The 57,671-nt window shown below is 35.4% G+C and carries 49 protein-coding genes (2 of these 49 only partly in view); 17 read left to right on the top strand and 32 right to left on the bottom strand.

The window, feature by feature from the left end:
* Positions 1–464 carry the 5' portion of a DUF5689 domain-containing protein gene (locus LY01_RS01020; RefSeq protein ID WP_104513956.1) on the bottom strand. 997 nt of this gene lie to the left of the window's left edge, so 464 of the gene's 1,461 nt are visible here — the first part of the coding sequence; it begins with the start codon at positions 462–464; the stop codon falls past the left edge of the window.
* A gap of 9 nt (positions 465–473) precedes the next feature.
* Positions 474–3,317 (bottom strand): TonB-dependent receptor, encoded by a 2,844-nt coding sequence (locus LY01_RS01015; RefSeq protein ID WP_104513955.1) that lies wholly within the window; start codon positions 3,315–3,317, stop codon positions 474–476.
* Positions 3,318–3,452: 135 nt separating this feature from the next.
* On the opposite strand from LY01_RS01015, the gene LY01_RS01010 reads away from it, so the two are divergent.
* Complete coding sequence (locus tag LY01_RS01010; RefSeq protein ID WP_170034457.1) at positions 3,453–4,544, top strand: endonuclease/exonuclease/phosphatase family protein; 1,092 nt, start codon at positions 3,453–3,455, stop codon at positions 4,542–4,544.
* A gap of 81 nt (positions 4,545–4,625) precedes the next feature.
* Here LY01_RS01010 and LY01_RS01005 read toward each other — a convergent pair whose 3' ends face one another.
* From LY01_RS01005 to LY01_RS00995, 3 genes are read right to left on the bottom strand one after another with little or no spacing between them, the layout of a single operon-like run.
* The gene (locus tag LY01_RS01005) at positions 4,626–5,315 is read right to left on the bottom strand and encodes a hypothetical protein (RefSeq protein WP_104513954.1); all 690 of its coding nucleotides are present in this window, start codon (positions 5,313–5,315) and stop codon (positions 4,626–4,628) included.
* Between the two features lie 60 nt (positions 5,316–5,375).
* Positions 5,376–5,738 carry a YraN family protein gene (locus LY01_RS01000; RefSeq protein WP_104513953.1) on the bottom strand — a complete coding sequence of 121 codons (363 nt, stop codon included), beginning with the start codon at positions 5,736–5,738 and terminating at the stop codon, positions 5,376–5,378.
* Between the two features lie 2 nt (positions 5,739–5,740).
* Positions 5,741–6,643 carry a S66 peptidase family protein gene (locus LY01_RS00995; RefSeq protein ID WP_104513952.1) on the bottom strand — a complete coding sequence of 301 codons (903 nt, stop codon included), beginning with the start codon at positions 6,641–6,643 and terminating at the stop codon, positions 5,741–5,743.
* Positions 6,644–6,808: 165 nt separating this feature from the next.
* Here LY01_RS00995 and metG point away from each other — a divergent pair, with 165 nt between their 5' ends.
* A complete protein-coding gene (gene metG / locus LY01_RS00990) occupies positions 6,809–8,881 on the top strand; it encodes a methionine--tRNA ligase (RefSeq protein WP_104513951.1) in 2,073 nt (690 codons plus the stop codon).
* A gap of 75 nt (positions 8,882–8,956) precedes the next feature.
* Here the strand turns inward: metG and LY01_RS00985 are convergent, their stop codons facing one another.
* A complete protein-coding gene (locus tag LY01_RS00985) occupies positions 8,957–9,652 on the bottom strand; it encodes a hypothetical protein (RefSeq protein ID WP_104513950.1) in 696 nt (231 codons plus the stop codon).
* Positions 9,653–9,837: 185 nt separating this feature from the next.
* Here LY01_RS00985 and LY01_RS00980 point away from each other — a divergent pair, with 185 nt between their 5' ends.
* Together LY01_RS00980 and LY01_RS00975 are read left to right on the top strand one after the other, a co-directional pair.
* Positions 9,838–11,274, top strand: a complete 1,437-nt coding sequence (locus tag LY01_RS00980) for a hypothetical protein (RefSeq protein ID WP_104513949.1) — start codon at positions 9,838–9,840, stop codon at positions 11,272–11,274.
* Between the two features lie 311 nt (positions 11,275–11,585).
* The gene (locus LY01_RS00975; RefSeq protein WP_104513948.1) at positions 11,586–13,775 is read left to right on the top strand and encodes a TonB-dependent receptor; all 2,190 of its coding nucleotides are present in this window, start codon (positions 11,586–11,588) and stop codon (positions 13,773–13,775) included.
* A 91-nt stretch (positions 13,776–13,866) separates the two neighbouring features.
* On the opposite strand, the gene LY01_RS00970 is transcribed toward LY01_RS00975, so the two are convergent.
* A complete protein-coding gene (locus LY01_RS00970) occupies positions 13,867–14,301 on the bottom strand; it encodes a Rieske (2Fe-2S) protein (protein WP_104513947.1) in 435 nt (144 codons plus the stop codon).
* Positions 14,302–14,489: 188 nt separating this feature from the next.
* Between LY01_RS00970 and greA the strand changes: the two genes are divergently transcribed.
* A complete protein-coding gene (gene greA, locus LY01_RS00965) occupies positions 14,490–14,966 on the top strand; it encodes a transcription elongation factor GreA (protein WP_104513946.1) in 477 nt (158 codons plus the stop codon).
* Complete coding sequence (locus LY01_RS00960; RefSeq protein WP_211289269.1) at positions 14,966–15,361, top strand: HIT family protein; 396 nt, start codon at positions 14,966–14,968, stop codon at positions 15,359–15,361. Before greA ends, LY01_RS00960 begins: the two co-directional genes overlap by 1 nt.
* Positions 15,362–15,765: 404 nt before the next feature.
* Here the strand turns inward: LY01_RS00960 and LY01_RS00955 are convergent, their stop codons facing one another.
* A complete protein-coding gene (locus LY01_RS00955; RefSeq protein ID WP_104513944.1) occupies positions 15,766–16,215 on the bottom strand; it encodes a nucleoside deaminase in 450 nt (149 codons plus the stop codon).
* 161 nt (positions 16,216–16,376) lie between these two features.
* Between LY01_RS00955 and LY01_RS00950 the strand changes: the two genes are divergently transcribed.
* Positions 16,377–18,140, top strand: a complete 1,764-nt coding sequence (locus LY01_RS00950) for a 1-deoxy-D-xylulose-5-phosphate synthase (protein ID WP_104513943.1) — start codon at positions 16,377–16,379, stop codon at positions 18,138–18,140.
* On the opposite strand, the gene LY01_RS00945 is transcribed toward LY01_RS00950, so the two are convergent.
* The gene (locus LY01_RS00945) at positions 18,141–20,957 is read right to left on the bottom strand and encodes a T9SS type A sorting domain-containing protein (protein WP_104513942.1); all 2,817 of its coding nucleotides are present in this window, start codon (positions 20,955–20,957) and stop codon (positions 18,141–18,143) included.
* Between the two features lie 49 nt (positions 20,958–21,006).
* Complete coding sequence (gene dgt, locus LY01_RS00940; protein ID WP_104513941.1) at positions 21,007–22,338, bottom strand: dGTP triphosphohydrolase; 1,332 nt, start codon at positions 22,336–22,338, stop codon at positions 21,007–21,009.
* Positions 22,339–22,496: 158 nt separating this feature from the next.
* On the opposite strand from dgt, the gene LY01_RS00935 reads away from it, so the two are divergent.
* The 3 genes from LY01_RS00935 to LY01_RS00925 all read left to right on the top strand — a co-directional run bounded on the left by LY01_RS00935 (position 22,497) and on the right by LY01_RS00925 (position 28,923).
* Positions 22,497–25,226, top strand: coding sequence for a TonB-dependent receptor (locus LY01_RS00935; protein WP_104513940.1), 2,730 nt, complete (start codon positions 22,497–22,499; stop codon positions 25,224–25,226).
* Between the two features lie 91 nt (positions 25,227–25,317).
* Positions 25,318–26,478 carry a hypothetical protein gene (locus LY01_RS00930; RefSeq protein WP_104513939.1) on the top strand — a complete coding sequence of 387 codons (1,161 nt, stop codon included), beginning with the start codon at positions 25,318–25,320 and terminating at the stop codon, positions 26,476–26,478.
* A gap of 183 nt (positions 26,479–26,661) precedes the next feature.
* Positions 26,662–28,923, top strand: a complete 2,262-nt coding sequence (locus LY01_RS00925) for an inorganic phosphate transporter (RefSeq protein WP_104513938.1) — start codon at positions 26,662–26,664, stop codon at positions 28,921–28,923.
* 370 nt (positions 28,924–29,293) lie between these two features.
* Here the strand turns inward: LY01_RS00925 and LY01_RS00920 are convergent, their stop codons facing one another.
* The 4 genes from LY01_RS00920 to LY01_RS00905 are packed head-to-tail and all read right to left on the bottom strand — an operon-like array spanning position 29,294 to position 36,026.
* A complete protein-coding gene (locus tag LY01_RS00920; RefSeq protein ID WP_104513937.1) occupies positions 29,294–32,833 on the bottom strand; it encodes an efflux RND transporter permease subunit in 3,540 nt (1,179 codons plus the stop codon).
* A 3-nt stretch (positions 32,834–32,836) separates the two neighbouring features.
* Positions 32,837–34,012, bottom strand: coding sequence for an efflux RND transporter periplasmic adaptor subunit (locus tag LY01_RS00915; protein ID WP_104514698.1), 1,176 nt, complete (start codon positions 34,010–34,012; stop codon positions 32,837–32,839).
* 22 nt (positions 34,013–34,034) lie between these two features.
* Positions 34,035–35,408 carry a TolC family protein gene (locus tag LY01_RS00910; RefSeq protein ID WP_104513936.1) on the bottom strand — a complete coding sequence of 458 codons (1,374 nt, stop codon included), beginning with the start codon at positions 35,406–35,408 and terminating at the stop codon, positions 34,035–34,037.
* Positions 35,409–36,026, bottom strand: coding sequence for a TetR/AcrR family transcriptional regulator (locus tag LY01_RS00905; RefSeq protein WP_104513935.1), 618 nt, complete (start codon positions 36,024–36,026; stop codon positions 35,409–35,411).
* Positions 36,027–36,160: 134 nt separating this feature from the next.
* Here LY01_RS00905 and LY01_RS00900 point away from each other — a divergent pair, with 134 nt between their 5' ends.
* Positions 36,161–37,144, top strand: a complete 984-nt coding sequence (locus tag LY01_RS00900) for a polyprenyl synthetase family protein (protein ID WP_104513934.1) — start codon at positions 36,161–36,163, stop codon at positions 37,142–37,144.
* 85 nt (positions 37,145–37,229) lie between these two features.
* On the opposite strand, the gene LY01_RS00895 is transcribed toward LY01_RS00900, so the two are convergent.
* From LY01_RS00895 to LY01_RS00880, 4 genes are all read right to left on the bottom strand, one after another.
* On the bottom strand, positions 37,230–38,840 hold the full coding sequence (locus LY01_RS00895; RefSeq protein WP_104513933.1) for an ATP-dependent DNA ligase: 1,611 nt from the start codon (positions 38,838–38,840) through the stop codon (positions 37,230–37,232).
* The gene (locus LY01_RS00890; RefSeq protein WP_245890604.1) at positions 38,837–39,934 is read right to left on the bottom strand and encodes a ligase-associated DNA damage response exonuclease; all 1,098 of its coding nucleotides are present in this window, start codon (positions 39,932–39,934) and stop codon (positions 38,837–38,839) included. The genes LY01_RS00895 and LY01_RS00890 overlap by 4 nt, the downstream gene beginning before the upstream one ends.
* 56 nt (positions 39,935–39,990) lie before the next feature.
* Positions 39,991–40,500, bottom strand: a complete 510-nt coding sequence (locus tag LY01_RS00885; protein WP_104513932.1) for a hypothetical protein — start codon at positions 40,498–40,500, stop codon at positions 39,991–39,993.
* Between the two features lie 100 nt (positions 40,501–40,600).
* The gene (locus LY01_RS00880) at positions 40,601–41,290 is read right to left on the bottom strand and encodes a hypothetical protein (protein ID WP_104513931.1); all 690 of its coding nucleotides are present in this window, start codon (positions 41,288–41,290) and stop codon (positions 40,601–40,603) included.
* A gap of 253 nt (positions 41,291–41,543) precedes the next feature.
* Between LY01_RS00880 and LY01_RS00875 the strand changes: the two genes are divergently transcribed.
* Both LY01_RS00875 and LY01_RS00870 read left to right on the top strand, forming a co-directional pair.
* Positions 41,544–42,482, top strand: a complete 939-nt coding sequence (locus LY01_RS00875; protein ID WP_104513930.1) for an NAD-dependent epimerase/dehydratase family protein — start codon at positions 41,544–41,546, stop codon at positions 42,480–42,482.
* 53 nt (positions 42,483–42,535) lie between these two features.
* Positions 42,536–42,961, top strand: coding sequence for a tellurite resistance TerB family protein (locus tag LY01_RS00870; protein WP_104513929.1), 426 nt, complete (start codon positions 42,536–42,538; stop codon positions 42,959–42,961).
* A 10-nt stretch (positions 42,962–42,971) separates the two neighbouring features.
* Here the strand turns inward: LY01_RS00870 and LY01_RS00865 are convergent, their stop codons facing one another.
* The 5 genes from LY01_RS00865 to fbp are packed head-to-tail and all read right to left on the bottom strand — an operon-like array spanning position 42,972 to position 47,193.
* The gene (locus LY01_RS00865; RefSeq protein WP_104513928.1) at positions 42,972–44,474 is read right to left on the bottom strand and encodes a hybrid sensor histidine kinase/response regulator; all 1,503 of its coding nucleotides are present in this window, start codon (positions 44,472–44,474) and stop codon (positions 42,972–42,974) included.
* Positions 44,471–44,953, bottom strand: a complete 483-nt coding sequence (locus LY01_RS00860; protein ID WP_104513927.1) for a Rab family GTPase — start codon at positions 44,951–44,953, stop codon at positions 44,471–44,473. The genes LY01_RS00865 and LY01_RS00860 overlap by 4 nt, the downstream gene beginning before the upstream one ends.
* Positions 44,954–44,958: 5 nt before the next feature.
* On the bottom strand, positions 44,959–45,789 hold the full coding sequence (locus tag LY01_RS00855; protein ID WP_104513926.1) for a cell envelope biogenesis protein OmpA: 831 nt from the start codon (positions 45,787–45,789) through the stop codon (positions 44,959–44,961).
* 6 nt (positions 45,790–45,795) lie between these two features.
* Complete coding sequence (locus tag LY01_RS00850; RefSeq protein WP_104513925.1) at positions 45,796–46,149, bottom strand: fructose 1,6-bisphosphatase; 354 nt, start codon at positions 46,147–46,149, stop codon at positions 45,796–45,798.
* A gap of 33 nt (positions 46,150–46,182) precedes the next feature.
* Positions 46,183–47,193, bottom strand: coding sequence for a class 1 fructose-bisphosphatase (gene fbp, locus LY01_RS00845; RefSeq protein WP_104513924.1), 1,011 nt, complete (start codon positions 47,191–47,193; stop codon positions 46,183–46,185).
* 115 nt (positions 47,194–47,308) lie between these two features.
* Between fbp and LY01_RS00840 the strand changes: the two genes are divergently transcribed.
* The 4 genes from LY01_RS00840 to LY01_RS00825 are packed head-to-tail and all read left to right on the top strand — an operon-like array spanning position 47,309 to position 51,999.
* Positions 47,309–47,782: a GNAT family N-acetyltransferase gene (locus LY01_RS00840; protein ID WP_104513923.1), complete on the top strand. Its 474-nt coding sequence runs from the start codon at positions 47,309–47,311 to the stop codon at positions 47,780–47,782.
* Positions 47,783–49,069: an aspartate kinase gene (locus tag LY01_RS00835; RefSeq protein ID WP_104513922.1), complete on the top strand. Its 1,287-nt coding sequence runs from the start codon at positions 47,783–47,785 to the stop codon at positions 49,067–49,069.
* Between the two features lie 49 nt (positions 49,070–49,118).
* Complete coding sequence (locus LY01_RS00830; protein ID WP_104513921.1) at positions 49,119–50,954, top strand: GNAT family N-acyltransferase; 1,836 nt, start codon at positions 49,119–49,121, stop codon at positions 50,952–50,954.
* A gap of 13 nt (positions 50,955–50,967) precedes the next feature.
* Positions 50,968–51,999, top strand: a complete 1,032-nt coding sequence (locus LY01_RS00825) for a carboxypeptidase-like regulatory domain-containing protein (protein ID WP_170034455.1) — start codon at positions 50,968–50,970, stop codon at positions 51,997–51,999.
* Between the two features lies 1 nt (position 52,000).
* Here LY01_RS00825 and LY01_RS00820 read toward each other — a convergent pair whose 3' ends face one another.
* The 9 genes from LY01_RS00820 to LY01_RS00780 form a co-directional block, all read right to left on the bottom strand.
* On the bottom strand, positions 52,001–52,435 hold the full coding sequence (locus LY01_RS00820) for an arsenate-mycothiol transferase ArsC (RefSeq protein WP_104513919.1): 435 nt from the start codon (positions 52,433–52,435) through the stop codon (positions 52,001–52,003).
* Between the two features lie 126 nt (positions 52,436–52,561).
* Positions 52,562–52,936, bottom strand: coding sequence for a TM2 domain-containing protein (locus LY01_RS00815; protein WP_104513918.1), 375 nt, complete (start codon positions 52,934–52,936; stop codon positions 52,562–52,564).
* 36 nt (positions 52,937–52,972) lie between these two features.
* Positions 52,973–53,368, bottom strand: a complete 396-nt coding sequence (locus tag LY01_RS00810; RefSeq protein WP_104513917.1) for a VOC family protein — start codon at positions 53,366–53,368, stop codon at positions 52,973–52,975.
* The gene (locus LY01_RS00805; RefSeq protein WP_104513916.1) at positions 53,365–54,309 is read right to left on the bottom strand and encodes a 2-hydroxyacid dehydrogenase; all 945 of its coding nucleotides are present in this window, start codon (positions 54,307–54,309) and stop codon (positions 53,365–53,367) included. Before LY01_RS00805 ends, LY01_RS00810 begins: the two co-directional genes overlap by 4 nt.
* Before the next feature lie 68 nt (positions 54,310–54,377).
* Positions 54,378–54,854 carry a hypothetical protein gene (locus tag LY01_RS00800; RefSeq protein ID WP_104513915.1) on the bottom strand — a complete coding sequence of 159 codons (477 nt, stop codon included), beginning with the start codon at positions 54,852–54,854 and terminating at the stop codon, positions 54,378–54,380.
* A gap of 107 nt (positions 54,855–54,961) precedes the next feature.
* Positions 54,962–56,311 (bottom strand): magnesium transporter, encoded by a 1,350-nt coding sequence (gene mgtE, locus LY01_RS00795; protein WP_104513914.1) that lies wholly within the window; start codon positions 56,309–56,311, stop codon positions 54,962–54,964.
* A gap of 72 nt (positions 56,312–56,383) precedes the next feature.
* Positions 56,384–57,223 (bottom strand): 16S rRNA (adenine(1518)-N(6)/adenine(1519)-N(6))-dimethyltransferase RsmA, encoded by an 840-nt coding sequence (rsmA, locus tag LY01_RS00790; protein ID WP_104513913.1) that lies wholly within the window; start codon positions 57,221–57,223, stop codon positions 56,384–56,386.
* A 46-nt stretch (positions 57,224–57,269) separates the two neighbouring features.
* A complete protein-coding gene (locus tag LY01_RS00785) occupies positions 57,270–57,593 on the bottom strand; it encodes a DUF4286 family protein (RefSeq protein WP_104513912.1) in 324 nt (107 codons plus the stop codon).
* Positions 57,594–57,612: 19 nt separating this feature from the next.
* Positions 57,613–57,671 carry the end of a tetratricopeptide repeat protein gene (locus LY01_RS00780; protein ID WP_146080352.1) on the bottom strand. 1,732 nt of this gene lie beyond the right edge of the window, so only the last 59 of its 1,791 coding nucleotides appear in the window; its start codon lies off the right edge, out of view; its stop codon occupies positions 57,613–57,615.

The following is a 57,671-nucleotide window of genomic DNA, read 5'->3' as shown; positions in this document are numbered from 1 at the left end:
AAAAGACCACTATTTTGTATGTTTCCAAAGTTATCAAACTCAGGCTCTGTGTTTGTAGTAACAGAAAGACCAGCTAGTTTGATATATACTTTTCTACCTACATTATATTTAGTGAATAAAGGACTTGCGTCTATACTTACACGAGCACCTCTTGTAGGGTTTTCAGGACTATCTTGAACTAGTAGTTCTTCAAAGAAGTTACCACCTTCATCACTAGATACTACATATCCTACTGTATAAGCATCAGATGTAGAATCAAAAGTTGTAATGTAATCATCCTGTACCATACCGCTATAAAGAGCGTTAAGGGTAATGAATGTTCCTTCTATCTGCACATCTTGTGGTGCAGTTTCTGGAATGCTAAAGTCGTCGTCTTCGACACAAGAGAAAGTAATTACTGATAGCACAGCAATTGCAAAAATTTTATTGAAATTTCTCATATTCTTATTATTAAATAAATTCATTATTGCTTTTTAAAATCTTAAATATACGTTTAGGTAATAGGTAGTTCCGTTACCAAAGAAGTAACGTGGTGCAAATACTTCTTGTGGGTTATTTTGATCATCTCTTGTAGATCTATAGTTAGAATTACGAGATTGTTCAAAACCACCAGTTTTGTATTCTTGATCAAATACGTTGTTAATAGTTGCAAAGAAGCCTACATACTTATCATCAATTCTCCATGATTTACCACCTATTACATTCCATAACATGTAGTTGTCAAATTGCTCTTGTTTTAAAAGTTCATTAGCAACTTCTTCATCATAGTCATTGTACTCAATACCATCAAAGTCTTGACTGAAGTTAGCAGATCTTCTTAAGTTACTAATGTCAGCATAACCGTTTGCAAAATAGTTTGCTGTTACACCTACATTCCAGTACTCAGGATCTCTGTATTCAAAACCTACTTGTAAAGCAGTTTCTGGTCCACCAGCAACGTGGTAATCTTTTAAACTAGTTGTACCGTCACCAAATGTAAGTTGACCATCAAAGTCATCACTTGTAAGATAAAGATTAGGGTTGTTAGTGTAAACGTTTTGTCCTACCGCTGCAGCACCTTTAAGTTTAATAGTAGGAGTAACTTGTACTTCTAGACCTAATTCTATACCAGCATTACGTCTCTCTACATTAGTTAATACCTCTTGTACAAAAGCACTTCCGTCATCAAGTGGAAGTCCTGTAAGATCTTCTGTAAAATAGAAACCTAAGTCAGTTCCATTAGTAAATTGTGTGTAATAACCAGTTATTCTAGCCTTTACTATAGGAGTAGTATAAACATAACTTATGTCACCACTGTAAGATTTTTGAGATTCTAGCCCTACTACAGTTTCATTATTTTGTCTCGCATTACTGAAAGAGTTTCTGATAGTTGGCGCTTGTGTTATATAAGCTGCATTTGCAGTAATGAATTTCTGTCCAGAAATTTTATAAGTAACACCACCTTTAAAACCGTAATCTGTAAAGTCTAGCTCTTCACTTTCACCAAAAGAAAGATTTCCTAGGTAGTTACCGTTTTCAAATTTACCATCTCTTTGATATGTAGTTCTAGAAACATTACCAGCTACAAAGAAGTCTACGTTTTTAGTCTTGAACTGCGTCTGAGCAAATGCAGCAGCAACTTCTGCATTAATGTCATAGTTGTATTTATAACGGTCACCTACACCTACTATTCTGTTAGGAGTGCGCACGTTAGATTGTGCAGCTTGGTCTAGGTTAATATCACTTGTTTCTTCTGCAAAGAAATCTACATCTAAGAAACCAGTACCACCTAATAGATCATTAATTTGAGCGTAGTTTTCACTATTTAATCTTCTATATCTAACACCACCGTTAAAAAGGATGTTGTCAGTAAGGTCTGCAGTAAGGATAGTGTTTACAGATAATTGCTTATCATCGATACGGTCTTCTTGGATAGCATAAATTGAATTACCACCGTTTTCTCTCACGATGCGGTTACCTTCATATAGCGCATCCCAGTTTAACTGTCCATCATTGATAAAAGCTTGTTGTGCTTCATATGCATATTGAAAATCGATAGCATCTTGACCATTTCTTAAGAAATAACTAGGTAAGTTTTGATAATAATCAGGGTTTGGGTTTCTCGCTCCACCTATGTATGAGCTTTGACCATCTGTTTCAACGAGTCTAGTACCACCGTTATCGATACGAGTGTTTCCTATTTTTCCAAATTGATACCCTACGTTAGTATTCAATTTAACTTTATCATTGATCGTCCAGTAGTGATTCAACATAAAGATAGGTTCTTCTATCTCTCTTATTCTACTGTTGCGTTGTACATTGTCTTGTAGTCCCCAGAAAGGATTGTATTTTCTACCCTTTAAATCTCTTATCTCTTGAGTAAGTGCCGTCTGGCGTCCGCGTCTATTAGGTGTGTAAAGACCAGTAAAGTTAATAGAGTGCGCATCGTTTATCTTTTTCTCTACAGAAAGACCTAAAGCATTTGCATCATATAAGGTACCATCTATATAACCTTCGTCTCCAGCTCTTCTAGAAGCGTTGATAGCATAAGACCATCCATTGTTAAGAAGTCCAGAACGGTGAGATACCATAAAACGACCTCTATAACTTCTGTTAGAACTTGCATAAGAAATTTGAGTTCCTGCACGTTGTTGTGAAGCTCTCATGTCTATATTCTGTACACCTGCATAACCACCAAAACTTTGGTCGGCAGCAGTTAATCCCATGGTAAATGTCTGGTTACGTTGTAAATCATTTACTCCACCCCAGTTACTCCACTGTGGTCTACCAGAGAATTGTTTATTCATCTCGATACCATTAATAAGCACCTTACCATCTTCACTATTTAAACCTCTAGGTCTGAAGAATGTAGCACTAAAATCAAATGCAGCAGCTCTTAAGAATTGATCTTTAGAAGATTGTAGTAATCCAGAAAAGTTATTTGCAGCATTCTCATCTTCAGCAAGTTCATTTTCTGTTAAAGAAATAATACCTTGAGATTGAGTAATGTCAGAATTATCTAACTGTAAATAAAGAGGATCGATGTTTACTATGTTAGTTAAGTCTATAACAACAGGAATCGTTTTTGAATAATAACTGTTAAAACTAACAAGAATTTTTTGATCACCTACAGGAATAGCTCCTGTAACTATAAAGTAACCATTTGCATCAGTAGTAGCCTTAAAGCTGGTACCGATTACAGAAATGTTTACGCCAGGGATAGCTTCTTCAGTTGCGTCATCTATTACACGACCTTTAAGTAATTCTTGTGCCATACCTAGACTAGATACCAGCATAAAAACACCTAGAAAAAGCTTCTTAAAATGTTGATTTGTCATTTATTAATATTAATTATACGTTATGAAATGCGGGCAAAATTACAATTTTATAATCAGTTGCGTACCTTTGGCCCATAGTTTGTAATGAAGTTTACAATAACATAACTTAACATACCTTAACATATCTTTAATAAAATGTTTAAAAATCTAATATTGAGTGCTTTATGTGTTTTCGTTTTCGCGGAAGCGGTAACGGCACAAAACACTGTAAAAGCAAAAAAGTATAAAGTTAGAACAGTAGGGTTCTACAACTTAGAGAATTTATTTGACACAGAAGACGATATAACGATCAATGATGAGGCTAGTCCGATCATGGAAATGTCTGAAGGTGTAAGAGCTGAAGTTTACAAGAAAAAACTTACTTCTATGGCGCGTGTAATTCGCAAAATAGGTGCTGAAAAATCACAATCTGCTCCATCGATTTTAGGAATTTGTGAAGTAGAAAATAGAAAGGTTTTAGAAGACTTAGTAAATCATCCTTTACTTATAGAATTTGATTATGGAATTGAGCATTACGATTCTCCAGACCGTCGTGGTATTGATACAGGATTACTTTATAAAAAGAGTGATTTTAGAGTATTAAATAGTCAGAGCAATGAGCTAGTTATTTATGATAAAAGCTCTGGAAAACGTAGATATACACGTGACCAATTAGTCGTTACAGGAGAATTAGATGGTGATAAAATGAGTTTTATCGTTAATCACTGGCCATCACGTAGTGGTGGAGAACAAAAAAGTCGCGCGTCTCGTGTGTCAGCAGCAGCTTTAAATCAAAAAGCGATAGACTCTTTACATAGTATAGACGCGATGTCTAAGATTTTTGTAATGGGAGATTTAAATGACGATCCTACAAATAAGAGTGTACTAGTAACTCTTAATGCTCAAAAGGATAGAAAAGACGTAAAGCCACAAATGATATATAATCCATATATACAGATGTTAAAGGATGGTTTTAATACACTAGCATACCGTGATTCTGGAAATATTTTTGACCAGATCATGTTTACCTATCCATTATTAAATGAAGCAAATCAAGGTGGCTACCGTTATTACCAGGCTAATATCTATAACCCTAGTTTTATGACTAATAAAACAGGTAGGTATAAAGGTTATCCTATGCGTAGTTTTTCTGACGGTACATTTACAGGTGGTTTTAGTGATCACTTTCCAGTGTTTGTGTACTTAGTAAAAGAAATCGAGGACAGCGGTAAAGCACAAGAAAAATAATAAGATATCTATACTCTAGTATAATGATATTAAAAAAAGCGCCTCTATTGAGGCGCTTTTTGTTTGTAACAATTTTTAGTTTTAAAACTGAAATTTTAAAGTAGGTGCAACAGCAAATGTTTCTAACTCAAAACCTGCTGACACAATCACGTAAGCTGTGCTTTGAACACCTAACGAAAACTGTCCGCTTTTATAGAAATCATATTGGAAACCGATATAAGAAGATAATTCACCTGAATTGACAGTTTCAGCATTTCTCTCATAAATCTCTACTCGGTTAGCGCCTGGGCTAATGAGAATGTTAGAATTTTGGAAAGCAGTATGAGCTAATCCAATTGATCCATATAATTTCTCGCTTAAAAAAGCACGTTTGTATCCAAGTTTGTAAAAATGATTACGAGATCTTAATTGAAACGCTTCTACTTCTACCACAGTTCCGTTATCAAAAGGAATAGTTATGTTATAGATACCTTGATTAGTTGTTCTAGAGTGACCTACTTCTAGGTAATTTCTTCCACCTAACCTTAAATTCGCCGTTACATTAAAATAGGTTCCTATCTCTCTTTTTTGAAATAATGTTGCTTCACCAGGAAAACCCTCGATAGGAATGATAGCATCGTTTTCAACGCGTATTTCTTGATTATAATCCACAAAATTGTTGTATTGTGGACCGTAAGAGACTTGGAGAGTGAACCAAGAGTCTTTTTCTGTTTCCTGTGCATTAGCAAAAGAAAAAAGCAGACAAATTAAAATTGAAATAATATTTTTCATAAAATAAGATTGGGTTGATTTTATTGTAAAATACTCATAAACTTAAAGCTCACAACTCACTCAAAAATGATAAAAAGCATCTTCTATATGCTCTAGTTTTGTGCCTGCTTTATTCTTAATAATGGCAACTATGTCAAAACGTACCTCTACATCCTCATCTACTAGATTTTCTACAAAATGATTTGCCGTAGCGACCAGTCTTTGAATTTGTCCAGGTTTTAAAAAATCTTGTGGATCGCCAAAATCAGGAGTAGACCTCGTTTTAACCTCCACGACAACTATTACATCTTTTTTGCGGGCTATAATATCGATCTCACCCTTTAAATAGGTGTAATTTCTTACCAGAATATCATATCCGTTTTTAATCAAATGTGTGGCAGCAAGCTCTTCACCTTCATTACCTAATTCATTATGCTCTGCCATGATTATTGATTAAAGTTAATAGACGCTGGTGTAATACTTATAGTCATTTCTCTACCTAAAATTAAAGAGCGATTATCCTTAATGTGTCCTGCAGGAAAATTAAAAATAACAGGGAAATCATAACTCTCTGTAAGGGATAGAATAATCTCCTGGGCATTTTTACCAAAAGGTATTTCATGATCATTCATATCTGTCATGCCGCCTACTAGTAACGCCTTTATATTTTTAAGTTTGCCTGCTCGTTTTAAAGAATACATCATACGTTCTATATGGTATAGGTATTCATCAATATCCTCGATAAATAAAATATGATCGTCCGTTTCTGGAAAGGTGTCACTACCTAACATACTGTATAAAATGGAAAGGTTTCCACCTGTTACAGGAGCTTTTATCACCTGACTAGATAGAGAAAAATTATTTTTGATAGTTATAGTTTGGCTTTCGCCGAAGAGAGCTCTCCTCAGGCTTTCTATACTAGAATCTGGTTTTTTAGATAGTTCTAGCGGCATAAAACTATGCAAACTGGCAAAACCTTGAGACTGTAATTTCCCATGAAGCAGTGTCACGTCAGAGTAGCCTATAATGACAGTAGATTTTACTTTCATACTGTCAGAAAAATCAATCGCATCTATTAATTGTACCGTTCCATAACCACCACGTGCTATCCATACGGCGTCCACATCAGTATTGTTTATGCTGTCTTGTAAATCGGCTAGGCGTTCTTCTTTTGTACCACCTAATTGGTGCTCTATTTTCCCTATCGTATTTCCATAACTTACCCTAAGTCCCCATGATTCTAATAGGTTTTTAGCAGGTGCTAGTTGGCTTTTTTGAGCGCTTCTTGCGGTGCATAAAATCCTTACGTGGTCGGCTTCTTTAAGTTTGGGAATGGAGTGGTAGTTCAATTTTTCAAGAGATTTGGTTTAAAAATACGGCAATCGATTAAATATGTTTGCGGTTTGTTGGAATTCCGCTTTCGCGAAAGCGAGATCAACACCAATTTATAGAATACTAAAAGCATCTTTTAAAAGCGTGCAATGTCGTAAATTTGCAGCTTTCAAAAGAATTTCATGAGCGATCAAAAACGTTTTACGATTACGGCAGCATTGCCTTATACTAATGGACCAGTACACATAGGTCACCTAGCTGGTGTATATGTACCGGCAGATATTTATGCACGTTACCAGCGTATGAAGGGTAGCGACGTAGCATTTATTTGTGGTAGTGATGAGCATGGTGTACCTATTACCATTAAGGCAAAGAAAGAAGGTATTACACCTCAAGAGTTGGTAAATCGTTATCACAAGATCATAGGAGATTCTTTTAAGGAATTCGGTATTTCTTTTGATAATTATAGTCGTACCAGTGCGCCAGTTCATCATGAAACGGCTAGCGCATTTTTTACCAAATTATACAATGACGGTAAATTTATTGAGCAAGTTACAGAACAATTATACGATCCAGAAGCAGACCAGTTTCTAGCAGATCGTTTTGTAGTAGGTACCTGTCCTAAATGTGGGAATACAGAATCTTACGGAGATCAATGTGAGAAATGTGGTACGTCGCATAATGGTACAGATTTAATAGATCCTAAAAGTGCCATAACAGGAAATACACCAGAATTAAAAGAGACTAAACACTGGTTTTTACCACTAGATGAATACAGTGACTGGTTAAATGAGTGGATCGTAGAGGGACATTCTAAGGACTGGAAAGCAAACGTATTAGGTCAGGTTAAAAGCTGGATTACAGACGGGCTGCACCCACGTGCAGTGACTCGTGATCTGGATTGGGGTATTCCAGTTCCAGTAAATGGTGCAGATGGAAAGGTACTTTATGTATGGTTCGACGCACCGATAGGATATATCTCTGCAACTAAAGAATGGGCTGCTAGAGAAGGTAAGAATTGGGAAGATTATTGGAAAAATGATGATACTTCTTTACTTCACTTTATAGGTAAGGATAACATTGTTTTTCACTGTATTATTTTTCCTGCGATGTTAAAAGCACATGGTGATTTTATATTGCCAGAAAATGTGCCAGCAAACGAATTCCTAAATCTAGAAGACGATAAAATATCTACTTCTAGAAACTGGGCGGTATGGTTGCATGAATACTTAGCAGATTTCCCTGGGCAACAAGATGTGTTGCGTTATGTATTAACGGCCAATGCTCCAGAAACAAAGGATAATAATTTTACTTGGAAAGATTTTCAAGCTAGAAATAATAATGAACTGGTAGCTAACTTAGGAAACTTTGTAAACCGTGTTATTGTACTTACTAATAAGTATTACGATGGTATAGTTCCAGAAACGGCAAATCTTACAGAGCGTGATCAAAAAGTTCTAGATCAGATTAAGACATTCCCTAAATCTATAGGTGATAGTCTAGATCGTTACCGTTTTAGAGAGGCATTACAAGAATTGATGAACTTATCTAGTATAGGTAATAAATACATTGCCGAAGAAGGTCTTGAGCCATGGAAACTAGCAAAGACAGATCCAGAACAGGTAAAGAACATCATGTATGTATGTATACAAATAACGACGGCGCTTGCTGTATTAAGCGAGCCGTTTTTACCACATACATCTGAGAAATTAAAAAACATTTTATGTTTTTCCGCACTTGATGCGGAAACTGCTGGATGGAGTCGAGTTGCTGGAGACGAAGCTCTTCTCCCATCAGGGCATAAAATCAACAAGTCAGAATTGCTTTTTTCTAAAATAGAAGACGAGCAGATACAAGCGCAACTAGACAAACTAGAAGCTACAAAAACAGCAAATGCTGCAGAAAAATTAACTCTCATGCCGCAAAAAGACGAAACTAATTACGACGACTTCATGAAAATGGACCTGCGAGTAGGAGAAATTCTTACTGCAGAAAAAATGCCTAAAGCAGACAAGCTTATGGTCATGACAGTAGATACAGGAATCGATAAAAGAACCATCGTTTCTGGAATCGCACAACACTATACTGCCGAAGAGTTAGTAGGTCGCAAAGTAACGGTTTTAGTAAACCTTGCACCTAGAAAACTAAGAGGTGTAGAATCTCAAGGAATGATTTTACTAGCTGAAGATCCTGATGGAAAATTAGTTTTTGTAAATCCAGATGATGCTAGTGTGAATGGTGCGGTGATTGCGTAGAAATTAAAATACATCATATCAAAAAAGGGGCAGAATTAATTCTGCCCCTTTTTTAATATCTAAGATTTGAAATGGTTACTCAGGATATTTTACTTGCCAAATAGTTCCATCAACTTCGTCAAATCGAATTATTCCAAAGTCTTGATCATAGTAAAGGATATTAACATTTTGATCCAACAAGCCAAATTCTCTACTTGAAACAACATCTGTTGAGTTAGATTCTATTTTTATTACTTTGTTAAAGGTATGGTTAAGAATGTTCATTGTACCAATAGAATTGATTTCGTCATTGTTGGTTATAAAAATGTTTGCAGGGTCTTGTTCTTCTGGATTAGCGTAGCCAGCATTTCTAACATTCCAAAGTGGAAAATTGAAAGCATTTCTAAATCTATTTCCTTGGGAAGTTAGAAAATATTGAACTTTAGTTCTATAACTGTATTTGGCAGTGTCATTTTCGATAATTTGTAGCCTTATAATTTGACTGTCATAAGTGTGTTTTAAAGAAGTTCCAAAAAATCCTGATTCATAAGAACCTCTAGGACAATTTCTCACCTCGTAAACCTCAAAATTTAATACTTCATTATCGTTACTACGATATTTAATAATCTGTCCTTCAAAATATTCAAATGAGATTCTTTTTTGCTCTTGCTCTGTTGTAAATTGATAAGTGGGATCAGTGAATTGACATTTTTCTACAACTTCATCTTCTTCACAGCTGCTAAGAATTATGAGCGCGCAAATAATTGAGAACGGTTTTATTAAATAATTCATTTTAAATCAGGTGTTTAAAAATTGGATTTCTAATTAAATATAACGATTTAATATTTGATTAATTATTTTTAACGGCTATTACATCACAAATCTACTTTTCGTAAGAGCACTTATCATTATTAATAGGAATAACTTCTACATATCATTAATCTTTATATATTTAGCCTAACCAAACCTACTGTCCAATGAAAACAACCATCCAACTATTGTTAGCTTTTGTCATTTTAACCAGTTTTATAAAGCCAGATCGCAATACGGCAAATGGTTTTAAAATAGACCAGAAATATAAAGTACAAGGAACTTTTTCTGGAAATACTCAAGGTGAGGACAGCTTTCATTTTATAATAGCAAAAAATAAAAAAGATAAAAACTACGATATCTTACCTTTTCAATTTAAGAATGAAGAGGTTGTGAAAATGGATCCTATTACTTTTGAAGAGCAGCCTAATGTGTTGTCATTTCATAATAATGGAGATCAATTATCTGTAATTACTTCTTATAATGAAGGTAAGTCTAGAAAGTTTCAGGTGGTAGATGTAAACCTTAAAGATCACACTGTTAAAAAATCTGAGGCTCTTGATGGGGAGAATTATAAAACCACGGTTAGAGAAAAAGATCAAAATTTCCTGGTCTTTTCAGAGAAAGAGTCGCTTAAAATAGTGGCTGTTAAAAATGCTAGCGATGTAAAAGATATCACTATAGAAGCTACGGCTGCTAATAAAGATTTTTTAAAAGCGCTTTCTAAAAATAATCTTGATGCAATAAGTAGTCAAGATTTTGTAGAAAATGGTTCCATAAACGATTTTAGAATTTATAGTGATCAAGGCACGATTACCATTACACAAGAAGACACTAAAGAAGGTACTACAAATGTTGCGCAAATAGACACCAGTGATTCTTCAAATACAGAATTAAAGTTGACTAACTTTAAAAGTAATGACAGTGGAGATGGTAAGTTGAAGAAAAGTACTTCTTACGTTTCAGATAATAAGTTGTTCCAGATGAATCTTAAAAAAGATGCTGCTACTCTAGATGTTCATAATCTAGATGATAAAAGTAACAAGCAACTTAACCTATTGAGTAGTGATGTGGTAAGTGCAGCTTCTAGTAAAACAGCTGCAAATAGCTTTCTTAAAAATGCTACCAAAGGTAAGAACCAACCTACCGTTACGGTTAATGAGGCGCAAGATGGAGCGTTAAAACTGAGGATAGATTATGTAAATAAGAAGTTATATAGTTACAATTATAACTGGTGGTGGCACCATCACTGGATGATGCAACAGCAAATGTGGATGATGCAACAACAGCAAAACAGAATGATGTTACAAAACAGCCTGCCGCGTTTCGGACCAGATGTGTCTGACGCATACCCTATTTATACGGTAAAAGAAAAGGAAGATTCATTTTTTGAAATAGGTCTTAATACTAATGGATCTATCATACCGGCTGGTGATGTGACTACTATTCATAAAAACATAGATAAGAAATCTTACATCGATGATATAGATAATAACAAGAAGTTAAAACACTCGTCTACCGTTTTTACTGAGACTACTTTTAGGTATATTTCTTACAACAAGAAAACAAAAAGCTTTCTTATAAATAGTAAGTCATTGAAATAAAATAGATTAAAATAATTTTGAACAAGGGTTAAAATTATTTTTGATTTTGATTTTGGTTTTGAATTTCAGTCGTACTTTTGCCGCCTGTCTCAAGGGGTGCTAATGGAAACAAAGGCTGAGATAATACCCAAGGAACCTGAGCGAGTAATGTCGCTAAGGGAATAGATTTAGATTAGTTTTGATGTGTGTTGTTATATCGCTTTCGCGAAAGCGTGCATCTCAATTATTTATTTCAAGAGAATCCTTCAAACATTTAATTTTAATTCAAACCGAATAAATGCCCCTTTTATTTGAACTTAAACAAAGTTCATATGAAACATTTATCTCGCGTTGTAATTGCTATGGCATTAACTGTAACAGGCCTAGCAACAGCGCAAAATTCACAAGAACAAGATTCTACTAAAGCAAAAAAACTGGACGAAGTACTGGTAAAAGCCGTGCGTGTAAATGCAAAATCACCTATTACACACAGCAATTTATCAAAGGAAGAGATCGCAAAACGTAATATAGGACAGGATTTACCTATGTTGCTTAACTTTTTACCATCTGTAGTAACTAGCTCTGACGCTGGTGCTGGTATAGGTTATACGGCTTTAAGAGTACGTGGTGTGAGCTCGCAATCTACTAACGTGACTATTAACGGTATTCCATATACTGATGCAGAATCACTGGGTGCATTTTGGGTAAACCTAGGTGATTTTTCTTCTTCTATAGAAAATCTACAGGTGCAACGTGGTGTTGGTACGAGTACAAACGGTAGTGGAGCATTCGGTGCGAGTATAAATATCTTAACAGATGCTGCATCTCAAGAAGCGAGCGGTGAGATTTCTAATTCTTTCGGTAGTTTTAATAGTAGAAAGCATACAGTAAAGTTCTCTACCGGATTGATGAATGAGCATTTTGAAATCGCAGGTAGATTATCAAATATCGCGTCTGACGGTTATGTAGATCGCGCCTCTACAGATTTAAAATCTTATTTCTTACAAGGTACTTATGTGGACGATAACACGCTTATTAAAGCGATCACCTTTGGTGGTAGTGAGGTAACATACCAGTCGTGGAATGGTATTGACGAAGACATGCTAAGAGATGATAGAACGTATAACACAGCTGGAGAGTATGAAGATGAAAATGGAAATGTACAGTTCTATGATAATGAAGTAGATGATTATAAGCAAGATCATTATCAACTGCACTGGAACCAGCGTTTTAATAACAACTGGTCTACTAACATAGGTTTAAACTATACCTATGGTCGTGGTTTCTTTGAACAATTTAAAGAAGATGAAGATTTTGCTACTTATGGTCTAGATCCACTAGTAGTAGATGGACAGCCACTAGAAGAAACAGATCTTATACGTCGTAGATGGCTGGATAATGATTTTTATGTACTTAACGCAAGTGTAAATTATAAGAATAATGAGATAGATGTTACCTCTGGAATATCTGCTAGTCATTATGATGGAGATCACTTCGGTGAAGTGATTTGGGCGCGTTTTGCTAGTCAGAGTAATATTAGAGATCGTTATTATGACGGTAATGCTTTAAAAAATGATCTATCTGTGTTTTCAAAAGCTACCTATAAATTAAACGATCGTTTTCAATTGTACGGTGATGTGCAGGTAAGAAATGTAAACTATAAAACATCTGGGATAAATTCTGATTTAAGTGAATTTCTAGTAGATGAGAACTTTACTTTCTTTAACCCTAAAGCTGGTGTTACTTATAAGTATGATGATACTAATGATTTGTACTTTTCTTATGCTAGAGCAAATAGAGAGCCTAATAGAAATGATTTTGAAAGCAATCCAGATGTGAAACCAGAACAACTTAATGACTTTGAATTAGGGTGGAGACATAAAAAAGGCAACTTTACTTTTAATGCAAATACATACTTCATGCTTTATAATGAGCAACTAGTTTTAAGCGGAGAACTTAATGATGTAGGAGCGCCATTGAGAACTAATAGTGGTAAAAGTTACCGTTTAGGAATAGAGTTAGAGGCAGTTGTGCCGGTTACTAAGCAACTTACTCTACAGCCTAATATAGCATTGAGTAGCAATAAGAATGACGAGACGGTGCGCTCTTTTGATGGAGAATTACAAAATCTAGGTTCTACAGACATTGCTTTTTCACCTAGTGTAGTGGCTGCAAATGCTATCGTGTATCAACCTATAAAAAACTTTCAGGTTTCTTTATTGAGTAAATTTGTAGGTGATCAATTTATGAGTAATACAGAGGCCGATGCTTCTAAGCTAGATAGTTTTTTTACTAACGATATCAACCTAGTCTACACTATAAAGCCGAAGTCTATATTTAAGACTGTTGTGTTTACCGGTTTAGTGAATAATATATTCAATGAAAAATATGAAAATAATGGGTACTACTTTACTTATGACGACGATTTTTCTAATCCAGGAACCATCTCTACGGTAGAAGGTAATGGATTCTATCCACAAGCAGGGACTAATTTCTTATTAGGCGCGACGCTTATTTTTTAAAACATAAAATCAACCAGTACCATTAAGAATAAATAACTGTTTACATTTATTCTTAATGGTTTGGCTTGGTAAATTATACTTTATTAATACACTAATTAGATATTCTAATTGTGGCGCCGTTTCTTTCTACACGGTAGGCTTTTAAACCATACTGTCCGTCACCTTCTATAGGCTGTCCGGTTAGGATATTATATTTATTAATGTCATCAGTACAAGGGCAGGTCGCTTCTATACCGCTTATTTCGAGTGTAGAGCAACTGTTAGGCGAGTGATTAGGATCGCTTAATTCATAAGCCACATATTGCGAGTTATTAAAATTATAAACCACCGCACCGCGCAAACCTACGTTAGGTACGATCACAAAATTACCAGGGAAATTAAGATTGCTATATTGTGGTAAATTAGTATTAAGGTCCATCTGGAATCCTAGATCTACTAGAAATGGGTTGTTATTACGGCTGTCATCGCTTGTGCAAGCAAAAACGGTAAGCAATAAAGCGAGTATATAAGCGTTACGTATTTTCATAAGAAATCAATTGGCTTCAAAAGTATAACGAACTGATTGATATTTATTATATTTGTTTGATAATCCCGCAGCAATGATGGGATTTTGTTATTTATAGCCTCTTAGTCATGATGTAAGCAGTGAGACTGGTGGTTATATCGCTTTCGCGAAAGCGGAACACAAACAACAACACTTAAAATTGAAAAGACATGAGTAACGTATCATATTATACAGAAGAAGGATTAAAAAAATTAAAGGACGAGTTAAAGCAACTTAAAGATGTGGAACGTCCTGCTGCATCGCAAGCAATAGCAGAGGCTCGTGATAAAGGTGATTTAAGTGAAAATGCAGAGTATGACGCAGCAAAGGAAGCTCAAGGAATGCTAGAAATGCGCATCTCACAATTAGATGCTATAGTTAGTAATGCGCGTATTATTGATGAGGACACGCTAGATCTTTCTAAGGTTTTAATTCATAGTACGGTTAAAATTAAAAACTTAAATAATAAAATGACTATGAATTACAAGCTAGTCGCACAGAGTGAGGCAGACGTAACTAAAGGTCATATATCTGTAGAGTCTCCTATAGGTAAGGCATTATTAGGTAAAGAAGTAGGTGAGGTGGCAGAGGCTGTTGTACCAGTAGGCACGATTAAGTTAGAAATCATGGAAATTACAAGAGACTAATTATGAGTGTTTTTACAAAAATTATTACTGGAGAAATACCTAGCTATAAAGTAGCAGAGAATGAAGATTTTATCGCTTTTTTAGACATCAACCCTAATGCACCAGGGCATACCTTATGTGTTCCTAAAAAAGAAGTGAATAAAATCTTTGATCTAGATAGTGAGACTTATTTTGATCTTATGGATTTTTCTAGAGAGGTAGCTCTTGCATTAAGAGAAGAGGTTACTTGCGAGCGTATAGGCATGTCGGTAATAGGACTAGAAGTGCCGCATGTACACGTGCATTTAATACCATTACGTGATATGGAAGATATGCGTTTTAGTAACAAAGTGAGCCTAAGTAAAGAAGAAATGCAGGATATTGCGACTCGTGTTAAAGCGCGTTTTGATTCATAATTGTATTGATAATGTGGTATTCATAGGTGCGGACTGAAGTCGGCACCTATGAATACTACATTTGTGATCAGGCTTTTCATTTAGCATACATTATACTCACGCCCATTTTCCAACATGACAATATCATAGTTCAAATTGCAATTTGAATCCTTGTCTCAAACAACAATGTCAACAACCAACTCTAATCTTCCACTTCGACATAACTCAGCGCATCGCCTCCAAAGGAAGACGGTAGTTTCTCTATTTCGTAACCTTATTGTAACAGCTCAAAATTTGGGTTTTCCCTCTGAGGGAAATGTCCGCAGGACAAAGGGTGTAGCGCGTGAGTGATCCATAACAGGTGATTTTTACTTCAGAAAAGGGATTCGTTAATCTGCCTTTTAGAAATACAGTAAGAACTGTCTTTATTTAAGCCCTCTTTTCCTCACAAAAAACTCTTTCATCAACGTAGCACAAGGTTCTTCTAGAATTCCAGAAATCACTTTAGTCTTAGGATGTAACTGTGTTCCCATAGCTAGGTAACCACGTTGCACATCACTTGCAGCAAAAACTACAGTTCCTATTTGTGACCAGTATAAAGCACCGGCACACATCTGGCAAGGTTCTAAGGTTACATAGAGCGTACAATCTTTTAAATATTTACCACCTATAAAGCTAGATGCTGCGGTTATGGCTTGCATCTCTGCATGAGCAGTCACATCTGTAAGTGTTTCTGTGAGGTTGTGACCCTTGGCTATGATTCTATTTTGCGCTACAATAACTGCGCCTACAGGAATTTCATTACGATCAAAAGCAGCCTCTGCTTCTTGAAGTGCTTTTCTCATAAAATATTCATGGTCGTATGGTTCTATCATCGAGTAAAAATAAAGCTAAAAATAAAAGTAAAGGAATGGTGATTAGATAAAATGATATGATCATTTGAAAAGGAGCAGTACTTTTTACTTTAGATAATTGATCTAAGTAAAATTATCAATTCCTTAAATCAAGAATTAGATTTAGAACGTACCTTTGAAACATGGCTCAAAAACTACTTTCTAATATTAATTCTCCTGCTCATTTAAAGCAACTTCCTGAAGAGGATCTGGCTAGAGTCGCACAAGAATTAAGAGCTTTTATTATAGATATAGTAGCTGCTAAGGAAGGACATTTGGGTGCAAGTCTAGGTGTGGTAGAGCTAACTATAGCGTTGCACTATGTATTTAACACACCAGACGACCAATTGGTTTGGGATGTTGGGCACCAGGCTTATGGACACAAGATTTTAACTGGTCGGAGAGATGTTTTTCATACCAATAGAGATCTAGGTGGTATATCTGGTTTTCCTAAAAGATCGGAGAGCGTTTACGATACCTTTGGGACAGGACATAGTTCTACTTCTATAAGTGCCGCTCTAGGAATGGCTATGGCTAGTGCTTTAAAGAAAGAAGATAGAAAACACATTGCTATAGTAGGTGATGCGAGTATTGCTAGCGGTATGGCTTTTGAGGCTTTAAACCATGCTGGCGTTAGTGGAGCAGATGTCCTAGTTATTCTCAATGACAACGCAATAGGAATAGACCCTAGCGTAGGTGCGCTTAAAGAATACCTGACCAAAACTAAATCTGGTAAAGAGACAGGTAGTGATAATATCTTTGAATCACTACACCTAGATTATTCTGGACCTATAGATGGACATGATTTACCGCTGTTAATTAAAGAGCTAAAAAGACAAAAAAGCTTAAAAGGACCTAGACTTTTACATGTGAGAACGGTAAAAGGTAAAGGACTTAAACAGGCAGAAATAGACCAGGTACGTTACCACGCGCCAGGTAAGTTTGATAAAATCACAGGCGAAATTACACCTAGTGATACCAGTAAATTGCCTCCTAAGTTTCAAGACGTTTTTGGACTTACCATAGTAGAACTTGCAAAGCAAAATGACCGCATTGTAGGTATTACTCCAGCGATGCCTACCGGTAGTTCCATGAAAATTATGATGGAAGAATTGCCAGATCGCGCCTTTGACGTAGGTATTGCAGAGCAGCATGCGGTAACGCTAGCCGCAGGAATGGTGACTCAAGGGTTAGTGCCATTTTGTAATGTGTATTCCACTTTTTTACAGCGAGCTTATGATCAGGTGATTCATGATGTAGCGTTGCAAAAACTGCCGGTAGTTTTCTGTCTAGATAGAGCAGGTATAGTAGGTAAAGATGGTGCGACACATCACGGTGTTTTTGACTTGGCTTATTTAAACTGTATACCAGATATCATCATCGCAGCACCTATGGATGCTGTAGAAATGAGAGATATGATGTTTACCGCTTCTCAAGGACTAGACTTGCCTATCGCAATTAGATACCCTCGTGGTCGTGGTAAAATAGTGGACTGGCAGCAGCCTTTTACACTTATGGAAATAGGTTCTTCTAGATTACTCCATGAAGGGAAAAAAATTGCAGTAATAAGCATAGGACCTATAGGAACTTTGATTCAAGGTGTAATAAAGGAAGAGCAATTAAGTGTTACTCATCTAGACATTAGATTTTTAAAGCCTATAGATACTAGAGCTTTAGAATTAATTTTTGAAAATTACGATCACATTATTACCATTGAAGACGGTACAGTAGTCGGTGGATTAGGAAGTGTTGTTGGTGATCTCGCTTTCGCGAAAGCGTACCAAGGAAAAGTTCATAAACTAGGTGTTCCAGATTCATTCATGGAACACGGCCCCACTGCCGATTTGCATAAAATTGCAGGAATCGATAAAGGAACCGTGTTGAAATTGATTAAAGAACTTCTTTAATTACTCAATTATAATTTTCTCTGTTTGCGTATTGCTGTTTGAGCTAATTTTTACCAGGTAAAAGCCGCTTTTTAAATCGAGTTGTAACGCAGTTTCTGTAGTGCTTAAATTGCTTTTACTAATAAAAACTTTTTGTCCGCTTAAGTTATAGATCTCAATATTTGTGTTTACAAGATCTTCACTTGAAGTGATGTAAATGTTACCATTAGAAACGGTAGGGTAGATGTTAATACCTAAATCTGTTTTATCAACTCCGCTTATACTAAGAGTGTCAAATTTTCCTGTAAACATACCGCGTCCATGAGTAGTTGCTAGTATGGTGTTATCGCTAGTTCTTAAATCTAGGTCTACTACTTTTACGTTAGTCATACCGTTTATAAGCGGTTGCCATGTAGGGCTAGCGCTGTTAAAATCACTGGTGGCATAGATTCCCACCTCAGTACCTATAATAACCTCTCCTGGTAATAATGGATTAGGTAAAATAGTTTTTACAGGCATATCAGGTAGGTTACCTTCTTTGGCAGTCCATGTAGCACCAGCATCATTTGTGTACCAGATATTCTCCACACCATAATTATGCATGGTTACATAGATTTCTGATTCTGTTGCACCGAATTCTATATCAGACACACTACCTAAAAAGTTAGGTCCGGTGATACTAGTCCATATAGGATTTGCAGTATTTGCGCCTGTAACTTTTAATAATAATGAAAATTCTGTTCCTACCATTAAAGTAGAAGAACCTGATGTGTAAGGTGAAACCTTCATAGCGGTAGGTCTATTAGTAGAAATTAAACTATTAGTAATAGTCGTACATACTGATGTGTTATTTAATAACTCACAAGTATCGATACCATTAGTACCATTAAAGTTTCTTGAGTTGGAGAATAAGTAATTAAGATTGCGATCTAGCTCTGCTACGTTAATAAAATCACCATCTGCGTTTGCGCCACCATCTGCACAACTTGCGGTAGCGATGCAATAGGCAAAATTATAACTAGGATAGCTGACTAGTCTATGGTTATTAAATTGAGATGTGATAACAGCATAGTTATCGTCACTATCTATTGCTACATGAGCACCATCGCCACCTAGAGCTTCTATAAAATCATTTGCTCCTGGAGTGGCATTATTAATAGCTAGTGTTCCATTATCTTGTGCGCCACCTACTAGATTATCTCCATTAGAAAAATCAGAATCTATACTACCGTAGTAAAACTGAGTCACGTTATAACCATTATTTCTAGTTGATATAGATCCATTGTTGAAAGAAGCAGTATTAAGGCTGGATGCCCATGAGACACCGCCATCGCTACCTATAAGTGCCTGGTTAGAATCTGTAGGATGAAAACTCAATGTGTGAATGTCTGCATGTACAAATGGTGCGTTAATTGATTGCAGTCCGTTTGCGTTGATCCATTTTGATATTTGAGACCAAGAATTTCCTCCATCTGTAGATCTAAAACAGTCTATTCCTGCCGCATAAACGATTTGATCGTTAGTAGGATCTACTTCTATAACAAGATTATAAAATGCTTGTCCTCTAGCAAAATCAGTAGCAGATATAGAGTTGTCAGCGTCATTAGGTTCATTAATCGCAACGGTAGTTAATAAACCGTCATTACTAACTAATAGGTCTACAGCGCTGCCTTGTTGCAAGGCTACGTATAATAAATTAGGATTAGTTTTTGAGGCTGCGATTTCTACACGATCACCACCTCTAATCGTGCTTTGTACAGTCCAGTTGATTCCATCTGTAGATTTATAAAATCTACCGCCACCAGCATTTGTGCCAGGTACCGAGATGGTACCCATGTAAAGACTGTTGTCTGCGCCTATTTCAAAATCATTAGGAGCCACATAAAAAGTTTGCCCGCCAAAGAAATAGCCCATAGACGGATTCTCAATTCTCGACCAGTTTGCACCGCTATCAATACTGCGATAAAGTCCAGCGTTTTGTGCTCCTAAAACATTTACTGGATTTGAAATATTGAAGTTAGGCGATACATAGTTGGTAGATCCTACGCCTACATATACTTCACTAATACCACTGTTGTTTCTAACGATTATATCATTAATAAAGAATATCCCAGCTGTAAATAAATCTGCCTGTCCATTACCTAGAGTTCCTTGTCCTGCAGGTGTGATGTTTACATTAGTCCATGTGGCACCACCGTCTGTAGTTTTATACAGTCCGTTCCCTACCGCAGCACCTGCAGCATATTGCTCACCGGTACCTATGTAGAATGTCATAGAATCGTTAGGATCTATAGCGTGTGCGCTCACGTTTAAGTTGGCAGCCAGTCCAGGCATGATGTTCCATGTGGAGGTAGGAGAGGTAATATCATCATTAACCCATAAACCACCACCTACACCACCGGCAAAAACACGGTTGTAATCTATACCATCACCATTATTAACACCTACATCGTTAGGGTCATAAAATACTACTCGAGTTCTACCGCCTATATTAGATGGTCCTCTTTCTTCCCATGCTCTTCCTGAAGATCCAGGTGCGCTTTTAGTAAAACTAGTAGCAATAGTCTCTACCTTATAAGGTGTAGGAATCCCAATGGTAGGATTCATACTTAATTCCCATAGGCGCTCATTATATGCATTAGGAGGCAGAGAAAGTGCTTTGCGCTCACTTCTAGAAAGTTTTATAGTCTCTTTATAAGGACTGTTTTCTACATATTGTTTGTGTAAATCCCTCGCTTTTTGAATAGAAGTGATATGCTCTGTTTTACTTAAAAAGTAATATGAACTAGCTGCTATAAAGCATAGAAGTATACTAGTTAAAAGTATTTTTTTATTCATGGTAAAGAAATTAAGAAATTAAAGATAAGGTATTTGAAAGTAGTTGCTTCTAGATCTTACCATTGATAATGTTGAAAAGAGCGATGGACTTACTGTCAGTTAATGATGCTACATAACCGCAAACATCTAGTATACGTTCATAACTTGTGGTACCACTTAACCTTAGCCCTTTACAAGATTTTAAAATAAGTTTATCATAAGAGTCTTCTGTGTTATTAAGGCTATTTATACTAGCATTTACGGCAGCATCTAGTATGTCTTGTAAAATTTTATAACCAGCGACTTCTTTTTGAATGACCTCTTCGTTGTTATAAACCTTATCAATAGTAATAGCTAGTATGTCGTCTATTTGTGCTTTGTATGTGGATTTATCAGTAAGCGCATGTGGAAAAGTACCACTGAGTATCGCTTCTTCATTTTCCATAAATATAGAAATGCAGTCAGTAATTAAGTTGTTAATAGCTAGAGATCTTAGATAAGAAAGTCTTTCTGAAGTCGTAGAGAGCTGAGTGTAAATATCTGTTCTTATAGTATCTCTTACTAGTTTAATTAATTGCTCCAGTGCATGGTCTTCACTTATCCAGCCTAGGTTGATACCATCTTCAAAATCGATTATCGTATAACAAATATCATCTGCAGCTTCTACTAGGTAGGTAAGTGGGTGGCGGTAATGAGACTCTTCACTATCGGTATTGTTAAGAAGACCTAGCTCGTTAACTACATCATTAAAATGATCTACATCTGCCTGAAAGATGCCGTATTTTTTCTGAGAAATATGCTTAGTAGGCCTGTGTGGTAAGGACTCTTTAGGATATTTTATAAAAGCACCTAGGGTTGCATATGATAATCTCAATCCGCCAGAAGTTCCTGGGCTATCGAGATTTAATAAACGATATCCATTTGCATTTCCCTCGTAGGAAAGTAGGTCTTGTTGTTGCTTTCGCGAAAGCGTACTTATCATCTTTGCTCCTCGCTCAGTTTTAAAATAACTGCCTATAGCCTTCTCACCACTATGTCCGAATGGTGGGTTACCTATATCGTGAGCTAGCGCGGCTGCGGCTACTATCGCTCCAAAATCTTGTTGTTTATAACCGGACGCTACTAAGTCTGGATGCTTTTCTAGAATAAGTTTTCCTGCCATTCTACCTAGAGAGCGGCCTACAACGCTTACTTCTAAGCTGTGTGTGAGTCTAGTGTGTACAAAACCAGTCTGGCTTAAAGGGATGACCTGGGTTTTATCCTGTAGCGACCTGAAATGCTGTGAGAATATAACACGGTCATAATCTACTTCAAAGCCTAGTCTTAACTCATCTTGTTTTGCTCGAGGTCTAGGATGTGAATCGCCATATCTCTTTAATGATAATAATTGCTGCCAGTTCATTTGAAAGGAAATTTTGTGCAAGATAAGAATCATTTCAAGGTATGATTAGGTTACTTAAAATTTACTGTTTCTTAACAAAGCTAATAAGCGACTTAATATTATAGTAACCTAGTCAAGGGTGTTTAATTTGTTCTTTTGCAAAATATAATTCACATGTAATGAAGAAGTTATTTTTTATTTTTATTTTATTTGTAACTGCCTTTGCAACAGCGCAAAACGGTAAAGTTTCAGGAGTAATTACTGATAAGGATTTTGACAATGAATCGGTTGCTTTTGCGTCCATTCAACTTAAAGGGACTTCTTTAGGTGCGCAGTCAGATATGGATGGTAATTATTCTATAGTTGCACCTGTAGGAACTTATACACTAGTGGTGACATTTGTAGGTATGCAAACTGTAGAAATTACTGATGTAAAAATAGTAAATGGCTCTACTACAACAGTGAATGTCCCTATGACTGCCGAGGCTGCAACATTAGGAACTATAGAGATAGTGGTTACCAAAAGTAGAGAGAGCCAAGAGGCTTTGATACAGGAAAAAAAGAATGCGGTCACTATTGTACAATCTATAGGAGCCGAAGAGTTATCTCAAAAAGGTGTAAGTGATGCAGAGGGCGCTGTTACTAAGGTAAGCGGTATATCTAAGCAAGCTGGTGTGAAAAACGTTTTTGTACGTGGATTAGGTGATCGTTATAATTCTACTACTCTTAATGGTTTACCATTACCGTCTGATGATCCAGAATATAAAAATATCTCTTTGGACTTTTTTGGTTCAGACCTTTTAGAAAGTGTTGATGTAAATAAAGTTTTTACATCTGGTATTACTGGAGATAATGCAGGTGCAAATATTAATATAGATCTTAAAGGGTTAAAAGGAAGAAGTGCTCTTGAAGTAGGTCTTTCTTCTGGAGTGAATACTCAGACTATAGGAGAAGATTTTAAAGGAATAGATGGAGAGGGTTTCTTCGGTTTCAGTGATGCAGATTTACCTGTGAGCAACTTAAGATTATATTCTTTTGAGAACCAGCTAGCACCCAATGTTAGTTCTACGAGTCCTAATGTAGGTTTTTCTATCGCTGGTGGTAAAAGAATCGATATTGGTGATAATTACTTGAACGTGTATGGTTTACTTACATTTGATAATGGATATAAATTTGCTGAACGCCAGGTGCAAAACACTACTAGTAATGGTACTTTATATTTTGATGTAGAAGGAGAGAAGTACGATTATGAAACTTCTCAAATCGCAATGGCAGATCTTGATTATCGTTTTGGTAAAAACAACATAGAATTTATATCTAGTTATATTCACAAGAACTCGCAAAGTTTTCAAGAGTATGAAGGTGTAAATAATCCAGAACAAGAAGGAGATAGAGTATTTGTAAGAAGACAACAAACTAATAACAATAACCTTTATGTAAATCAATTACTATCTCATTTTGAGCTTTCTGATAGAATAGATCTAGATGTAAAAGCTTCTTTTAATGCGATAAGAGGTAGTGAGCCAGACAGACGTAGCTTTGAGTACTTGTTAAGAGATGGTTTTTATTCTCCAAACATCGATTCTGGTGGTAATAACCAAAGGTATTTTAGTGAGGTGCAAGAAAACGATTACAACGGTATCGCAAACTTAAAATACAACTTTAATACTAGTGAAGAAGATGAAAGAGCTCACTATATCACATTAGGAGCTGAGTATAGAACAACGCATCACGTTTTTAAAGCGACTACTTTTAATCACACTTTTGATACAAGAATAGCTGTAGATATTAATGATACAGACGCTATTTATAATCAGCAATCTATTAACGCAGGAAACTTCAGACTAGAGACGGGACGTGGTAGTGCGCTTAATCCTAATGCATTTGATCCATTTTATTACATAGGTGATAAAACAACTATCGCAGGTCAGGTAAACTATGTAAAAGCATTTTCTGATAAATTCTTAATTAACGTAGGTGGTAGATTTGAAAATATAGATCAAGAAGTAGAATTTAATACAAACATAGCACGTAGTTCTATAGATGGTGCTTCTACTATTAAAGAATCATTTTTCTTACCTAGTTTAGGTATGAAGTTTAATATTAATGAAGATAATATTATAAGATTAGGTGCAAGTCAGACTTATATGTTACCTCGTTTTAAGGAAATCGCACCTTTTAGATATGACGGTGTACAGTTCTCTATACAGGGTAATCCTGATCTTGAGTTCTCTGATATCTATAACTTTGATCTGGCTTATGAATATTATCCTACTAAAGGAGAGTTGATCTCTATAACTGGATTCTATAAGAATATTTCAAATCCAGTTGCAAGAGTAGAGATTCCTAGTGCAGGTAGTACGCTTACTTACTTAAATGTTGGAGATAATGCAACGGTATTAGGAGCAGAATTTGAAATAAGAAAAAACCTATTTGTAAGAGAAATGCCAGATACTGGTTTAGAAATAGATCGTGAATCAAAATTAGCTGCTGGTTTTAACGCATCTTATATCTACAGTAAACAAGACCTAGAAGATCCACTGGCACAATTTAGTGAAGACTCTACAGAGCTTCAAGGAGCTGCGCCTATTTTATTAAATTTTGATGTTAACTACAACACCTTTATAGGTAAGAGTAATGTGAATGCTGCGGTAGTATTTAACTACTTCAGTGAGCGTGTATTCTCTGTAGGAACACGTGGATTTGAAAACATAAAAGAAGTAGGTGTGCCTACATTAGATCTAATAGGTTCTATAGGAGTAGGAGAAAATGGTAAGTTTTCTTTAAAGGCAAAAAACCTTCTTAACCCAGATATAAAGCTAGAAAGAGACGGATCTGCTAACAACGTAGTGTTAAGTAATTATAAACGCGGTGTTGATATTAGTCTAGGATACAGCTATAAATTTTAAAGTTTCGTAAACTTTAGATAACCTTAATCGCCTTATTACAATGGTATGTTTGCAGCAACAAACGAATTCAAAAAAATTTAAACTCAAAACGATGAAAAAATTAATTCTATCTGCTCTTGCAATTGCTGCTTTAACATTCACTGCATGTGAAACTGATGACGATGTGGCTGGACCAGCAACTAGTGGTGATGATACAAACCTTATAGGTAACATTACAGAAAGTAGAACACTTGACTCAAATGTATCTTATGTACTTAGTGGTCCTGTTTTTGTAAAAGATGGTGCGACATTAACTATACCTGCAGGAACAACTATTACTGCAAACGCTGGTGGTACTGATGTTTATCTTCTTGTAGAAAGAGGTGGTCGTATAGTAGCAGATGGTACTCCAACTGCTCCTATTAGATTTACTTCTACTTCACAAACTCCTGCTGCTTGGGGTGGTGTAATTATTAACGGTAATGCATTTATATCTGGTCAAAACGCACAAGGACAGAATGAAGCTGGTACTGAAGTAAACGCTGGTATCCTTTTCGGAGGTAATAATGATACAGAAGATTCTGGTATACTAGATCACGTAATTATAGAGTATACTGGTGCTCGTATCGATGGTGATGCAGAGCATAATGGTCTTACTCTTAACGGTGTGGGTTCTGGAACAACTCTTTCTAACATCTGGATCGCAAATGGTGATGATGATGCTATCGAGTTTTTCGGCGGATCTGTAAATGCCTCTAACATCTTTGTTTTAAATGCAAAAGATGACATGTTTGATGTGACACAGGGATATAGAGGTACACTTACTAACCTTTACGGTGTTCGTGAGGCATCTTATGTAGCGGTAACTTCAGACCCAAGAGGTATTGAAGCAGATGGTAACCTAGATGGTAACTCTCCATCAGATAATACTCAATCTGACTTTACAGTTAATAACATTACTATTATCAACTCTGGTAATGCAGTAGAATTTTCTGACCTTATCAAGATACGTCGTGGTGCAACTGGTACAGTTAATAACGCGCTAGCAGGTACTTTTGGTACAGCAACTGCTTCTGACTTTATCGACTTTTATGATGATAAAGGAACAGCTACGGATGCAACTGTTGTAAATGCAACTGCAAACGGTACTGCAGATGGTACAGATAACAAGTTCTCTGGAACTAACGGTTCTACTACTGCTACAGCAACTGTAACAACGGCTAACACTGGTACTGATGCATCATTATTTGCTTGGACTGGTTATATTTTCTAGAACAATAAATAAATAATTTTTTAAAAGGCTGCTCTATCGAGTAGCCTTTTTTGCGTTTATAAGATAGTGTTTGTTTCGCTTTCGCGAAAGCGGTGTTGATAAACTAGGGGAATATTAATAACAGTAGCATAACATTTGAAATACTTATATAGCCGACTTTTGCAAGTTGAATAAAACAACGTAATGTCTGATATTTATATATACATGCTTATCATCCTTGCTGGACTGGCTATTACCGACCTGGTAGTAGGAGTAAGCAACGATGCTGTTAACTTTTTAAATAGTGCGATAGGTTCTAAAGCGATTAACTTTAAAACCATTATGATTATCGCAAGTATAGGTATAGCCTTTGGGGCGATGTCTTCTAGTGGTATGATGGAGGTTGCTCGCAAAGGTATCTTTGTCCCTGGAGAATTCTTTTTTGATGAGGTCATGATCATCTTTATGGCTGTGATGATTACCGATATTCTACTGCTCGATTTCTTTAATAGTATTGGTTTGCCTACTTCTACCACGGTTTCTATCGTATTTGAATTACTAGGTGCAGCCGTATGTATGTCTGTAATAAAAATCAATGGAAATGAGGCAGAATCACTTCTTGATCTAGGTAAATATATCGCTACAGATACTGCTATAGAGATTATATTAGGGATATTACTATCTGTAGTAGTAGCCTTTATTATAGGTGGACTGGTACAGTTCTTTTCTAGATTGCTACTTACTTTTGATTATGAAGGAAGACCTCCTTTTCTTGCCGCACTTTTTGGTGGTGTGTCACTTACTAGCTTGTTTTACTTTATCATTTTTAAAGGACTTAAAGGAGCAGATCTAGGAGTGGTGACTGAGTTTATAGGCAGCACAGATGTCTATACTTTTATAGGAGTTACCTTTTTATTCTGGACGGCATTTAGTTTTGTTTATGTATTCTTAATTAAATGGGATGTTTATAAACTGATTATTATCCTGGGAACATTTGGTCTAGCAATGGCATTTGCAGGTAATGATCTAGTAAACTTTATAGGTGTGCCTATCGGTGCATATCAGGCATGGGAATTTGCTGAGGGAACTGGTCTTAAAGCTAGTGAGATTAACATGAGCTTTTTAAGTGGTAGGTTGCCTTCTAATAAATTGTTACTAGTAGCAGCAGGTTTAATAATGGTGGCAACACTATGGTTTTCTTCAAAAGCGCAAGCGGTTGTAAAAACATCTGTAGACCTAGCGAGACAAGATTCTGGTACAGAGCGTTTTCAATCTAATTTTTTATCTAGAATTTTAGTAAGATATTCTATCGTGGCTGCAGACGGTGTACAACGTATTTTACCAGACACTGCATCTAATTTTATATCTTCTAGATTTGAAAAACTACCGGTGCCTACGGTGGTGCCTAAACATGCAGATAAACCAGCGTTTGATTATGTGCGAGCATCTGTAAATTTAATGGTAGCTAGTGTATTGATCTCGATTGCGACATCTTATAAATTACCACTTTCTACTACTTATGTAACTTTTATGGTAGCGATGGGAACATCTCTAGCAGATAGAGCTTGGGGTACAGAAAGTGCTGTGTATAGAATAGCAGGTGTACTTAATGTAATAGGTGGATGGTTCTTTACAGCCTTCAGTGCATTTACGGCTGCGGCTGTATTTGCTTACCTTATTTATTTAGGTGGCATGTATGCAGTGGTTGCTCTAGTAACAATTGCAGTTTTGTTAATTATACGTAGTTTTATAGGGCATAAAAAATCCCAACAAGAACAAAAGGTAACAGATCAATTACAAAAAGCTGAAAGCAAAACGATACAGGGTATTATTGATGAGAGCTCTGATAATGTTGCTACTGTGTTTAAACGTTCTAAGCGTATTTATAAAAACACACTAGATGGACTTATTGCACAAGATCTAGCTATTTTAAAAACGTCAAAGAAAGAGAGTAAGAAGTTAAGCGGTGAGATAGATGATCTACGTAATAACATTTTCTTTTTTATCAAAAACCTTGATGAACACAATCTGGGAGCAAGTAAATTTTACATTGATGTTTTAGGTAATCTTCAAGATGTATCTCAATCACTCGATTACATTTCTAAGGCGAGTAACACGCACATAAGCAATAATCACAAGAGTCTTAAATTTAATCAGATAAAAGACTTAAAGGAAATCATATTGCGTATTCACGAAATATTTAATGATGCACAAGAGACCTTTACTACAAAGGATTTCAGTAATCTAGGGGCTATTATCGTAGAACAAAGAGAGCTGATTACTCTAGTAGATGAAAAAATAAACAAGCAGGTAAAACGTACTAAGGATGACGAAGAATCACCTAAGAATACCACGCTTTATTTCAGCCTATTGCTAGAAACTAGAGATCTAATGAATGAAACTATTCAAATAGCAGAGCAGTATTATCTAGAGTATGATGCTTCTAAATTTGAACCTGAGAATTAATAACACAATTTTCCAAGTATAAAAAACCGACTCTAATCAGTCGGTTTTTTTATGTCCGATACTCAGACTCTTTTGGAGCATATTTAATAGGGTTGTTGTTGTTGTTGTTGTTGTTGTTGTTGTTGTTGTTGTTGTTGTTGTTGTTGTTGTTGTTGTTGTTGTTGTTGTCCCGCTTTCGCGAAAGCGGAATAGACATACGGCCTTATCCTTTAAATAAAGTCCTGTCCTTACATGAAAGCTATAATGTAGTTACCTAGTTGTAGCGTCGTCTATATATGCTTAATAAAGGTAAGATTTGAGTATTAAAAAAGGTGCTTACTCTGTAGTAAACACCTTTTCATTTGTAAATAATAAGAGTTATCTCTGTTGTTTATTCTTCTTCGTTAGTTGTGCTGGAAGACTCAGATTTGTCCATTTCAACAAGTTCAGGATTCTTGTATCTTAAAATTCTCAATTTTAATCTATGTACTAGGTACAATAAGATAGGGACAATAATTAAGGTTAAGAATGTAGCAAACAATAATCCGAAGATTACGGTCCATGCAAGTGGTCCCCAGAAGATTACATTATCTCCACCCATATAGATTTTTGCGTCTGCCTCGCTAAAAAGACTGAAGAAATCTATGTTGAAACCTATCGCTAGTGGTATAAGACCTAGTACGGTAGTGATAGCTGTAAGTAGTACAGGACGTAAACGTGCTTTACCTGCTTGTACAATCGCTTTATAAGAGTCTTCTTTGCTTATAAGGTGCTTATCGTCATCGATACCTAGTTCTTCTCTTCTACGTAGTTTTAAGATGTCTACATAATCAATAAGTACCACACTGTTATTTACCACAATACCTGCTAGAGATATAATCCCCATCATGGTCATCATAATGACAAATGGCCATCCTGTTACCATAAGTCCTAAGAATACACCTATGAAACTCAAGAATATAGAAACCATGATAATAGTAGGTTTTGAAATACCACCGAATTGGAATATCAAAATAAAGAAGATCAATGCTAGACCTACCATAAGTGCGGTCATCAAGAACGCTTGTTGCTTATTTTGTTCTTCTAATTGTCCTGTGTAATCTATTTTAATAGTATCTGATAAACCTTCAAAATCTAACATCTCGTTTTGAATTTGAGCAACTGCAGCACCTGCATCACTGAATCCAGGTTTTAAAGCACTGTAAACGGTAACAACTCGCTTGTTATTTTTATGTTTAATGGCACTAAATCCAGATACATTTTCTTGAGTAGTAACAGCATTTACCGGTATTTCTAGAACCTGACCAGTAGCCATGTCTCTATAGGTAATGCGCTGATTAAATAATGAACTGCGGTCATAACGATTCTCTTCATTAAAACGCACGTAGATGTCATAATCCTCACCATCCTTTTTATAAACACCTGCTTTCTCTCCAAAAATAGATCTACGTAATTGCATACCTACCTGACTAGCGCTTATGCCTAATTCTCCTGCTTTTTCACGATCTACTTTTACTTGTACTGCAGGCTTGCTTTTATTTACGTCTATCTTAAGTTCATCTACAGGGGCGATGTTTTTTTCATTTAAGAATTTCACCATACGCTCTGCAGTCACAATTAGTTCTTCATAATCATCACCTTGTAATTCTACGTTTATAGGATATCCTGCTGGTGGCCCTGCAGCATCTTTTTCTACACTTATGGCAATACCAGGGAATTTACCTTGTATAGCTTCTTGTATCTTTTTACGTAATATCTCACTATCGGCACCATTACGGTATTTATATTCTCGCATGGATGCAGTGATTTTACCTTTGTTAGGCATCTCTGCACTACTACCACCATCAGTTTGAGGGTTTCCAGCACCTTCACCTACTTGCGATACAGCACTTTCTACTAAGAAGTTCTCACCATCTTCTATATACATCTCTTCATTAATCACATCATAAACGATGTTCTCAATATCTTGGGTTGTTCTATTGGTTTTGGCAATAGATGTTCCTTGTGGGTACTCTATGTAAACCATGATCTGGTTAGGTTTGTTCTCAGGGAAGAACTCTACTTTAGTACGACCAGTACCTACAGACCAACCGAAATACATGAATAGAACGCCAAAAAACATAACTACCATTCCAGCAGTAAAGAAATATGGTTTCTTACCTCTTAAGGCAAATTTTAAGAAACGTTCATAAATATTATCTAACCATCTCAGTATTCTACGTTGAAAGAATAGTGTTGATTTTTTAATGAAATATTTATATAACCACAGTAGAATAACGGTTACTACCATTACAGACCCTAGTCCTCTTATGGCACCACCAAAAAGTAAAATCAGTAAACCTATTCCACCCATTACAGCTGTGATAAGTAACAGTTTCTTTACAGGTATGACCTTCTCGTCTATACTCATATATTTTGAAACTAACATAGAGTTAAAGAGAATAGCAACTACTAGTGAACTACCTAGTACCACAGATAGCGTGATAGGGAAGTACTTCATAAATTCTCCCATTACACCAGGCCATAAACCTATAGGTACAAAGGCTGCTACAGTGGTAAGAGTAGAAATGATAATAGGTACTGCTATCTCACCGATACCTATTTTTGCCGCTTTAATGCGTGACATACCTTCTTCGTCCATTAAACGATAGACATTTTCTACCACCACAATACCGTTGTCAACGAGCATTCCCAGTCCCATAATCATGGCAAAAAGAATCATCGTGTTTAATGTATAACCTAGTAAATTAAGGATAATAAAACTCATTAACATAGACATAGGAATAGCAAACCCAACAAAAAGAGCGTTTCTAAAACCTAAGAAAAACATCAATACAGTTACCACTAGAATCACACCAAAGATGATGTTATTTACCAGATCATCTACCTTATTAAGGGTGCGATTTGCACCATCGTTTGTGATAGTTATTTCTATATTTTCAGGAATTCTTCCATCTTCTTGAGATGCTTTTACTATCTCTCTAATACTTTCTGAAGCAGTAATCATGTTCTTACCAGATGACTTCTTGATATCTATCATTACGACAGCATCTCCAGATTCTCGAGCATAAGTGGTTTTATCTTCTTCTTTAAAGCTTACCTCAGCAATATCTTTAAGATATATAGGACCGTTTTCATTTTTAACTACAAAACGTTCTAATTGATCTGGTTGTGTAATTTCACCTAAAATTCTAATAGTACGTCTTTGATTTTCTGTTTTAATGTTACCAGCACTCATTGTAGCATTTCCACCACGTACTGCATTAATAACGTTATCAAAACTCACCTTTGCAGCAGTCATTTTATAAATGTCTACAGCTACTTCTACTTCTAGTTCTTGTGCACCTCTTATACTTGCTTCCTTAATTTCTTGTAGACTTTCTATTTCGTCTTCTAGATATTCAGCAAATACTTTAAGTTCTCTAACGGTATAATCACCACGCAGGTTAATATTCATGATAGGTACCTCTTCACTCATTTTGAGGTCAAAGACGTTAGGTTCAATTTTAGCACCGTTAAAAGTAGGCCAGTCCTCATTAGATGTTTCTACATCTAACTCATCCTTAACTTTCTGTTTTGCCGCCTCTACAGTAATACTGCTACCTAATAGAGATCCTTCTTCAAATTCTACTGTTATGATAGAATAGTCTTCTTGAGATGTAGAGAGAACCTCTGCAACACCAGATATATTTTTTAATCTATCCTCTAGTGGGTCTGTTATTAATCTTTCAATATCCTCGGCAGTGTTACCAGGGTAAACACTTGAGATATAAATTTTTGTTTCTTTAACCTCTGGAAAATCCTCTCGAGGCATAGAAAAATAACCCTGAACTCCTAGAACAAGTACAAGACCTATAAGAATCCATATTACCGTGGGGTTATTGATCGCCCATGAGGAAAATCCAAACTCTTTTTCACTTTTCTTTCCCATGACTTAGGCTTTTTTTATTCTAATTTGTTGGTCTTCTTTTACACTACGAGCACCTTCAATGATAATGTTATCTCCTTTTTCCAGACCGCTAGTAATTTCTATCATATTTGCACTAGGTTTACCAGTTGTAATAAGTCTTCTTTTTGCGACAGCCGTTTTGTATTGGTCACCATCTTTTAAGTCTGCAGCTATCATGATGTATTGATCACCATTTTGATTTTCACTTATAACCGCAAGAGGTATTAAGATAGCCTCTTCACTTGTGTAATCGTTAATCTTTAATCTAGCAGTTAGATTAGGTTTGATATTTCCTTCTTTATTATCTACAGGAATTTCAATTTTAAAAGATCGGTTTGCAGGGTTGATAAAAGAACTAGTCTGACGTACTTTGCTATTAACAGACTTACCTAACATAGGGAACTCTACCATTACTTCAGTTCCTTTTTGAATAGAAGAGATATAGTTTTCTGGTACTTCTACATCGATATACATGTCTTTAAGGTTCACAATTCTAATAAGCGGTGTCATTCCTGGAGATACTGTGTTACCTTGTTCTGTAATCACATCGTCAATTACACCAGAGAACGGAGCTGTTACTATTGTTTTAGCCAGTTGTTGTTGCATGGATCTAATAGCATTTTGTTGAGATTCATATGTAGCCTTTGCTTGTAAATACTGAATTTCAGAACCTATTTTTTGATTCCATAGTCTTTCCTGACGTTCATAAGTAGTTTTAGCAAGTTGTGCTTGTACTTTCATTTGCTCAATATTTTGAGCGATACCACCATCGTCTATTCTTGCAAGACGCTGTCCTTTAGAAACACGCTGTCCTTCCTTAACATAAACGTTAGTTAATATACCTCCCATTTCTGGCATTAAAGTAATGTTCTGTTTAGTGTCTACATTACCTTGTAACTCTATATAGTGGTTGTACACGGTGTCGTTAACAGTTTCTATACTAACTAGAGCACCATCTTTTTTAATTGTGTTCTTATCTAGATATTTTTCAATGGCTTTTATCTCTGTTTCCAGTTCTTTCTTTTCATTAAGTAACTCTGTTTTCTTTTGAGAGATAACCTTTGTGTCTCCAGTAGCGATTAACTCGTCTATGGTTGGTTCTTTATCACCACATGAGGTGAGAATAAAAAGGCCTATAAATAGTATGCTTAATTTTTTCATGATATATAATTCTGTGGTGGTTTTATTTTTGTGTAGTAAATTCTGGGGTATTGAGAATAGTCTCAAGATTTGCTTTTTCATTGATCACGTCATACATACTTTGCAAGTAAGTAGATTGTGTACTGTACAGTTGTGTTTGCGCCTGTCTCAAGTCAAAGCTAGTGGCAAGACCTTCTCTAAATTTGATTTGGTTCTTATTCTCAATGCGCTCTGCCAGTTGTAAATTATCCCTACTCGTACTATAATTATCTATAGCAATTTGATAATTATTAAGAGCGGTTTGATAATTTAATCTTATTTCTTCCTTTGTACGGTCTAGGTCTGTAATCGATTGATCCCAAGCTATTTTTGCACGATCTGTTCTAGCCTGTCTACCTAGTGAACTAAAAATAGGAACTGATAAACTAATCCCAGCAACAGACTGCCCGAACCATTTATTATCTCCATCTAAAAATGTAAAATCATCATTAAATGAATTCACTCCATAGTTAACAAATCCAGATAGAGTAGGAAGAGCCTTTGCTCTTTCTAGTTTGTATTCTAGACGTCTTTGTTCTGTAAAATTAGATGCGATATTATAATCTGCATTTTTTTCTAATTCTAAGGTATTTGTGGTCATACTAGGGTCCATATTCTTAAGAGCTAGAGATGCTAGATTTTCTTTAAGACTAACAGACTTTTGTAAATCGATACCTAGAGCTAGTTTCAACATGTCTGTAGCAATATCTTCCTGACGTCTAGCGCTGTTCAATTGATTTTCTAGTTGAGATTTTGTGATTTTTAATTGCTCTACATCTTCTTCTTCGGCGAGACCATTTTCATAAATCTTTGTAGTTTCATTTAGATTTTTAGTCAGTGTCTCTAGATTGCGCTCAATAATAGATATGTTTTCTTGCGTAAGAAGCACACCACCATAAGCATTTATAATCCCTTTTCTTACTTCAAGCTTTGTCTTATTATTGGCGTTTTCTGAAAAGTCCAAAAAGGTTTTTGAAGCTTCTAACGCGACTATATAAGAACCGTCAAAGATTAATTGCCTTAACGTCGCTGTTAAAGTTGCACTCTGTTTAGGTGAAAATGTTACCGGTACAAACGTCCCTGGCGCACCGCCTACTAACTCTGCAGGTAATGGTGTGATAGGTTGTTTTATCTGGTAATTATAATTTGCACTACCATCTATTTGTGGCAATCCTGTAGCAGTAGTTTCCCATTTTTGTTTCAGTGCTTTTGCGATATCTCTTTTTGCATTTATCGCTTGGTAATTATTCTCTAGACCATAGGTTACAGCCTCTTCTAGTGTAAAGCTGTATGAATCTTGATTTGTAGCTTGTTGTGAGTACGCTTTCGCGAAAGCGAGAACACAAAAAACCCAAATGTATAATGATTTATAATTCATTTAATCGTGGTTTGTATTGGTTATTTTATTTAAAATTTTACGTCCCAAAGGAGTTACAATTCCTCTAAGATGGTATTCTAAGTACTGGTCATGTAATGCAGCAGTGGGGTGTTTACTAGGAGGGAAAATGTTTAAATTTTTAATTCCTTGAATACCTACATAGTAGATGCGTGCAATAAAATCTACATCTATATTATCTCGATATAATCCTTTTGCAATACCTCTGGTAACGTTCTTTTTGATACAGTTTTCCATGTGGTCAAATTGTACCTCAGTAATTTTTTTATGTACCTCTGGATAGTATTTATGTAGTTGATAGATAGGAGAACTTTCATCACCCTTTAAATGTTCCATAACATAACGTTTAACGGTATACAGTTCTTCAATAGCATTTTCTGTCTCACCTTCTATGATATGATCCACACCACTACATATATGATTGCACAAGTGTACAGAAGACTCTTCTACTAGCTGCCCTTTATTTTTAAAATGCGCATATAGGGTTTTCTTACTCATCCCTAATCTAGATGCGATCTCATCCATAGTCACACTTTTAAAGCCTAAGGTCAGGAATAGATCCAGAGAGGTTTCTAATATGTTTATTTTTGCTTCGCTCATTTATTTATTAAAGGGCGCAAAGATACGTCTAGGAAACTAACGAAACTCTAGAAGTTTCCTAAGTTTTACAATTTTTTAACAAGACAGTTCGTATTTCTTATAAAATAGAACTGTTCATGGATTATTTTTACCGCATGAATGCATTAGAACACTTACGAATTACGTTTTTAGATCATCTTAAAAATAGAATCACAGAAAATGAGCCCGCAGGTCTTTATGATCCAGTTCATTACATACTTAGTTTAGGAGGTAAAAGAATAAGACCTTTATTAACTATGATGAGTGCAAAAATGTATGGCGCACCAGTTAATGACAGTCTGGACGCTGCGGTAGCGGTAGAGGTGTTTCATAACTTCACTCTTTTACATGATGATATTATGGATGCGGCAGACCTGAGAAGAGGGCAAGAAACGGTCCATAAAAAATGGGATCTTAATACAGGTATTCTTTCTGGTGACGCGATGTTAATAATGGCTTATCGTTTATTTGAAGGGTATAATAAGGAGCAATTTTTTCAACTGCATAAAGTGTTTTCTAAAACGGCGCTAGAGGTATGTGAAGGACAACAGTATGATGTAGATTTTGAAACTCGTGACGATGTTACAGTTCCAGAATATTTGAACATGATTAAATTAAAGACATCTGTTCTTGTAGGTTGTGCGTTACAAATGGGTGCAATTATCGCTGGTGTTAAAGAAGAAGAGCAACAGCTTATTTATAATTACGGTATTCATTTAGGTCTTGCGTTCCAGTTAATGGATGATTATCTAGACGCATTCGGCGATCCAGCAACCTTTGGTAAAGAAGTAGGTGGCGATATACGAGAAAATAAAAAGACATACTTATACCTAAGAAGTATAGAAAATGAAGATTGCGCAACAGAATTAAAAGAATGGTTTGCTCTTGATCATGAAGAAATGAATGAAGATCAAATTGAAGAAAAGAAAGAAATAGTAAAAGTCTTTTTTGAAGCAAGTGGTGGGGCAGCAGCTACCCTAGATGCTATTAAATTTTATACGGACGAGGCGCTTTCTATTATAGAAACTCTTTCTATAAGTGATGACAGTAAAAATGAATTAAAGAAATTTTCACTGGATTTGATGAGTCGTGTGAGTTAGAAAAAGAAATTTGCTCTATATGGAGAGTTTTATATCAAAAAAGGGTGGATTTATTCCATCCTTTTTTAATGTCAGTTTATTCATTTTATGGTATCAAAGCTTTTAAATCATCTAATGTATTTGCCTCTTCCATGGGTTTATCTGTACGCCATCTTACTATTCTAGGAAAACGTGTCGCAACACCAGATTTGTGCCTTTTACTAGGTGCAATACCTTCAAAAGCTATTTCAAAAACATGATGCGGTGTTACAGATCTTACTGGGCCAAAACGTTCTAACGTATTTTTCTTAATCCATGCATCTACTTTTCTAAACTCGGCATCAGTTAAACCGCTGTATGCCTTTGCAAACGTGACTAGCTCTCCATCCTGCCATAAACCAAAGGTGTAATCTGTAAATAAATTTGCTCTTCTACCATGACCGCGCATAGCATAAGTAAGTACTGCGTCTATAGAAAAGGGATCTGTTTTCCATTTCCACCAGTCGCCTTTTTTACGACCTACTAGATAAGGACTGTCTTTTCTTTTAATCATCAAGCCTTCAGATCTTTTTTCTCTTGCGAGATGGCGCTCTGCAGCCATGTCTTCCCAAGAGTTAAAATTCATAGTTTCTGATAGAAGTAAAGGTGTCTTATCTTCTTGTGGTAATATTTCCTCTTTTTTGTTGAGGTCCAAAACTAGCTTGTCGAGTAGGGCTCTTCTTTCTGTAAAAGGCATTTCTCTTAAATCTTTTCCTTTCCACTCTAGTAAATCATATGCTACGATTACTACAGGAACATCTTTTAATAGTTTTTTACCAACGGTTTTACGACCTATTCTTGTTTGTAGATCGTTAAAATTCATAATAACACCGTCTTTAAACGGTAGTATCTCTCCATCGATCACAGTACCATTGGGAATTACATCTAGAAATCTTTGAAACTCTGGGTATTTGTCGGTTACTAATTCTTCACCTCGCGACCATACAAATAGCTCATTTGCACGTATAATAGTTTGCGATCTTATTCCATCCCATTTATGCTCTGCGCTCCATTCATGAACATCGCCTAGATCGTTTACTTCACCTTCAATAGCATAAGCAAGATAAAACGGATAAGGTTTACCACGCATAGCAACTTCATTATCTTCAAAAACAAGCTCTTGAAACGTTGTGTTTTCTCCTGTCCAGCTACCCATAAGTTTATGGGCAAGAATGTCTTTGTCTATACCAGAAGCACTAGCCAGCGCTCTAGTCATTAATTTTTGAGAAACACCTATTCTAAAACCACCAGTGAGAATTTTATTGAACACAAAACGCTCATAATAATTAAGTTGTAGCCAGTTGCTTTGAAGGTATTCTCTTTTCTCTTGTTCGTCCTTAGATTTTAAGTCTATGATCTCCTTAATTATTTGTGATAGGCTTTTATCGCTAGACTCGTTTGTGGTAGGCAGTATAAGCGCAATAGTTTCTGCTAGATCGCCTACTATATGGTAGCTTTCTTCAAATAACCACATAGGTACACCGCTTATTTGAGTAGCCCATTCTCTCATTAAGGTAGTGTTCACAGGTCGTTTAGGTCTTCTATGCGATAGAATGGCAATAGTCCATAATTTATCCTCGTCGCTGGCTATTTTAAAATACTCGGTAAGCGCTGCGACTTTAAGATTAGTTTTATTAGTACCATCTATGGTTCTTATAAGTTCTGCAAATTGCTTCATGACTCTGTATTTGAATTAGAAGATAAGGTAGAGTCTGTAATTTCTTTTTCAACTAGATCCTGTTTAGCATCTGTAGATGTGTCTTCTTCACTTGCATTTGATTCACCGTTTTCTCCTTCATATTGAGTGCGCTCACTAATTGCATTTAATCCTTTTTCTTCTCTTAAAAAACGAGCAAATATATCTTGATATCCATGTGTTGTTATTACGTTTTCACAACCAGTTGCATCAATACTATTTAATAACCCATCCCAATCACAATGGTCGGAAAGGACAAAACCTTTGTCAATTGCTTTTCTACGACGTGCACCTCTAAAAGTCATCCATCCACTAGCGCTTGCGGTAACATAAGGGACCATTTTTCTCATCCATGCACTTCCATGAGCACTAGGTGGTGCAATGACTATGTTTCCTGCAATTTCTTCTTTTGTAGTTTCTCTCGTTATTAAATGCGTAGGAGGAAAATTAATTTGCTCTCTTAATACCTCAGTCATTTTAAAAACCGCACCATGACAGTAGATTTTCATTTGTGAAGTGTCTAGATGTTTAATTATGCGTTGTGCTTTACCTAGTGAGTAGGCAAAGAGAATAGAAGTCTTCTTTTCTACATGATTTTGTGCACACCATAGATTTATATCTTCCATAACCTGTTGCTGTGGTCTCCATTTAAAAGCAGGTAAACCAAAGGTGCATTCTGTTATAAATATATCACACTTTATAGGTTCATAAACGGTAGAAATACCGTCGTCTTCTGTTTTATAATCTCCTGTAAATACCCAGACTTCTCCTTTATGTTCTACTCTTATTTGAGAAGATCCTGGAATATGGCCGGCAGGATGAAAAGAGAACTTTACATTATTAATTGAAAAACTATCGTTGTAATTTACTCCTGACACATCTATGTCGCCCAGTCGGTGACTTATTATAGGAACATTATCATTTTGAGTAATGTACTTTTTATGACCCCATCTAGAATGGTCTGCATGGCCGTGTGTGATTAGCGCCTTTTCTACCGGCTGCCATGGGTCTAGATAAATTCCTGCAGGTTTGCAATAGATACCTTTATTGGTAAACTGTAATAATGCTTTACTCATGTCATAAAGTTAAATGACATAAGCCTTAATATCGATGGATTAAGAGAAGTTTATAATTAAACCTTATCAGGATCTAAATCTGCTTTTAAATCTTCTAAAGTTTCTCTATTGCTCGATTCAAATTCGTTTTTAAACCAATTCATTTGATCGGTAAGCTGGTCTAGTGCCGTTATGATATCGTTGTATTTTCTTTGTGAATCTTCAGGAGTTTTAATGCGGTAACCTAAGTATGATTTATAAATACTTAACCTCGTTTTTAAAACCAGCATGCGAGATAATATAGTCTGGTCATTAAACGCACTGTCCTCTAGCTTTAACATTTTATCTACGTGATCTATAAGTTCGTTAGTCATACCTATAGAATGATCGTAATTTTCTAATCCAGTGATTAAATTCTGGTAGTCCACCCATTTAAGAGCTTCTTTTTGTGCTTTACCTACTAGTGCCATTTTAGTCACACTTAAATTCATAGTTGAATAATCAATTTGATTTGATTTTGTAGATACATCTGCCGGTGCAGGTCTACAGGCTACTATTAAAAAAAGAAATAAAATTGATAAACGCATAGATAGATAACGATGAAATGCAAATATGATTATAATATAAACAAAAAAAAAGTGCTGTAACGCGTACAGCACTTTTAATAAATAATAGTTTACGAAAATATTATTTGTCTTTCATTTCTTCATTGTACTCTTCAGTAGCGTCTAGATACCTCTCTGTAGTAGTTTGATTTCTGCTACTGTTTATTTCTTCCATGTATTCTTCCATCGCGTCTTTTTTATTATCTATAAATTTTTCACGTGCTTGTACCATTTCTTTTTCTAGATCGTCAAAGGCTTCTTGAATTTTCTCTATGTTCTTTTTGTTATTCTTTTCAGATGCTTTTTTACCTACCATCTCTTCTTCATATTCTTTGATCTCTTTTTCTACGTCTTCTATAGCGTCGTTCACATCATCTACACGTAAATATTCAGGGATGCTAGTCTTAAAACTGTTGAAAGAAGCTCTTAATGACTCACTTTTCATTTTTACGTTATCAGCACTAGATTCTTTAAGGTCTGTAAAGCTTGTTCTTAAATTACTATAAGCATCGTATCCTTTAATAGATACTATTTTGCCATCTTTTACCTCTACATTGCTCTCAAAATCGTTTGCCATTTGTGTAGCTTGCTCTTCTGTATAAGAAACAGTTTTGTCCATTGCATTTTCGGTATTGTTCATCATGTCTTCTGTAGAATCTTCTACTTCATTCATTACGTCGTCAGAAATATCTACCATTTTTTCTTTTTCACTCTCTTTACATGCAGTTAATGCTGCTGCTGCAAATACTGCAGCTATTATTGTCTTTTTCATAATTGTTTGATTTGTTGGTACAAAATTACAATGCCTTACCAGCTCTAGAATCAGTTTTATAGGTAATTGATTGTTAATTAATCAGTGGTATTCATAATTTATTTAACAATAAACATATTTTATGTGTAAATTTTATTAAAATGATTGATTTATGTGTATTCCGCTTTCGCGAAAGCGAGATATTTATAACAATTAGAATAAATCTAAGAATTGCGTGTTTAATGTCTTCTTATCTTTGTGAAAAAATATACAAATGCCGACTAAAGTATTAGTAATAGGTGCCTGCGGGCAAATAGGTACAGAGCTTACCATGCGATTGAGAGAGATTTACGGAGGTGAGCAGGTGGTTGCTAGTGATATACGTGAGGGAAATGAAGAGTTAATGTCTTCTGGTCCTTTTGAGACGCTAGATGCTATGAATAAAAGTCAGATAGAAGATATATGCCTTCATTATGAAATTAATGAAGTGTATTTAATGGCTGCCATGTTAAGTGCTACTGGAGAAAAATTCCCTAAAAAAGCATGGAGTCTTAACATGGATTCTTTAATGCACGTGCTGGATATAGCAAAAGAAGGTAAGGTAGATAAGGTTTTCTGGCCGTCTAGTATAGCTGTTTTTGGACCTACTACACCTAGAGAAAATACAGGACAACATACGGTTATGGAACCTACCACGGTTTATGGTATAAGTAAGCAAACTGGTGAAAGATGGTGTGAGTACTATTCTAATAAGTATGGAGTGGATGTTAGGTCTATTAGATATCCTGGTCTTATTTCTTGGAAAACATTACCTGGTGGTGGTACTACAGACTATGCGGTAGATATTTTTCATAAAGCTGTTGCAGAGGGTTCTTATGATTGTTTTCTTAAAGAAGACACTGCTTTACCTATGATGTATATGGAAGATGCGGTAAGAGCAACTATAGAAATTATGCGTGCGCCTTTAAAAGAGATTAAGGAGCGTTCTTCTTATAATTTATCTGGTATGAGTTTTACTCCTGCTGCTATTGCTGAGGAGATTAAAAAGCATATTCCAGAATTTACTATAGAATATAATCCAGATTTTAGACAAGAAATTGCAGACAGCTGGCCTAGTTCTATTGATGACAGCGCAGCAAGAGAGGACTGGAACTGGAAACATGAGTATGACCTTGATAATATGGTTACAGAAATGCTATCTCACCTTAAATAATTAGAAAGTTCTAGAAGAGCTATCCTTATATTTGCAATAATTAAATAAAGATTATGTCGTTTTCAAGTTTATTTGAATCTGGAGAAAGTGCCAGAAATAAAAGTCATTTTGCAACTTTGGTAAATCTAGCCCAAGTGTCTGGAATGCATGAAGAAGAAAAAGTAGTGTTGAGTCGTTTTAAAGCGATCTTAGATATCTCTGATGCTGACTATGATAAGATAGTAGAAAATCCTAAAGCTTATCCTGTAACGCCTCCTAATACATCAGAAGAACGCATCCAGTGGTTGCATGATCTTTTCAAAGTAGTATTTGCAGACCACCATATGGAAGAGGCAGAGCATATTCTGTTGAAAAAATATGCTACTGCATTAGGTTATAATGATGAAGATGCTGAATACCTAGTAGAGCGTTCTATTCAAATATTTAATGGACATCTTAATCTTGAGGATTATAGACACTTATTAAACAAAGACAGATAAATTCCTGTTCTTAAAGGAATTTTTTAAGATTGAGCCTTTTATAGATGGTGTTTAACAACTCGTCATCTGTATAAGGCTTTTTTACTACATCTTTAAATCCTGCCTTACGGTAAGTTGCAATGTCTTCTTTACTTGTGCGCACGGTTAATGCAATAATAGGAATACTCTTATTCTTATCGTTTGCAAACTCTTTAATAATACCTATTAATTCTACGGCATCTATCTGAGAGATGCTAGAAGATATTAGAATAAGGTCATATTCATGCTTTTCTACAGCTTCTAATAATTCTTTAGGGTCTTTGTATACTACGGTGTCAAAGTTACCTGTACTCACAAGTACCTTTAAGGCGGTAAATTGTGTAGTGCTATTTTGGTCTGCAATAAGAACTCTTACTTTATCTGTAAAGTTATATTGTTGTGCTGTTTTAGTTTCTTTAACCGGTATTTCTACGTTGTGTAATGGAAAAGAGACTCTTATGTTTATAATTTGCTGAGTACTATTGTTGTCTATTTTTTTAATAGAAATACTACCATCCATTAGATCTACTAACTCTCTAACTATAGAAAAAGATAGTCCTTCTGGTTCTATTTTTTCTATATCTTTAACTAGGTGTCGGTTTTCTAGATCTTCTGGAACAAGTCCTTGATGGTGTACGACAAATCTTAAACTAGATTTACCAGCTCTTCTGTTGTTTTCTGAAATTTCTAATTTAATCTTATTACCGCTATTGTACAATAAAGCGTTTTCAATAAGATTACTTATAATTTGTTCTATTCTCCTTTTATCTCCTATTAAAAATTCAGGAACATCTTGTGAGACACTCATCTCAAAAATATTACTGGAGATGCTTATTTTTGAACTGAAATTAAGATGAATGCTTTCTATTAATTCTAGAAAAGAAAAAGGAGTGTTTATAATCTCTGGTTTTCCTTTTTTAAGTTGAGAAAGCTCTATAATATCGTCCATTAATTTTCTAAGCTTATCGCTTTGTTCATTAACAGCCTCGACTAATTTAGTTTGATCTAGATTTAATTCTCCTTTAAGTAATAGAGAGGAAAAGGCACTTATTAAAGTGAGTGGACTTCTCACCTCGTGTGCAAAATTCTGTATAAATTTAGTTTTAAACGCTTCTTTTTCATGAAGCATGTTGTTCTTTAATTCAAGAACTTCATTAAATATAAGGGACTCGTTACGCTTTTGTGCGATCTTTTGGATACGATCATAAAAGTCTGTGCGATCTCTTAAAATAATTACTCCGGTATTATCCTTATGAGTGATTACCTCTATATCATAAGAATGGTCGAACATGTTGACACAATCTAATTTTATGTGATCAGATTTGTGATCGAAATAAGTAATAAGAGATTCAAAAAAAGGATGAACATCTACTATTTGTGTTCCTTCAGTAAACTTTATTAAATTTTGGTCTGACTTTTTGATCCTACCTTGATCATCAATTGCTATAAATTGTACTTTTACTATAAAGTCTTTGTTGCTTTTATCTGGTATCATGCGATAAGCATTTTTGCCATTCTTTCAAATAAGCGTTGCACGTTGTTTCCTTCTTTTGCACTTATAAGTAAGTCTAAGAAGTCCATGTCTTCTTTCATTTGCGCTATGCTACCTTTGGCAAGTAAATCTGTTTTGTTTCCTACTGCTATTATAGGCACATTGCCGAATTGTTCATTCAGGTATGTTTTATGAGCCGCTAGATTCTCATATGTTTTAGGTCTAGTAATATCTGTAACGTAGATAAAACCATGAGTTCCTAGTAAATAGGCTTTTCTTATTTCTTCTATATCGTCAGTACCTTCTGTATCCCAGATGATAAGGTTTACTATGTTTTCCTGTATTTCTACAGTCTTCTTTAGTATATGTACACCTATAGTAACTTTGTAATCTTCAGAAAAAGTCTCGTCCACAAAACGACGTATAAGCGACGTTTTACCTACTCCAAAACTTCCTACTATAACTATTTTTTTTGATGTCATCTTATTTATTCCTCTGTGAATTTGTATGTTTTAAATCTGTCTAGTAATAAAGCTTCTAGAGCATCTCTATCGTGTAAGATACTTTTTTTGCTTATATCTTCACTAATTTCAAAATTAAAATTTTCTAATTCGTTTTCTAATCTTTCTGTAAATGTCCCACTTACTGCAGATGCAATGTAGTATTTGTGAAAACTATGTAGGTGTATTTCATAGAGATCGTATTCAATAGACTGAAGATCGTGATGGGTTTCTTTAAAAGCATCTTCTACAAATGCTTTTATGGCTGTAAGCATACCGCTTATCATGTCCTCATCTACAGTTTCTTTAGTCTGGTAGCTGCCTAAGAGTATTCCAGAACCTTTTTCTATAACAAATATTTGTTCTACATGTGCTTTGGCCAGGGCACTTATGATCATATCATTTTCTTTAACACCACTAAAGATAGACATTAATTTTCTCTTGATACCTTTACTAGAAAATGCTTCCTTAGTAGACTTATCTATGCTTTCTGAGAGCATTTTGATCTCGTTAGAGATGTATTTTTTAATCATTTTACCCAGTATAGGGTATAGAGCTTCAACTACTTCGTCTTTGGATTCTTGAATTTGAATCTTAAGGGTTTTTGTGATAGCTGGGCCTAATGTTTTAGGCATATTCAGGGTGTACTGTTCTAACTCTTCTCTTATGATAGGAGAAATCTTTTCTGAAAGCTTGTCTTTTTCTCTTAAAGTTTCTTCGAGAATAGAAATTTTAGTAGAAATGCTTTCAGCAAGTTGTCTGTCATCAGTAAGTAAAAGAGTGCGTAATAAGTCTAGCTTATCATCCTGATTAATCATTTTGTTTTAGGCTTTTATTTTTTTACCTAATTCAATTAATGCTTCACCTAGCATAGAACGACTCGTTTTGTCATCTTCCATACGGTCTAATCTATCATCCATCTTTGATTCTAAATCAGTAATGCGAATATTTAAATCAGTAGACAGGCTATCTATGCTTTTGTTCAATTCTTCACGAGTATCATCGATCATCTCGTTAAGCTCTTGACGTTTAGCTAAAAGGTCTTTCTTTAATAATTCAAATTCAGAATCGTATTGCTGTATATTCTCCCCAAAGATGAGGTTCTTTATCGCTTCAAGTTTAGAACTGCTATCTATAGATATTGCTGGTTCTTCAGCTTGTGATTTGTTATTGGCCATAAGGTTAATATTAATAAGCTAATTTAAGTAAAATTATCGAGGATATTTGGTCATGAATTCCTCTGCCTTTGCGACCATGTTTTTACTACCACAAAAGAATGGAACTCGTTGATGTAGCTCTGTAGGTTTAAGGTCTAGAATTCTTTCATGTCCATCACTAGCACTACCGCCAGCTTGCTCTGCTATAAAAGCCATAGGGTTACATTCATAAAGCAATCTCAGTTTTCCTTCTTTTGCTTTGGAACTCCTAGGGTACATATAAATACCACCCTTGATCATATTACGGTGTATGTCACTAACTAGACTACCTATATACCTGCTTGTATAAGGTCTGTCGCCTTCTTCGGTCTGACAGTATTTGATGTAATCTTTAACGCCTTGAGGGAAATGACTGTAGTTTCCTTCATTTACACTATAGATATTTCCATCATCTGGAAAAGTCATGTTAGGGTGAGATAAGTAATAAGTACCTAGCGATGGGTTAAGTGTAAAACCATTAACACCGTTACCAGTAGTATATACTAACATGGTAGAAGTACCGTAAATTATGTAACCAGCCGCAACCTGCATATTACCAGGTTGTAAAAAGTCCTCTAGTTGTACAGGTGTTCCTACCGGTGTAATTCTTCTATAAATAGAAAAAATAGTACCTACAGATACGTTTACATCGATGTTAGAACTACCATCCAGTGGGTCCATAGCAACCACGTATTTGTTACCGTGATCATTGCGCTGCCCTTCTATGGTGATAAAATCATCATTTTCTTCACTAGCAATACCACAAACTATTTGCCTTTTAGTTAGTGTTCTTATAAATGTATCGTTTGCAAATACATCTAGCTTCTGCTGGTCTTCACCTTGAGTGTTAATTTCACCAGCACTACCAGTTATATCTACTAGGCCAGCTTTGTTAACTTCGTGGTTGACCATCTTTGCAGCAAGCCTGATAGAGTTGATCAGTCTAGAGAGTTCTCCACTACTGTATTGAAAGTCATTTTGGTTTTCAATAATAAATTCTCCTAAGGATTGATTCTTTGTAGCCATAATTTGATAAGTTGTGCAAATATCTTAATAAAAACGCTGCCCCTACAACGTTGTATAGGATAGTTTTTAGATTTCTTTAAAATTGGTCAATTATATTTACATCAAAATTCACCTTATGATAGAAGTTAGAGAGGCCGTTAAAGAAGATTTCCCTAGAGTTATTGAGCTTATTACAGAGCTTGCTGTTTTTGAAAACGAGCCCGATGCTGTAGATATTACTGTAAAAGACCTAGAAGAACACGGGCTAGGTGAGTCCAGTTTATTTAAATGTTTTGTAGGTTTACATGAAGGTCAGATAGAAGGAATAAGTTTGTGTTATCCACGTTTTTCTACATGGAAAGGTAAAACCATTCATCTAGAAGATTTAATAGTTACAGAAAAAATGAGAGGTAAAGGCCTAGGTAAAGCGCTTTATGATAAGGTAATGCACTATGCTTATGATCAAAATGTGGGTCGTGTAGAATGGGTAGTTTTAGACTGGAATACTAACGCTATAGAATTTTATGAAAAGTCTGGAGCTACTATTGATAAAGAATGGTACCTAGCTCAAATGGATAAAAAATCATTAAAAGCTTACATTAACAAATAGATGAGGATATTTAAATTTGGTGGTGCGTCAGTAAAAGATGCCTCAGCAGTGCGCAACGTTTTAAATGTATTGCAAACTACAGGTATAGAAGATTTAGGTATAGTGGTTTCTGCAATGGGAAAAACTACTAATGCTCTAGAAGTTATTATCGCTACCTATCAAGAGAATGATGCCAGTTATCTCTCGCTTATTGACGATTTGTATGACCAACATTTAAAAATTATTGAAGATCTAGAGGTGCCAGTACCTGGTATGGAAGATTTATGGTTGTCTCGCTTTCGCGAAAGCGGAATTAAAAAAGACATAAAAGCAATAATAGAGTCTCTCAAAGGTGAAATGCTACGCAATCAGAGTAAAAATTATAGTTTCTTATATGATCAAGTCGTGTGTCATGGAGAGTTGCTTTCTACAAGAATCGTTTCGGCTTTTATGAATGCTTGTGGTATTCCTACGGTGTGGAAAGACGCCAGGCAATTGATAAAAACAGATCATAAATATCGTGATGCTGGTGTGGACTGGAAAAAAAGCGGAAAACTCATATCTCAATCCTGTCAGGGACAATTGTTCATTACACAAGGTTTTATAGGGTCTGATGATAATGGTTTTACCACAACACTAGGTAGAGAAGGTAGTGATTACACTGCAGCTATTCTTGCCTACTGTCTTAATGCAAAAAACGTGACTATATGGAAAGATGTTCCTGGTGTTCTCAATGCAGATCCTAGAGTTTTTAAAAACACCGTTTTACTTAATAAAATGCCTTATAACGAGGCGATAGAATTAGCATTTTACGGTGCGTCTGTGATACATCCTAAAACATTACAACCATTACAAGGTAAGAAGATACCTCTTTATGTAAAATCTTTTATTAATCCTACAAAAGAGGGTACGGTCATTACGTCTGTAGAGACTATAGAGCCTTTGATACCTTGTTATATCGTGAGAAAAGAAATGGTTTTTCTCAAGATTTCTTCTAGGGATTTTAGTTTTATAGGAGAGAATAATATATCTGATATTTTTCAAGAACTAAGCGTTCATAAAATGCAAGTAGGGCTGTTGCAAAACAGTGCAATTAGTTTTTCAATTTGTGTAGAAGATAAATATCATAAAATTAATGAGCTAGTTAACGATCTAGAATCGCGTTATAAAGTGAGTTATGTAGAAGATGTATCACTCTATACAGTAAGACATTATGATGGAGATTCTGTAGAAATGATAGAGTCAGATAAAAAAGTTTTATTGAAGCAACGTGCACAAGAAACACTTCAGTTGATCGTTAAGGAATAGTCGGTTTACAATTATCTTATATTTGTAAACTTATTACTAACCAACTTTTATGGGAATTGTTAATGCAAAAGAGGTAGCCAAAGCTATCAATATAGATAAGTACGGTTTTCTAGGTACCCTAGGAGGCTGGTCACTTATGAAGTTATTGCGCATCTCTACTCTTAATAAGTTATACAATAGACACAAGGATAAAAGTTCTACAGTATTTTTAAATGCACTTCTAGAAGATTTAAAAATTGAGTTTGAAATTCCTGAAGAAGATTTAAGACGTATTCCTAAAACAGGTGCGTTTATAACTATTTCTAATCATCCACTAGGTGGAGTAGATGGTATTCTTCTTTTAAAACTTCTTTTAGAACGCAGGCCTGATTATAAGATAATAGCAAATTTTTTACTGCACCGTATAGAGCCGTTAAAGCCTTATATAATGCCTGTAAATCCATTTGAAGATCATAAAGATGCAAAGTCTAGTACGGCTGGTTTTATGCAGGCTATTAGGCATTTAAAAAGTGATTTGCCATTAGGTATCTTTCCTGCTGGAGAGGTGTCAACCTATAAGGACGGTACACTTATGGTAGATAAAAAATGGGAAGAAAGCGCTATGAAATTAGTTCAAAGAGCTGAGGTGCCTGTTATTCCTATTTACTTTCATGCAAAAAACAGTCAGTTATTTTACAGACTTGCAAAATTATCGTCCGTTTTTAGAACTGCAAAATTACCGTCAGAAGTTTTATCACAAAAACGACGTGTGATTAAAGTGAGGATAGGAAACCCTATTTCTGTTAAAGCACAAAAAGAACACAACAGGCTAGAAGACTTTACAGACTTCTTACGCAAGAAAACGTATATGCTCTCTAAGGCATATGATAAGGAAGCTAAGAAGTTAAGCGACATTCCTAAAACTATTAAATTAACTAAAACGCCTAAAAAAATTATCGATACAGTAGATCAAAATGCGATGATTAAAGAGGTGGAAAAGCTTCGTATAAAAGGTGATAAACGATTATTAGAATCTAAGAACTACGAGGTTTTCTTAGCTAGAAAAAATGATATCCCTAATATTCTTAAGGAATTAGGTAGGTTAAGAGAGATTACCTTTAGAGCGATAGGAGAAGGGACTAATAACGCTACAGATCTAGATCACTATGACGAGTACTACCATCAAATGTTTTTATGGGATCGCGATGCAAACCGTATTGCAGGAGCATACCGTATGGGTATGGGTAGTGAGATAAGTAAAGCTTATGGGTTAGAAGGTTTCTATCTTAATGAGTTATTTAAATTTGAGCCAGAGCTGCATAAAATGATGAGCGAGTCCATAGAAATGGGGCGCGCTTTTATTATAAAAGAATACCAGTTAAAGCCTATGCCTTTATTCCTTTTATGGAAAGGTATCGTGCATTGTACTCTTAGATTTCCCGAGCATAAATATCTAATAGGTGGTGTGAGTATCAGTAATAAGTTTTCTAATTTCTCTAAGTCATTGATGATAGAGTTTATGAAGAGTAATTACTACGATCCTTATGTTGCGCAGTACATTACACCAAAACAAGAGTTTAAAGTAAAGCTAGAAGATGCCGACAAGGATTTTATATTTGACGAGAGCGAGGCAGATCTTAATAAATTTGACAAAATCATTGACGAGTTAGAGCCTAACGAGTTAAGATTACCGGTATTAATAAAGAAGTACGTAAAGCAAAACGCAAAAGTGGTAGCTTTTAATGTAGATCCTTTATTTAATAATGCAGTAGATGGATTGATGTATATACGTATAGCAGATTTACCAGAAAGTACTGTAAAGCCAGTCTTAGAAGAATTTCAGGCAGAGATGGAATCTAAATATTTTTCTAAGCAGGATGATGATAAAGTAGAAGATAAATCTTAAACAGAATTATACTTTGAATTTTAAATTTTTATTACTCTTAATTCTCCCACTTTCTCTAAGTGCACAGCAAATAAAAGGAACCGTTTACGACGCTGTGACTAATGAAACACTTGCATCTGTAAATGTCTATTTTTCTGGAACATCAAAAGGTACTATCACTGATTTTGATGGGAATTTTGAAATTCCTTATTATGATAATAGTCAAAGTGTTTTTACAATTAGCTTATTAGGTTATGTCTCTCAATCTTTTAATGACCCTTTACATACAGATTTTTCTAACATAAGATTACAACCTAAAGTAGGAGAATTGCCAGCTGTATTTCTTAATCCAGATCCATGGAGTAGAGAGAAGAAAGAACAATATTTTATCAAACAGTTCTTAGGAACTACTTTAATTGCAAAGCAGTGTACCATTCTTAATCTAGATAAAGTTAAGATGAGGTTTAATCCATCTACTGGTAAGATGATAGCCTTTGCTCAAGAACCAGTATTGATAGAAAACAGAGATTTAAATTACCTTGTAACTTATGATTTAACCGATTTTGAGATTACGTTTGAAAGTATAAGCTTAGATAATATGCGTATTACTGGTGATTTTGAAACTCCTACTCATAGAATGGTGTCTTCTTTCTTTGTAGGTAGTGCTTTTTTTAAAGAGTTAGATGAAAGTAAAGCTAATAAAGGTTGGGTAAAACGCCACCGCAAGCGAGCTTATAAAGTGTCAGAGGTGCGTTTATTTAAATTAATGGCTTTAGGAGAGTTTGAAAAAGAGGGTTATAAGTTGTTCTTCAAAAGAAAAAAGGTCTCTTTTGATAAACATGTGAGGAGTAGAAAGCGAGGTGATAAGTATCTATTAGATTTTAGAGAGACTCAATATGATATTATGGATTCTAAGAATTTCCAGTCTGCGATATATTTAGAAGACCCTACATTAATAGTTTCTGGATCTGGTAATGTGATTAATTACCATGTACTCAAAACAGGTGGTTTTGTATCTTATTTAAAAGTGTCTGGTATGCTGCCTCTAGATTATGAATTAAAGTAATCTAGTCTTTCTTTATTTTCTTTTGCAAGTGATTTTCTGCGAATTCAATACAGTAATTTTGTAATTCCTTACGACTCGCTTTAAATGCTTGTTTAACCTCTTTGTTAGTACCGTTTACTTCATCAAGGTTATCCATGTCCAGATGGAATATTTGAGCTCTTTTAGCAGTTTTAACAGCTAGGTCATTTGCTTTTCTAGAAAAAGTAAATATATAGTCAAAAGTGATTTCTTCTATATCTTCAAAACTCTTTCTTGATTGTTCTACTGGTATACCTAAAGAATCCATAACCTTAAGGGTCATCTCGTTTATAGGCAAAGGTTTTAAACCGGCACTAATTACCTTCGTTTTCTTGGAACTGTAATAGTCTAAAAACCCTTGAGCCATAGGCCCTAATGTAGAGTTAGTGGTACTGAGAACTAATATTTTTAAAGCCATGTGTTGAACATTCTAACCTCTGGTAGTTGTAATGTTAAGGCAAAGTTAAGACCATTAATTCGTGCACACAAAAAAAGGTCTTAAACTTAACATTTAAGACCTTATTTATCTGTTAATCAGTAAGTGTTAAAACCAACCTTTTTTACCTACTTGATACGTTTGATAAAATTCTTCATCTGATTTTGTAAGGTAAATAATTCCTTCTATGACACCTATTATACCTGCAAAACCACATGTTAATATACCTGCAATTAGTTGAATAATACCTTCTTGATTGTATCCTAGTATGAACTTATGTACTCCAAAGCCTCCAAGTAGAATTCCTAAGATGCCTGCCATAACTTTCTTGTTCTCCTGATTGTTCATTGTTTGGTTAAAACCTTGTTGAAAATCCTTTGCACTTTCTTTTGCTCCTTGAGATGCTTGATTAAATGTTTCCTTTGCAGACTCTGCTGCGTTATCAAAACTGTTTTTTGAACTATCGTATCCCTCTGTACTCATGTTTGTTATTTTTGATTAGTTTTTTGTAAATGTATGTTATTTTTCAAATAGATGCTCATTGATCGGTTCCCAAAGTTCTACTTTACGGCCATCACAGTCTATAATCCAGCCAAATTTACCGTAATCAAATTCTTGAATCTCTCCTGCTATTTCAACATCGTTTTCTCTCAGTTCGTTTATTAATCCATGTAGATCATGTACTCTGTAATTGATCATGAATTCTTGTTCTCCTGGCTCAAAGTAATTACTATCTTTCTTAAAAGGACTCCATTGCTGGCTCGCTTTTTTATCTAGCGCCACACTATCTGCTTGCCAGAAGGTGCAGCCATAATCATCTACCGGTAGGCCTAAGTGCTTTTCATACCACGCTTTAGTCACTGCGGTATCTTTACATTTAAAAAATATACCGCCTATTCCTGTTACTTTTTTCATGCCGTCTTGTGATTTGCAATTATTTTATCAGCTATAACTTCTGCTAGTTTATACTTAGATTCTACGGTCCATCCAGCTACATGAGGACTTAAAAGAACATTTTCCATTTCTAGCAGTTCTTTAAATGCTTGAGGTATTTCACTGTCGCGAAAAAGAGATTCAAAAGAACCCTTCTCATACTCTAACACATCTAACCCTGCAGCTAGAATTTTACTTGTTTTTAATCCAGCTACTAGATCTTCCGTAACAACAGATTTACCTCTAGCGGTATTAATTAAATAAAAAGGCTTTTTAAAAGCAGCAATAAAAGCTGCGTCTATCATCTTTACAGTTAGCGGTGTTTGAGGTGTATGTAAACTTAACACGTCAGACTGTTCTTGTAATTCTTTGAGAGAGACCTGCTGGCTATTCTTATCTCCTACATTTTGCTTAATGTCATAGCAAATTACCTTACAGTCAAAGCCAGAGAGCTTTTTTGCAAATGCTTTTCCCATATTACCATAACCTATAAGACCTACCGTTTTACCATCTAACTCTACACCGCGATTTTCTTCTCTATGCCATAAACCAGAGCGTACTTCTTTATCTCCTTTGTTTAAGTGATTAAATAAAGAGAGCAACATACCTAGAGCGTGTTCTCCTACGGCATTTCTATTTCCCTCTGGCGCGTTATAACAGGCGATGTTATTAGCTGCCGTATAATCTAGATCTATGTTTTCTAGTCCAGCACCTACACGACCTATGCATTTCAAATGAGTTGCTGCACTTAAAAATTCACGATCTATAGGAAAGCGACTGCGTACTACAATGCCATCATAGGTATCGATAACTTTCATGATTTCTTCCTTTGAAGAAGTAAAGTCAAAGTAATTTTCAAAACCAGCCTCTCCTAGCTTTTTTGCTAGAATATCATGGTTGCTATCTAGGTGGAGTATTTTCATAAAGAGTCATTAATTAAGATGGAGAGAGATAAAATTAGATTTGGCATCAATTGCGCAATAACAGTTCATCAAACTTCCACCATGTTCAGTTCAGTTTCAAAATCATATTGAAGATCTTCATGCAAGGTAGAGATACGAGTTCTTATCAATATAATTTGTCTTGCCATTAAATCTCTCATAGTTTTACTGCGCATCACCTGTGGATGTGTCTCGCGCATTAAACGACAGAAATGAATAAGCACAGCCACCTCTGTCTCTTTATTTCCAGAGTAGCGCACATATTTTTTTGCCTCACGCAGTATTTTGCGCACTCCTTTTTGTAAACGATAATTATTAGAAGTGTTAAGTGCTAGAAACATAGTGTCCATTAAGGTCTTTACATTTACTACATAATCATCTTCATCATTAGACTCAAAAAGCAAGTAGGTAAGTAGTTCTTTGTTTTCTTTTTTAAATCTAGAAAGGCGCAAGATTATCTTCATCAAGTCCTCTTCAGACCTGAATTTAAGTTCTTCCTTTAGTTCTTTTACAGTTGCCGTTTTCATAAAGTGAAGATAAGTAATGGATGCTACTTTTTACTTAATCTTATGCTAGAAATACTTTGTGATCTTTTTGATCTCGCTTTCGCGAAAGCGGAATAAAAATCTATAATCTAGATACCTATTATAGCCTTTGCAATCATGAAATAGATGAGAATTCCAAATATATCGTTACTGGTGGTAATAAATGGGCCAGTTGCTAGTGCTGGATCTATTCCTCTTTTATGCAATGCAAGCGGTACAAATGTACCTACTAGTCCAGCAACTATGATCACAACAAAAAGTGATGTAGAGATCGCGATAGATGTGAATATCTCCCCTTTGGTAGCAAATGTATAAGCAAATAAAAGTATAGCGAGTATGACACCGTTTAACATCGCGAGAAGTATTTCTTTAATTAATCGATTTCCTATACTTCCTTTGAGGTCGTCGTTTGCAATACCTTGTACTATAATAGCGCTAGATTGCACACCTACGTTACCAGCCATAGCGGCTATAAGTGGTGTAAAGAAAAAGAGTACGGCGTGTTTTTCAAATATTTCTTCAAAACCGCCCATAATAGCTGCAGCACCTATACCACCTAGAAGTCCTAGAACGAGCCATGGTAGTCGTGCTTTAGTCAGTTCCCAGATGCTATCGTTAGCCTCTACGTCTTGTGATATACCACTGGCTAGTTGGTAATCTTTTTCTGCCTCTTCTGTAATAAAATCTACAATATCATCTATGGTAATGCGACCTACTAGTCGGTCTAACTCATCAACTACAGGTATGGCTTCTAGGTCATACTTACGCATGATACGAGATACTTCTTCACCTGGTGTGTTTACGGTTACAAAATCTACTTTGGGAATATAAACGTCTTTTATAGGTGTGTCTTCCTTACTAGTTAGTAAATCTTTTAAAGAGAGTCTTCCTTTCAGTTTATTGTTGTTATCTACTACATAGATAGAGTGTACACGTGTTACATTTTCTGCTTGTGCACGCATCTCGCTCACGCAACCGGTAACGCTCCAGTTCTCGTTAACTCTCACGAGTTCTTTGGCCATAAGTCCACCGGCACTGTTTTCTTCATAGCGCAATAGATCTACTATGTCCTCAGCATGTTGCTCATCTACGAGCTCATTGATTACAGATTGTGCTACGTCTTCAGATAGTTCATTAAGAATATCTGCCGCATCATCGGTATCCATTTCTTCTAGCTCTCCAGCTATTTCTTTAGGAGATAATGCGTTAAGGATGCGGTCTCTTTGTGCCTCGTCTAGCTCCATGAGAGCTTCAGACGTTTTTTCAGAATCTAGTAACTTTACTATAAAGACGGCATCTTCTAGATTAAGTTCGTCTATAATCTCTGCTATGTCTGCAAAGTGTAGTTCTTCTAGAATATGTTCTAGCTTTTTAGTATCACTGACTTCAATAAGTGATTTTACTTCTTCAAGAAAGTCTTTGGTGATATTAAATTGCATGATTCTTACTTAAGCTAGCAAAGATAATTTTTTGAATAGGAGTAGGTGTGGTTTTTTACAAATTTGTAGGAATTATGACTCTAGTGCCTCAATTTCTTGAACTAATTCTACAAACATGGCGACACTTATTTGTTCTGGACGTAGATTAAAGAGTTCTTTTTCTCGCATCTCGTCAGGTAAATTCATTGTTTTTAATGAATTTCTTAAAGTCTTGCGACGTTGTTGAAAAGCTAGTTTTACTACCTGGCGCAATTTTGCATAAGAACAAGGCAGTTGATCATAATCTTCTTTACGTGTTAAAAGCAATACACCACTGTCCACTCTAGGTGGCGGATTAAAAACCTCTGGACCAACAGTAAAAATATACTCTGCATGATAGTAGGCCTGTGCAAGAACAGATAGAATACCATAGGTTTTTGAACCGTGTGGTGCGCAAATGCGCTGTGCTACCTCTTTTTGAAACATACCACCGAATTCTGGAATCTGGTCTCTGTTCTCTATAGTCTTAAATACAATTTGTGTACTTATGTTATATGGGAAATTACCTATAATGGCAAATGAGCGATCTCCATAAATATCTGACAGATCTTTCTTAAGAAAATCTGCTTCTATTACGGCAAATGTTTTATCGTTTACCAGGCCAGCATGTTCTATCGGGAAACTGGTGGTTAAATATTCTACAGACTCACTGTCTAGTTCTAGTGCAGTTACTTTAATATCTTTTCTCAAAACATGTTTAGTAAGGACACCTGTTCCTGGACCTATTTCTAGTACTTGATCATAGCCTTTATAAGTTAAACAGTCGGCAATGCGCACAGCAACAGTGTCATCCTTAAGGAAGTGCTGTCCTAAGTGTTTCTTTGCAGTAACACCTTTGTCTTGCGATGTGTATTTAGGTTTATATTTTGCCAATTTTCTTCTGTTTGAATATGTTTTTAATGGAAATCAATGATTATTTCTAACCTCTACGCACGTTATATTCGTCGATTAATTCTAGCTCTGTTCTAAAGGAGAGAACCTGTTCTCCAAATTTACTGATGCCTTCTTTTCTCAATTCTGCAGCATGATTTTCATAGTAATCCAATAATGCTTCTTTACTGTTTGCCTTATACTGGATAGAAAAAGTACTGTGTCCATCTTTATCCTCTACAAGAACTCTTGTAAATCTAGCGTCCATAAAAAGTCCTGTTCCTAGTACTTTGGCAATGTGTTCTCTAATCCATGGTACCCATTCTGGTTCTAATGAAGAGTGCATGTTACAAGTGACATTATATATGATCATAAATCTGTTGATTTTATACTTAAAAAGCTTTGTCGTTTTCATCACCACGCAACCTGCGATAGCGCCTGCGAGCATCTA

The sequence above is a fragment of the Nonlabens xylanidelens genome (genome assembly GCF_002934445.1).
GTDB classification, from domain to species: domain Bacteria; phylum Bacteroidota; class Bacteroidia; order Flavobacteriales; family Flavobacteriaceae; genus Nonlabens; species Nonlabens xylanidelens.
Note: the sequence above shows the minus strand (reverse complement) of the source record. Positions and strands in the feature narration are given on the sequence as shown.

Bases quoted from the DNA above. Each gene is read 5' to 3' on its own strand.
- LY01_RS00830 (WP_104513921.1), top strand. From the start codon at position 49,119: ATGGGAATTGTTAATGCAAAAGAGGTAGCCAAAGCTATCAATATAGAT.
- LY01_RS00930 (WP_104513939.1), top strand. From the start codon at position 25,318: ATGAAAAAATTAATTCTATCTGCTCTTGCAATTGCTGCTTTAACATTC.
- LY01_RS00920 (WP_104513937.1), bottom strand. From the start codon at position 32,833: ATGGGAAAGAAAAGTGAAAAAGAGTTTGGATTTTCCTCATGGGCGATC.
- LY01_RS00910 (WP_104513936.1), bottom strand. From the start codon at position 35,408: ATGAATTATAAATCATTATACATTTGGGTTTTTTGTGTTCTCGCTTTC.
- LY01_RS00815 (WP_104513918.1), bottom strand. From the start codon at position 52,936: ATGAGTACAGAGGGATACGATAGTTCAAAAAACAGTTTTGATAACGCA.
- LY01_RS00885 (WP_104513932.1), bottom strand. From the start codon at position 40,500: ATGCGTTTATCAATTTTATTTCTTTTTTTAATAGTAGCCTGTAGACCT.
- LY01_RS01000 (WP_104513953.1), bottom strand. From the start codon at position 5,738: ATGGCAGAGCATAATGAATTAGGTAATGAAGGTGAAGAGCTTGCTGCC.
- LY01_RS00975 (WP_104513948.1), top strand. From the start codon at position 11,586: ATGAAACATTTATCTCGCGTTGTAATTGCTATGGCATTAACTGTAACA.
- LY01_RS00875 (WP_104513930.1), top strand. From the start codon at position 41,544: ATGCCGACTAAAGTATTAGTAATAGGTGCCTGCGGGCAAATAGGTACA.
- LY01_RS00805 (WP_104513916.1), bottom strand. From the start codon at position 54,309: ATGAAAATACTCCACCTAGATAGCAACCATGATATTCTAGCAAAAAAG.
- LY01_RS00850 (WP_104513925.1), bottom strand. From the start codon at position 46,149: ATGGCCAATAACAAATCACAAGCTGAAGAACCAGCAATATCTATAGAT.
- LY01_RS00880 (WP_104513931.1), bottom strand. From the start codon at position 41,290: ATGAAAAAGACAATAATAGCTGCAGTATTTGCAGCAGCAGCATTAACT.
- fbp (WP_104513924.1), bottom strand. From the start codon at position 47,193: ATGGCTACAAAGAATCAATCCTTAGGAGAATTTATTATTGAAAACCAA.
- dgt (WP_104513941.1), bottom strand. From the start codon at position 22,338: ATGAACTGGCAGCAATTATTATCATTAAAGAGATATGGCGATTCACAT.
- LY01_RS00980 (WP_104513949.1), top strand. From the start codon at position 9,838: ATGAAAACAACCATCCAACTATTGTTAGCTTTTGTCATTTTAACCAGT.
- LY01_RS00985 (WP_104513950.1), bottom strand. From the start codon at position 9,652: ATGAATTATTTAATAAAACCGTTCTCAATTATTTGCGCGCTCATAATT.
- greA (WP_104513946.1), top strand. From the start codon at position 14,490: ATGAGTAACGTATCATATTATACAGAAGAAGGATTAAAAAAATTAAAG.
- LY01_RS00900 (WP_104513934.1), top strand. From the start codon at position 36,161: ATGAATGCATTAGAACACTTACGAATTACGTTTTTAGATCATCTTAAA.
- LY01_RS00835 (WP_104513922.1), top strand. From the start codon at position 47,783: ATGAGGATATTTAAATTTGGTGGTGCGTCAGTAAAAGATGCCTCAGCA.
- LY01_RS00925 (WP_104513938.1), top strand. From the start codon at position 26,662: ATGTCTGATATTTATATATACATGCTTATCATCCTTGCTGGACTGGCT.
- LY01_RS01005 (WP_104513954.1), bottom strand. From the start codon at position 5,315: ATGAAAAATATTATTTCAATTTTAATTTGTCTGCTTTTTTCTTTTGCT.
- LY01_RS00865 (WP_104513928.1), bottom strand. From the start codon at position 44,474: ATGATACCAGATAAAAGCAACAAAGACTTTATAGTAAAAGTACAATTT.
- LY01_RS00840 (WP_104513923.1), top strand. From the start codon at position 47,309: ATGATAGAAGTTAGAGAGGCCGTTAAAGAAGATTTCCCTAGAGTTATT.
- LY01_RS01015 (WP_104513955.1), bottom strand. From the start codon at position 3,317: ATGACAAATCAACATTTTAAGAAGCTTTTTCTAGGTGTTTTTATGCTG.
- LY01_RS00895 (WP_104513933.1), bottom strand. From the start codon at position 38,840: ATGAAGCAATTTGCAGAACTTATAAGAACCATAGATGGTACTAATAAA.
- LY01_RS00955 (WP_104513944.1), bottom strand. From the start codon at position 16,215: ATGATAGAACCATACGACCATGAATATTTTATGAGAAAAGCACTTCAA.
- LY01_RS01010 (WP_170034457.1), top strand. From the start codon at position 3,453: ATGTTTAAAAATCTAATATTGAGTGCTTTATGTGTTTTCGTTTTCGCG.
- LY01_RS00905 (WP_104513935.1), bottom strand. From the start codon at position 36,026: ATGAGCGAAGCAAAAATAAACATATTAGAAACCTCTCTGGATCTATTC.
- LY01_RS00800 (WP_104513915.1), bottom strand. From the start codon at position 54,854: ATGAAAACGGCAACTGTAAAAGAACTAAAGGAAGAACTTAAATTCAGG.
- LY01_RS00860 (WP_104513927.1), bottom strand. From the start codon at position 44,953: ATGACATCAAAAAAAATAGTTATAGTAGGAAGTTTTGGAGTAGGTAAA.
- LY01_RS00915 (WP_104514698.1), bottom strand. From the start codon at position 34,012: ATGAAAAAATTAAGCATACTATTTATAGGCCTTTTTATTCTCACCTCA.
- LY01_RS00820 (WP_104513919.1), bottom strand. From the start codon at position 52,435: ATGGCTTTAAAAATATTAGTTCTCAGTACCACTAACTCTACATTAGGG.
- LY01_RS00950 (WP_104513943.1), top strand. From the start codon at position 16,377: ATGGCTCAAAAACTACTTTCTAATATTAATTCTCCTGCTCATTTAAAG.
- LY01_RS00810 (WP_104513917.1), bottom strand. From the start codon at position 53,368: ATGAAAAAAGTAACAGGAATAGGCGGTATATTTTTTAAATGTAAAGAT.
- LY01_RS00890 (WP_245890604.1), bottom strand. From the start codon at position 39,934: ATGAGTAAAGCATTATTACAGTTTACCAATAAAGGTATCTATTGCAAA.
- mgtE (WP_104513914.1), bottom strand. From the start codon at position 56,311: ATGCAATTTAATATCACCAAAGACTTTCTTGAAGAAGTAAAATCACTT.
- LY01_RS00935 (WP_104513940.1), top strand. From the start codon at position 22,497: ATGAAGAAGTTATTTTTTATTTTTATTTTATTTGTAACTGCCTTTGCA.
- LY01_RS00785 (WP_104513912.1), bottom strand. From the start codon at position 57,593: ATGATCATATATAATGTCACTTGTAACATGCACTCTTCATTAGAACCA.
- LY01_RS00970 (WP_104513947.1), bottom strand. From the start codon at position 14,301: ATGAAAATACGTAACGCTTATATACTCGCTTTATTGCTTACCGTTTTT.
- LY01_RS00870 (WP_104513929.1), top strand. From the start codon at position 42,536: ATGTCGTTTTCAAGTTTATTTGAATCTGGAGAAAGTGCCAGAAATAAA.
- LY01_RS00945 (WP_104513942.1), bottom strand. From the start codon at position 20,957: ATGAATAAAAAAATACTTTTAACTAGTATACTTCTATGCTTTATAGCA.
- LY01_RS00855 (WP_104513926.1), bottom strand. From the start codon at position 45,789: ATGATTAATCAGGATGATAAGCTAGACTTATTACGCACTCTTTTACTT.
- metG (WP_104513951.1), top strand. From the start codon at position 6,809: ATGAGCGATCAAAAACGTTTTACGATTACGGCAGCATTGCCTTATACT.